At 63.0% G+C, this 56,145-nt stretch carries 55 protein-coding genes (2 of these 55 cut by a window edge); 26 read left to right on the top strand and 29 right to left on the bottom strand.

All coding sequences use genetic code 11. The annotated features are described in order from the left end of the window. The 9 genes from QCL51_RS22215 to QCL51_RS22175 all read right to left on the bottom strand — a co-directional run. A protein-coding gene (locus tag QCL51_RS22215; RefSeq protein ID WP_014592545.1) for a MarC family protein crosses the window boundary here: on the bottom strand, positions 1-420 show its 5' portion. It extends 177 nt beyond the left edge of the window; the window shows 420 of its 597 coding nt (coding positions 1-420); the start codon lies at positions 418-420; the stop codon falls past the left edge of the window. Positions 421-496: 76 nt separating this feature from the next. After that, positions 497-3,268: a hybrid sensor histidine kinase/response regulator gene (locus QCL51_RS22210; RefSeq protein WP_021784410.1), complete on the bottom strand. Its 2,772-nt coding sequence runs from the start codon at positions 3,266-3,268 to the stop codon at positions 497-499. Between the two features lie 135 nt (positions 3,269-3,403). Beyond that, positions 3,404-4,699, bottom strand: a complete 1,296-nt coding sequence (gene purD, locus QCL51_RS22205) for a phosphoribosylamine--glycine ligase (protein ID WP_021784409.1) — start codon at positions 4,697-4,699, stop codon at positions 3,404-3,406. Between the two features lie 146 nt (positions 4,700-4,845). Further along, on the bottom strand, positions 4,846-6,453 hold the full coding sequence (gene purH / locus QCL51_RS22200) for a bifunctional phosphoribosylaminoimidazolecarboxamide formyltransferase/IMP cyclohydrolase (RefSeq protein WP_003249687.1): 1,608 nt from the start codon (positions 6,451-6,453) through the stop codon (positions 4,846-4,848). Positions 6,454-6,534: 81 nt separating this feature from the next. Continuing rightward, complete coding sequence (gene fis / locus QCL51_RS22195; RefSeq protein ID WP_003249693.1) at positions 6,535-6,855, bottom strand: DNA-binding transcriptional regulator Fis; 321 nt, start codon at positions 6,853-6,855, stop codon at positions 6,535-6,537. Then, positions 6,852-7,865, bottom strand: a complete 1,014-nt coding sequence (dusB, locus tag QCL51_RS22190; protein WP_274102080.1) for a tRNA dihydrouridine synthase DusB — start codon at positions 7,863-7,865, stop codon at positions 6,852-6,854. The genes fis and dusB overlap by 4 nt, the downstream gene beginning before the upstream one ends. A 207-nt stretch (positions 7,866-8,072) precedes the next feature. Further along, entirely contained in the window at positions 8,073-9,416 is a 1,344-nt protein-coding gene (locus tag QCL51_RS22185) for a DUF3426 domain-containing protein (protein ID WP_103469643.1), read from the bottom strand. A 42-nt stretch (positions 9,417-9,458) separates the two neighbouring features. Then, positions 9,459-10,337 (bottom strand): 50S ribosomal protein L11 methyltransferase, encoded by an 879-nt coding sequence (gene prmA, locus QCL51_RS22180; RefSeq protein ID WP_021784406.1) that lies wholly within the window; start codon positions 10,335-10,337, stop codon positions 9,459-9,461. Between the two features lie 116 nt (positions 10,338-10,453). Then, positions 10,454-10,909 carry a MaoC family dehydratase gene (locus QCL51_RS22175; RefSeq protein ID WP_103463092.1) on the bottom strand — a complete coding sequence of 152 codons (456 nt, stop codon included), beginning with the start codon at positions 10,907-10,909 and terminating at the stop codon, positions 10,454-10,456. Between the two features lie 143 nt (positions 10,910-11,052). Here QCL51_RS22175 and QCL51_RS22170 point away from each other — a divergent pair, with 143 nt between their 5' ends. The 3 genes from QCL51_RS22170 to QCL51_RS22160 are packed head-to-tail and all read left to right on the top strand — an operon-like array spanning position 11,053 to position 12,728. Beyond that, a complete protein-coding gene (locus QCL51_RS22170; RefSeq protein WP_021784404.1) occupies positions 11,053-11,415 on the top strand; it encodes a CidA/LrgA family protein in 363 nt (120 codons plus the stop codon). Next, a complete protein-coding gene (locus QCL51_RS22165; protein WP_004576852.1) occupies positions 11,412-12,128 on the top strand; it encodes an LrgB family protein in 717 nt (238 codons plus the stop codon). Before QCL51_RS22170 ends, QCL51_RS22165 begins: the two co-directional genes overlap by 4 nt. A 9-nt stretch (positions 12,129-12,137) precedes the next feature. Then, entirely contained in the window at positions 12,138-12,728 is a 591-nt protein-coding gene (locus tag QCL51_RS22160) for an LON peptidase substrate-binding domain-containing protein (RefSeq protein WP_021784403.1), read from the top strand. Positions 12,729-12,758: 30 nt separating this feature from the next. Here QCL51_RS22160 and QCL51_RS22155 read toward each other — a convergent pair whose 3' ends face one another. Both QCL51_RS22155 and QCL51_RS22150 read right to left on the bottom strand, forming a co-directional pair. Beyond that, positions 12,759-14,075: a bifunctional DedA family/phosphatase PAP2 family protein gene (locus QCL51_RS22155; protein ID WP_053870441.1), complete on the bottom strand. Its 1,317-nt coding sequence runs from the start codon at positions 14,073-14,075 to the stop codon at positions 12,759-12,761. A 2-nt stretch (positions 14,076-14,077) separates the two neighbouring features. After that, a complete protein-coding gene (locus QCL51_RS22150; protein WP_028697856.1) occupies positions 14,078-14,746 on the bottom strand; it encodes a DNA-3-methyladenine glycosylase in 669 nt (222 codons plus the stop codon). 38 nt (positions 14,747-14,784) lie between these two features. On the opposite strand from QCL51_RS22150, the gene QCL51_RS22145 reads away from it, so the two are divergent. From QCL51_RS22145 to QCL51_RS22080, 14 genes are all read left to right on the top strand, one after another. Next, entirely contained in the window at positions 14,785-14,958 is a 174-nt protein-coding gene (locus QCL51_RS22145; protein ID WP_181005131.1) for a hypothetical protein, read from the top strand. Between the two features lie 268 nt (positions 14,959-15,226). Further along, complete coding sequence (locus QCL51_RS22140; RefSeq protein WP_021784399.1) at positions 15,227-16,498, top strand: glutamate-5-semialdehyde dehydrogenase; 1,272 nt, start codon at positions 15,227-15,229, stop codon at positions 16,496-16,498. Next, positions 16,467-17,159, top strand: a complete 693-nt coding sequence (nadD, locus tag QCL51_RS22135) for a nicotinate-nucleotide adenylyltransferase (protein ID WP_021784398.1) — start codon at positions 16,467-16,469, stop codon at positions 17,157-17,159. The genes QCL51_RS22140 and nadD overlap by 32 nt, the downstream gene beginning before the upstream one ends. Before the next feature lie 43 nt (positions 17,160-17,202). Beyond that, the gene (gene rsfS / locus QCL51_RS22130) at positions 17,203-17,622 is read left to right on the top strand and encodes a ribosome silencing factor (RefSeq protein ID WP_003249719.1); all 420 of its coding nucleotides are present in this window, start codon (positions 17,203-17,205) and stop codon (positions 17,620-17,622) included. A gap of 10 nt (positions 17,623-17,632) precedes the next feature. Further along, positions 17,633-18,100, top strand: a complete 468-nt coding sequence (gene rlmH, locus QCL51_RS22125; RefSeq protein ID WP_012274378.1) for a 23S rRNA (pseudouridine(1915)-N(3))-methyltransferase RlmH — start codon at positions 17,633-17,635, stop codon at positions 18,098-18,100. Between the two features lie 16 nt (positions 18,101-18,116). Continuing rightward, entirely contained in the window at positions 18,117-20,006 is a 1,890-nt protein-coding gene (gene mrdA / locus QCL51_RS22120; protein WP_021784397.1) for a penicillin-binding protein 2, read from the top strand. Positions 20,007-20,044: 38 nt separating this feature from the next. Beyond that, positions 20,045-21,148, top strand: coding sequence for a rod shape-determining protein RodA (gene rodA / locus QCL51_RS22115; RefSeq protein WP_003249727.1), 1,104 nt, complete (start codon positions 20,045-20,047; stop codon positions 21,146-21,148). 17 nt (positions 21,149-21,165) lie between these two features. Further along, complete coding sequence (gene mltB, locus QCL51_RS22110; protein ID WP_021784396.1) at positions 21,166-22,176, top strand: lytic murein transglycosylase B; 1,011 nt, start codon at positions 21,166-21,168, stop codon at positions 22,174-22,176. After that, a complete protein-coding gene (locus QCL51_RS22105; RefSeq protein WP_021784395.1) occupies positions 22,176-23,177 on the top strand; it encodes a septal ring lytic transglycosylase RlpA family protein in 1,002 nt (333 codons plus the stop codon). Before mltB ends, QCL51_RS22105 begins: the two co-directional genes overlap by 1 nt. Positions 23,178-23,397: 220 nt before the next feature. Beyond that, complete coding sequence (locus QCL51_RS22100; RefSeq protein ID WP_021784394.1) at positions 23,398-24,558, top strand: D-alanyl-D-alanine carboxypeptidase family protein; 1,161 nt, start codon at positions 23,398-23,400, stop codon at positions 24,556-24,558. Positions 24,559-24,631: 73 nt separating this feature from the next. Then, the gene (locus QCL51_RS22095; protein ID WP_003249736.1) at positions 24,632-24,907 is read left to right on the top strand and encodes a DUF493 domain-containing protein; all 276 of its coding nucleotides are present in this window, start codon (positions 24,632-24,634) and stop codon (positions 24,905-24,907) included. Continuing rightward, positions 24,907-25,554, top strand: a complete 648-nt coding sequence (lipB, locus tag QCL51_RS22090; RefSeq protein ID WP_028697854.1) for a lipoyl(octanoyl) transferase LipB — start codon at positions 24,907-24,909, stop codon at positions 25,552-25,554. Before QCL51_RS22095 ends, lipB begins: the two co-directional genes overlap by 1 nt. A 2-nt stretch (positions 25,555-25,556) precedes the next feature. Next, a complete protein-coding gene (lipA, locus tag QCL51_RS22085) occupies positions 25,557-26,573 on the top strand; it encodes a lipoyl synthase (RefSeq protein ID WP_003249742.1) in 1,017 nt (338 codons plus the stop codon). A gap of 96 nt (positions 26,574-26,669) precedes the next feature. Continuing rightward, a complete protein-coding gene (locus tag QCL51_RS22080) occupies positions 26,670-27,608 on the top strand; it encodes an LD-carboxypeptidase (protein ID WP_338444268.1) in 939 nt (312 codons plus the stop codon). A gap of 33 nt (positions 27,609-27,641) precedes the next feature. On the opposite strand, the gene QCL51_RS22075 is transcribed toward QCL51_RS22080, so the two are convergent. From QCL51_RS22075 to leuS, 5 genes are all read right to left on the bottom strand, one after another. Next, a complete protein-coding gene (locus QCL51_RS22075) occupies positions 27,642-28,958 on the bottom strand; it encodes a lytic murein transglycosylase (protein ID WP_021784391.1) in 1,317 nt (438 codons plus the stop codon). A gap of 60 nt (positions 28,959-29,018) precedes the next feature. Next, the gene (gene arfA, locus QCL51_RS22070; protein ID WP_003257578.1) at positions 29,019-29,183 is read right to left on the bottom strand and encodes an alternative ribosome rescue factor ArfA; all 165 of its coding nucleotides are present in this window, start codon (positions 29,181-29,183) and stop codon (positions 29,019-29,021) included. A 116-nt stretch (positions 29,184-29,299) separates the two neighbouring features. Then, entirely contained in the window at positions 29,300-30,337 is a 1,038-nt protein-coding gene (gene holA, locus QCL51_RS22065) for a DNA polymerase III subunit delta (protein ID WP_021784390.1), read from the bottom strand. A 39-nt stretch (positions 30,338-30,376) separates the two neighbouring features. After that, positions 30,377-30,982: an LPS assembly lipoprotein LptE gene (gene lptE, locus QCL51_RS22060; protein WP_028697853.1), complete on the bottom strand. Its 606-nt coding sequence runs from the start codon at positions 30,980-30,982 to the stop codon at positions 30,377-30,379. 61 nt (positions 30,983-31,043) lie between these two features. Next, positions 31,044-33,650, bottom strand: a complete 2,607-nt coding sequence (gene leuS, locus QCL51_RS22055) for a leucine--tRNA ligase (RefSeq protein ID WP_084850681.1) — start codon at positions 33,648-33,650, stop codon at positions 31,044-31,046. A gap of 226 nt (positions 33,651-33,876) precedes the next feature. Between leuS and QCL51_RS22050 the strand changes: the two genes are divergently transcribed. Continuing rightward, positions 33,877-34,191: a hypothetical protein gene (locus tag QCL51_RS22050; protein ID WP_021784387.1), complete on the top strand. Its 315-nt coding sequence runs from the start codon at positions 33,877-33,879 to the stop codon at positions 34,189-34,191. Between the two features lie 134 nt (positions 34,192-34,325). Further along, entirely contained in the window at positions 34,326-35,087 is a 762-nt protein-coding gene (locus tag QCL51_RS22045) for a YdcF family protein (protein ID WP_028697851.1), read from the top strand. 146 nt (positions 35,088-35,233) lie between these two features. On the opposite strand, the gene lnt is transcribed toward QCL51_RS22045, so the two are convergent. The 4 genes from lnt to QCL51_RS22025 are packed head-to-tail and all read right to left on the bottom strand — an operon-like array spanning position 35,234 to position 39,089. After that, positions 35,234-36,751, bottom strand: coding sequence for an apolipoprotein N-acyltransferase (gene lnt, locus QCL51_RS22040; RefSeq protein WP_021784385.1), 1,518 nt, complete (start codon positions 36,749-36,751; stop codon positions 35,234-35,236). A gap of 8 nt (positions 36,752-36,759) precedes the next feature. Next, complete coding sequence (locus QCL51_RS22035; protein ID WP_003249762.1) at positions 36,760-37,599, bottom strand: HlyC/CorC family transporter; 840 nt, start codon at positions 37,597-37,599, stop codon at positions 36,760-36,762. 25 nt (positions 37,600-37,624) lie between these two features. After that, positions 37,625-38,098 (bottom strand): rRNA maturation RNase YbeY, encoded by a 474-nt coding sequence (ybeY, locus tag QCL51_RS22030; protein WP_021784384.1) that lies wholly within the window; start codon positions 38,096-38,098, stop codon positions 37,625-37,627. Continuing rightward, entirely contained in the window at positions 38,091-39,089 is a 999-nt protein-coding gene (locus tag QCL51_RS22025; protein WP_021784383.1) for a PhoH family protein, read from the bottom strand. The genes ybeY and QCL51_RS22025 overlap by 8 nt, the downstream gene beginning before the upstream one ends. Positions 39,090-39,321: 232 nt before the next feature. On the opposite strand from QCL51_RS22025, the gene QCL51_RS22020 reads away from it, so the two are divergent. Beyond that, a complete protein-coding gene (locus QCL51_RS22020; RefSeq protein WP_003249769.1) occupies positions 39,322-39,648 on the top strand; it encodes a DUF1820 family protein in 327 nt (108 codons plus the stop codon). Between the two features lie 3 nt (positions 39,649-39,651). On the opposite strand, the gene QCL51_RS22015 is transcribed toward QCL51_RS22020, so the two are convergent. From QCL51_RS22015 to QCL51_RS22000, 4 genes are all read right to left on the bottom strand, one after another. Beyond that, positions 39,652-40,197, bottom strand: a complete 546-nt coding sequence (locus tag QCL51_RS22015) for a tetratricopeptide repeat protein (protein ID WP_028697849.1) — start codon at positions 40,195-40,197, stop codon at positions 39,652-39,654. A gap of 200 nt (positions 40,198-40,397) precedes the next feature. Beyond that, positions 40,398-41,681: a glutamate-1-semialdehyde 2,1-aminomutase gene (gene hemL / locus QCL51_RS22010; protein WP_012053798.1), complete on the bottom strand. Its 1,284-nt coding sequence runs from the start codon at positions 41,679-41,681 to the stop codon at positions 40,398-40,400. 16 nt (positions 41,682-41,697) lie between these two features. Next, complete coding sequence (thiE, locus tag QCL51_RS22005) at positions 41,698-42,321, bottom strand: thiamine phosphate synthase (protein WP_338444262.1); 624 nt, start codon at positions 42,319-42,321, stop codon at positions 41,698-41,700. A 13-nt stretch (positions 42,322-42,334) separates the two neighbouring features. Next, entirely contained in the window at positions 42,335-43,132 is a 798-nt protein-coding gene (locus tag QCL51_RS22000; protein WP_010955404.1) for a hydroxymethylpyrimidine/phosphomethylpyrimidine kinase, read from the bottom strand. Positions 43,133-43,397: 265 nt separating this feature from the next. Between QCL51_RS22000 and QCL51_RS21995 the strand changes: the two genes are divergently transcribed. From QCL51_RS21995 to QCL51_RS21980, 4 genes are all read left to right on the top strand, one after another. After that, positions 43,398-45,386, top strand: a complete 1,989-nt coding sequence (locus tag QCL51_RS21995) for a 7TM diverse intracellular signaling domain-containing protein (RefSeq protein ID WP_338444259.1) — start codon at positions 43,398-43,400, stop codon at positions 45,384-45,386. 211 nt (positions 45,387-45,597) lie between these two features. Next, the gene (locus QCL51_RS21990; protein WP_338444257.1) at positions 45,598-47,250 is read left to right on the top strand and encodes an acyl-CoA dehydrogenase family protein; all 1,653 of its coding nucleotides are present in this window, start codon (positions 45,598-45,600) and stop codon (positions 47,248-47,250) included. A 105-nt stretch (positions 47,251-47,355) separates the two neighbouring features. Beyond that, positions 47,356-48,819 (top strand): AMP nucleosidase, encoded by a 1,464-nt coding sequence (amn, locus tag QCL51_RS21985; RefSeq protein WP_084850687.1) that lies wholly within the window; start codon positions 47,356-47,358, stop codon positions 48,817-48,819. A 6-nt stretch (positions 48,820-48,825) separates the two neighbouring features. Beyond that, complete coding sequence (locus tag QCL51_RS21980) at positions 48,826-49,458, top strand: pseudouridine synthase (RefSeq protein ID WP_014592519.1); 633 nt, start codon at positions 48,826-48,828, stop codon at positions 49,456-49,458. 113 nt (positions 49,459-49,571) lie between these two features. On the opposite strand, the gene QCL51_RS21975 is transcribed toward QCL51_RS21980, so the two are convergent. Then, complete coding sequence (locus QCL51_RS21975; RefSeq protein WP_003249787.1) at positions 49,572-49,775, bottom strand: DUF2788 domain-containing protein; 204 nt, start codon at positions 49,773-49,775, stop codon at positions 49,572-49,574. Positions 49,776-49,829: 54 nt separating this feature from the next. Further along, the gene (locus tag QCL51_RS21970) at positions 49,830-50,306 is read right to left on the bottom strand and encodes an Lrp/AsnC family transcriptional regulator (RefSeq protein ID WP_003249795.1); all 477 of its coding nucleotides are present in this window, start codon (positions 50,304-50,306) and stop codon (positions 49,830-49,832) included. Positions 50,307-50,700: 394 nt separating this feature from the next. Between QCL51_RS21970 and QCL51_RS21965 the strand changes: the two genes are divergently transcribed. Next, positions 50,701-51,501: a DUF6515 family protein gene (locus QCL51_RS21965; RefSeq protein WP_028697846.1), complete on the top strand. Its 801-nt coding sequence runs from the start codon at positions 50,701-50,703 to the stop codon at positions 51,499-51,501. A gap of 146 nt (positions 51,502-51,647) precedes the next feature. On the opposite strand, the gene QCL51_RS21960 is transcribed toward QCL51_RS21965, so the two are convergent. Both QCL51_RS21960 and QCL51_RS21955 read right to left on the bottom strand, forming a co-directional pair. Further along, the gene (locus QCL51_RS21960; RefSeq protein ID WP_021784376.1) at positions 51,648-52,520 is read right to left on the bottom strand and encodes a cation diffusion facilitator family transporter; all 873 of its coding nucleotides are present in this window, start codon (positions 52,518-52,520) and stop codon (positions 51,648-51,650) included. Between the two features lie 22 nt (positions 52,521-52,542). Then, positions 52,543-52,962 carry a hypothetical protein gene (locus QCL51_RS21955; RefSeq protein ID WP_014592516.1) on the bottom strand — a complete coding sequence of 140 codons (420 nt, stop codon included), beginning with the start codon at positions 52,960-52,962 and terminating at the stop codon, positions 52,543-52,545. A gap of 115 nt (positions 52,963-53,077) precedes the next feature. Here QCL51_RS21955 and hrpB point away from each other — a divergent pair, with 115 nt between their 5' ends. Then, on the top strand, positions 53,078-55,606 hold the full coding sequence (gene hrpB / locus QCL51_RS21950; protein WP_338444254.1) for an ATP-dependent helicase HrpB: 2,529 nt from the start codon (positions 53,078-53,080) through the stop codon (positions 55,604-55,606). A gap of 69 nt (positions 55,607-55,675) precedes the next feature. Here the strand turns inward: hrpB and QCL51_RS21945 are convergent, their stop codons facing one another. After that, positions 55,676-56,145, bottom strand: partial view of a hypothetical protein gene (locus QCL51_RS21945; protein ID WP_338444252.1) — the 3' portion only. The gene runs 49 nt beyond the window's last position; only the last 470 of its 519 coding nucleotides appear in the window; its start codon lies off the right edge, out of view; the stop codon is at positions 55,676-55,678.

Genomic DNA, 56,145 nt, shown 5'->3' with positions numbered 1-56,145 from the left:
GATGGCCAGCAGTTTTTCATCCCAGTGCGGCTGGCTTACCCCCATCACCAACAGCGCACCGATGGTGCCGGGGCCAACCGTCAGCGGAATGGTCAGCGGTACGATGGTCACATCCTGCTGCACGTTGTCGGCCTGTACCGCCGGCTTGCCCTGGGCCATGCCCAGGGCTGAAATGAACAGCACGCTGCCGGCACCAATGCGGAAGGCATCGGCGGTGATGCCGAAAATACCGAAGATCGCCCGCCCGAACAGGTACAGCATCACGCTGGCGACCAAGGCTGCGAACGCGACCTTCCAGGCCAGTTGCTTGCGCTCCTTGCTGGAGTGGCCACGGGTCAGGCTGATGAAACACGACAGCACGAAAAACGGGCTGTAGAGCACGAGCATTTTCAAGTAGACGCTGAACAACTCATGGAGCATGAGCAGTGTTCCTTGGGGTTTATGCCGGCGCGGCCTTGTGTCGCGAGGCCGCTCCTGCAAGAGCATTGGATATCGGTCAGGACGTATGTGCCGGGTCCGCCTTGACTTCCCGTTGATTGGCCCAGTATTGAATCAGCTCGCGCAACTGCGACAACTCCACCGGCTTGGCCATGTGCCCGTCCATGCCCGCCAGCCGCGCGCGTTCCTTGTGTTCGGCCAGTATGTGCGCAGTCAGTGCAACCACCGGCGTGCGCTGGCGCTGGTTTTCAGCTTCCCAGGCCCGCAACTGCTGGGTGGCCGAAAAACCGTCCAGTATCGGCATCTCGCAGTCCATCAACACCAGGTCATAATGCTGCGTTTTCATTGCCTGCAAGGCCTCTTCGCCATTGCAGGCAGTATCGGGCCTGAGGTTGAGCTTGCCGAGCATGCTGCGGATCACCTTGGTCGAGATGCTGTTGTCTTCGGCGACCAGCACGCGGAAATCGCCTGGCAGGTCAAGCGCCTGAGGGATGCCCGGCAGGCTGGCAGGCATCGCCTGTTCCCGGCCGCGCTGGGCCAGCTCTTCGGCCAGGGTGGTCTTCAACGTGTAGCCGGCCACCGGCTTGGCCAGTATTCGCTTGACCCCGGCGTTGCGCGCGATGACTTTACTCGGCGCATTGCTGATGCCGGTGAGCATCACCACCAGAATGTCGTGGTTCAGGCTCGGGTCTTCCTTGATCTTGGCGGCCAGCTGCATGCCGGTCATGCCGGGCATGTTCTGGTCCAGCAGGACCGCGTCGAAGTAGTCGCGCAGGTGCGCCTTGGTGCGCAAAAGGGCCAGGGCCTCCTTGCCCGACGGCACCGCGCTGACGTTCATGCCCCAGGCGCTGCACTGCTGTACAAGCACCTTGCGGCACGTATCGTTGTCGTCGACCACCAGCACGCGGGCATCGCGCAGCGGGCTGTCGAGGTCCGCCGGTGGCTGTTCCAGGCGTGAAGGGTCCAGCGGTAAGGTCAGCCACAGAGTGTTGCCCATGCCGGTGCTGCTCTTGATGCCGAACTCACCCTGCATCAGGCCAATCAGCTGTTTGGCGATGACCAGCCCCAGGTGGCCGCCCAGCTTGTTGCTGGAAAGGAAGTGGTGGCTGTGCAGCTCGGCCTGCAACAAGGCTTCACGGTCGGCAGCGGGCAACGGTTCGCCGCTGTCCTGCACGGCGATACGCAGGCGTGGCACCTCGCCGCGTTGATCCAGCGCCACCACCAGCAGGATCTCGCCCTGATCGGTGTTTTTCAGGGCGTTTTCCAGCAGGCTCGACAAGGCCTGGCGCAGGCGCGTCGGGTCTCCGCTGATGACCCGCGGTACTTGTGGCTGGGTGAAGCTGATCAGCTCGATGTTCTGTTGCTCGGCCTTGGCGCGGAAGATGTTAAGGCAATCCTCGATGAGCGCGTTAAGGTCGAACTGCACATCATCCAGCTCGATCTGCCGGGATTCCAGCTTGGAAATGTCCAGAATTTCGTTGATCAGCGTCAGCAGCTCGTTGCCGGCGCTGTGGATGGTCTGTACATAATCACGCTGCTTCACCGACAGCGGTGTGCCCAGCAGCAGTTCAGTCATGCCTAGCACACCGTTCATTGGCGTGCGGATTTCGTGGCTGATCTTGGCCAGGAACTCGGCTTTGGCGTTGATTTCCGCATCGCTGGCGGCCAGCGCACGGCTGGCGCTGAAACGCTCCTCGCTTATACGCCGCAGCCGTTCACTGACTGCCAGATTGAGCAGCAGGCCACTGACCACGGTCAAGCCCAGCAGGATGCACAGCAGCCAGGGTGTCGAGGTACGTGTCAGGCCCAGCAGGGCTGGCAGCAGTACCAGGCCTCCGAGGTTGAACACCACCATGGCCAGGCTGAACAGGCGCCCGGGTGCATAGCCCTTGTACCAGTGGTAGCTGCTGACCAGCAGCATGCTCACGCTGCCCAGCGCCATCAGGGCGTAGGTCATCAGGTTCAGTGGCAAGGTATCGACGAACAGCAGCACCAGGCCACTGAGCCCGACAATCAACATCTCGCCCTGCAGCAAGCGATTCAGCCGTGGCGAATTGCACGGCGAAAAGAAATGTTGGGTGAAATACAGCCCTGACAGGCCGGCCAGGACCAGTGTCAGGTAGGCGGCAGGCGTTTGCGCACTGTGCCACAAATGCCACCAGGGGCCGCTGAGGTTCAGCAGGATCAGGCCGCTGAGCAGCATCAGGCCGTGGTACAGCGCCAGGATAAGGGTGGTGCTGGAGCGGGTGTAGAGGAAGCGGATCAGGTTGTGCATGATCAGCATGATCAGGCCGCCGAACAGCATACCGAACAGCAGCGGCTGGCGTTGGTCCGAGGCCGCTTTGGCCGCAGGCTCCAGGCTGATGGCCGGCCGCAGCTGGTGCTCTGAGACCAGGCGCAGGTAGATGTCCAGCGGTTGCCTGCTGTTGGGCAGGGGCAATACGTGGTCGCTGCCGCGCAGGGTCGGGCTGGCATTGCCGGCCTGGCGCCCGTGGTGCAGTTGACGCAGAAGTTGCTCGCCTTCGAGGGCGTAGAGGTCCAGGCCAGAAAGGTCCGGGGCAAATACCCGTAGCAGTTGCTCCTGGTCACCTGGAGGCAGACGATAGTGCAACCACAGGGCCTGCCCAGCCGGGGCAGCATCAATGTCGGCGAGAGGCAGTGGGCTGAACTGGTTGCGATAGCGCTCGGAGCGCACATCGCTCAGTTGCAGGTTGGCCTGTTCGTCGAGCAGAACAGTCCAGCCACCGTCATGTTCGGCCGCAGCCGGAAACATGCAGAGCAGGGTCAGCAAGCTGACGATCAGAGCTGAGGCAATCCGAAGCCGACGCACTACGAAATCCCTTCTTGGCCGATGTGCCGGGTACCCACTATGCGCGGCGCGCCAAGTCGAAGGCAAGGCCCATGCAGGGCCCTGTCGACGAGCCGGATGCCGCAAGCTGAATCAGCTACGGCAAACCGGTAGTACTTACTGCTGGTGCTCACCGCGCTCGCGGGCGATGGCCCGATAGCCAATGTCGGAACGGTAGAAGCTGCCGTTCCAGCTGACTTCCTTGGCCAGGCGATAAGCCTGCTGCTGCGCGTCGGCAACGGTGCTGCCCATGGCGGTGGCACACAGCACACGCCCGCCGTTGGTGGTTACCTTGCCATCCTTGAGCGCAGTACCGGCATGGAATACCTTGCCTTCGATCTTGGCGGCAGCGTCCAGGCCGTTGATCACGTCGCCCTTGGCGTAATCGCCCGGGTAACCGCCAGCTGCCAGGACCACGCCCAGGCTCGGGCGCGGGTCCCACTGTGCTTCGACCTTGTCCAGGGCCTTGGCGAATGCAGCTTCCACCAGCAGTACCAGGCTCGACTCCAGGCGCAGCATGACCGGCTGGGTTTCCGGGTCGCCGAAGCGGCAGTTGAACTCGATGACCTTGGGGTTGCCCGCCTTGTCGATCATCAGGCCGGCGTAGAGGAAGCCGGTGTAGACGTTACCTTCCTCGGCCATGCCGCGCACGGTTGGCCAGATCACCTGGTCCATCACGCGCTGGTGCACGTCGGCGGTAACGACCGGGGCAGGGGAGTAGGCGCCCATACCGCCCGTGTTCGGGCCGGTGTCCTGGTCGCCGACGCGCTTGTGGTCCTGGCTGGTGGCCATGGGCAGCACATTGTGGCCGTCGACCATGACGATGAAGCTGGCTTCCTCGCCGTCGAGGAACTCTTCGATCACGACGCGCGAACCGGCTTCACCGAAGGCGTTACCTGCCAGCATGTCACGCACGGCGGCTTCTGCTTCTTCCAGCGTCATGGCGACGATCACGCCCTTGCCTGCCGCCAGGCCGTCGGCCTTGATCACGATTGGCGCGCCTTTTTCCTGCAGGTAGGCCAGCGCGGGCTCGATCTCGGTGAAATTCTGGTAGTCGGCGGTCGGGATCTTGTGACGCGCGAGGAAGTCCTTGGTGAAGGCCTTGGAGCCTTCCAGCTGGGCCGCGCCCTTGGTTGGGCCGAAGCAGTCCAGGCCACGGCTGCGGAACAGGTCGACCACGCCGATAACCAGCGGTGCTTCCGGGCCGACAATGGTCAGGTCGACGTTTTTCTCGGCGAAGTCGGCCAATTGGTCCAGGGCGCACACGTCGATGGCGACGTTCTCGCACTTGGCTTCAATGGCGGTACCGGCGTTGCCGGGGGCAACGAAGACTTTCTCGACGCGTGGGTCCTGGGCGACTTTCCAGGCCAGGGCGTGCTCACGGCCGCCGCTGCCGATGATCAAAACTTTCATGTCAAAACCTCGATTCAGGTGATCCCGGGGCTTGCGCCGAACACTGTGGGAGCGGGCTTGTCCGCGAATGCGGCGGTGAACCCACCATCGTATTCGCGGGCAAGCCCGCTCCCACAGGATTTCGACTCGCCTCGGGATCCGCGTAATTAGTGGCGGAAGTGGCGCATGCCGGTGAAGACCATCGCGATGCCGGCTTCGTCGGCAGCCGCGATGACTTCAGCATCACGCATCGAACCACCCGGCTGGATCACGGCGCTGATACCCACTTTAGCTGCGTTGTCGATGCCGTCACGGAACGGGAAGAATGCATCCGACGCCATGACCGCGCCCTGCACCTGCAGGCCAGCGTGCTCGGCCTTGATTGCAGCAATGCGGGCGGAGTTGACGCGGCTCATCTGGCCGGCGCCGACGCCGATGGTCTGGCGCTGCTTGGCATAGACAATGGCGTTGGACTTGACGAACTTGGCCACTTTCCAGGCGAATACCAGGTCGTGGATCTCTTGCTCGGTTGGAGCACGCTTGGTGACGATCTTCAGGTCATCGGCGGTGATCATGCCGATATCGCGGCTTTGCACCAGCAGGCCACCGTTGACGCGCTTGAAGTCCCAACCGGCAGCGCGCTCTGCTGGCCACTCACCGCACTCCAGCAGACGTACGTTCTGCTTGGCAGCCACCACGTCGCGAGCGGCCTGGGAGATTTTCGGAGCGATGATCACTTCGACGAACTGGCGGTCGACAATGGCCTTGGCGGTTTCGCCGTCCAGTTCACGGTTGAATGCGATGATGCCGCCGAACGCCGATTCGGTGTCGGTCGCGTAGGCCAGGTCGTAGGCCTTGCGAATGCCGCCCTCGTCTTCCGGTACTACCGCCACGCCGCACGGGTTGGCGTGCTTGACGATGACGCAGGCCGGCTTGACGAAACTCTTTACGCATTCCAGCGCGGCGTCAGTGTCGGCCACGTTGTTGAATGACAGTTCCTTGCCTTGCAGCTGGACAGCGGTGGAAATGCTGGCTTCGCCTTTCTTGGCTTCGACATAGAACGCCGCGCTCTGGTGCGGGTTCTCGCCATAACGCATTTCCTGTGCCTTGACGAACTGGCTGTTGAAGGTGCGCGGGAATTCGCTGCGCGCCTCGGTGCTCAGGGTGTCCTTGGCCTGGTCGATGGTGCCCATGTAGTTGGCGATCATGCCGTCGTAGGCGGCAGTGTGCTCGAACGCCTTGAGCATCAGATCGAAGCGCTGGGCATAGGTCAGGCCACCGGCCTTGAGGCCTTCGACGATGCCGGCGTAGTCGCTGGCGTTGACCACGATGGCCACGTCCTTGTGGTTCTTGGCTGCCGAACGGACCATGGTCGGGCCGCCGATGTCGATGTTCTCGATGGCGGTCGGCAGGTCACAGCCAGGCTTGGAAATGGTGGCTTCGAACGGGTACAGGTTGACCGCAACCAGGTCGATCGGCTTGATGCCGTGCTCGTTCATGATGGCGTCGTCGGTGCCACGACGGCCGAGGATACCGCCGTGAATCTTCGGGTGCAGGGTTTTGACCCGGCCATCCATCATTTCGGCGAAGCCGGTGTAGTCGGCCACTTCCACCGCGTTTACGCCGTTGTCCTTGAGCAGCTTGTAGGTGCCGCCGGTGGACAGGATCTCGACACCGAGCTGCTGCAGCTCACGGGCGAATTCGAGGATACCGGTCTTGTCGGAGACGCTGATCAGGGCGCGGCGGACTGGCAGGCGGGTAGTCTGGTCGGTCATTTCGGGTTCCAATAACGCGGTGGAGTCAGCAAAAAAGGCGCCTCTGTTCAGGGAGTCGCCTTTTCTGGATGGGATTCTGGCTTACAACAAGTCGTACTGCTTGAGCTTCTTGCGCAGGGTGCCTCGGTTCAGCCCGAGCATCTCGCTGGCCTTGGTCTGGTTGCCCTTCACGTAGTTCATCACGCTTTCGAGCAGGGGCGCCTCGACTTCGGAGAGCACCAGGTTGTACACGTCCGTCACGGTCGCGCCTTCCAGGTGGGCGAAGTAGTTGTGCAGCGCCTTCTCGACGCTGTCGCGAAGGGTCTGGCCCTCTTCGCTCGGCGTGTTGAGGTGCTGTTTCAGGTTGGCGTTGTCGCTCACGGGCGTTGTTCCACTCACAAAATTCTCGGTCATCATCGTCATGCGGCCACCCCTTGTCCGTCCTCTGTCTCAAGGCTCTGTCGACGTTCGCTGAAAAACGCGCGAACGTTGGCGCACTGCGCTTGTGTGTCTTCCAAAGCGTTGAACCGGGAGCGAAACTCCTTGCCGCCGGGTCGTGTTGCCAGGTACCAGCCAACGTGCTTGCGGGCGATACGTACGCCCATCACATCGCCATAGAAGGCATGCAGCGCGGCCAGATGCTCCAGCAGGATGCGTTCCACTTCGTCCAGTTGCGGCGCTGGCAGATGTTCGCCAGTGCGCAGGTAATGCTCGATCTCGCGAAAGATCCATGGCCGCCCTTGGGCAGCCCGGCCAATCAACAGGCCATCGACCCCGGTGGTTTCCAGCACCGCCCGGGCCTTTTCTGGCGAGGTGATATCGCCGTTGGCAAAAACCGGGATTGACACCGCCTGCTTGATGGCCGCGATGGTGTCGTATTCGGCTTCGCCGGTGTACAGGTCGGCACGTGTGCGGCCATGCACCGCCAGCGCCTGGATGCCAGCCTGTTCAGCGATCTTCGCCACGTTCAGGCCGTTCTTGTTCGCCCGGTCCCAGCCGGTGCGGATTTTCAGGGTCACCGGTACGTCCACGGCGCTGACCACGGCGTGGAGGATCTCGCTGACCAAGGCTTCATCTCTCAATAAAGCAGAGCCTGCGGCCTTGTTGCAGACTTTTTTTGCCGGGCAGCCCATGTTGATATCGATGATCTGGGCACCTGCCTCGACGTTGGCCTTTGCCGCCGCTGCCATCATCTGCGCATCACCGCCGGCGATCTGCACCGAGCGGGGCTCGGGATCACCTTCATGGATGCGGCGCAGGCTCGACTTGCGGCTGTTCCACAGGCTCATGTCGCTGCTTACCATCTCCGACACCACCATACCGGCGCCCATGCGCTGGCAAAGAGTACGGAAAGGCTGATCCGTCACCCCGGCCATGGGCGCGAGGATCAGGTTGTTACGTAGTGTGTATTGGCCGATGCGTACCGCCGACATAGGTGATCCCTGTTGTGGGGCCGAATCTTGGAGTTCGAAAAAGGGTTGGCATGATACCCGCTCTCGATGACTGGATAAAGATGGATTTGGATAAAATCTGAACAGTTGTCGGCTTATGCCTTTGCGCTTCAAGCAGCACGCGACAAGACAAAAAACGGCCGCAATTTGGGCGTCTTGTCTTGTGGCTTGCTGCTGGCCGCTTGTCGCTTACTCCGGCGAACGAAAGCTCAGGCTGTAATTCACCGCCTTCGGCCCTGGGTCGAGGATGTCCAGGGCAATGTGGATCGGCGTCTGGCTGGGCATTTCGCCACGCCCTGCCAGTTCGCCCGACAGGTACTCGCTGGGCTTGAAGCGGCGGCTGGCGATCAGTTGGCCATTGAGGTCGGCGAAGCGCAGCTCCAGCAACGGAAACGGCTGGGCGAAAGGCGCGCGGTTGTAGATGATCGCGTCGACGATCAGGGCGCCCTTGAAGTCCGGGTGGCTACGCACCACCAGATTGCTGCTCTTGATTCGTGCAATATCGACGCGGGTGGGTACCTGGCAACCGACCATTGGGCAGATCTGCTGGAAAATCGGCCGATACTGGTCCTGGCGGGCCATTTCGTCGAAGTGGAACCACACATACTGGAACGCCAGCAGGCCGGCAGCCAGCAGGGTCAGCACGCCCCACAGCAGGCGCTTGCCCCAGTTGGGCGCGGGTTTTTCCCAGCCCAGTTGCAGCGGATCGTCGACTACGTCGACCAGCGGCTCCTTGCGCGAGGGGCGCTCGGGTTTGCCGGCAAGGCCTGGTTCCAGGCGGTCTCCGGGTAGCGGCTCGACTGGCTCGTCGTCATGCGCCGTGAGGCCCAGCGCCACTGGCTCTTCGTCGCGGGCGCTCAGGCCTTTTTCCGGGGTTTCGTCCTCGCTGACGCGCAGCGGCTCGCTGAATGCAGGCGGGTCATCGCGTTTGGCCGCTCGGTGCTCGGGCGGCTCGCCATCGATGTCCAGGTCAAGGTTGCTGCCCAGGGTCGGCTCGGTGCGCTCGCCGGGCGCAGGCTCCAGGTCCAGATCCTGGGGGGCCGGCTCCAGCAGTACTGGGCCAGGCTCTGCAGGCTCCTGCGCAGGGTAGGGCTCTTCGGTCGCCGTGCCGAAAAGGTCTTCTGCGTGCTCGTCCGGGTGAAGTTCGTCGCGCCGTGCCTGCAACTGGTCATCCTGGCTGGCCGGGCGTGTCGGGGCCGGTTGGCCGCGACGCTCCAGGCGCTCCAGTTCCTTGTCGAGGTCGAGCTCGTCCAGCGCTTGGGCGGTAAGCGCCCAATCCTGGTCAGAGGGGCTACCGCGTGGACTGATGGCAGGCTCAGGCGCAGGCTCGGCAGGCGTTGCAGGTGCCGGCGCCGTTACTGCGGGTGCGCTGCTGGGAGCGGTGCGGTTCTGCTCCAGCAACTGCTTGGCGGCGTTGAATACCTGCAGGCAGTGACCGCAGCGCACCACACCGCGGGCCACGCTCAACTGGTGGTGGGTGACGCGAAAGCTGGTCTGGCAATGCGGGCACTGGGTGACGAAACTGTCGGTCATGCGGCGATCCGGGATCTGTGCAGAAAAGTATTCAAGGCCCGCTTAGCGACGCCGACCACTGATGCGCACCCAGCCGTCGCGCACGACGATCGGGTCCAGTTCAAAGTCGGCGGCGTAAGCGGCGGCCACGTCTTCACCTTGCTCGGCGAGGATGCCCGACAGCGCCAGCAGGCCACCTGGGCGAACCAGGCCAGACAACTGTGGCGCCAGCGACACCAGCGGGCCGGCGAGGATGTTGGCAACCAGCACGTCGGCCTGCATTGCCGGCATGTGCTCGGGCAAGTGCAGCGCCAGTTTCTCATCGGCAATGCCGTTGCGCTGGGCGTTGTCGCGCGAAGCCTCGATGGCCTGCACGTCGATGTCGGTGCCTACCGCTTCGCGGGCGCCCAGCAGCAACGCCGCGATGGCCAGGATGCCCGAACCGCAGCCAAAGTCCAGCACCTGTGTGCCTTCAAGCTGCTGGCCGTCTAGCCATTCCAGGCACAGGGCCGTGGTGGGGTGGGTGCCGGTGCCAAAGGCCAGGCCCGGGTCGAGCAGCAGGTTCACGGCGTCCTTTTCCGGGGCATCGTGCCAGCTGGGCACGATCCACAGGCGGCGGCCGAAGCGCATCGGCTGGAAGTTGTCCATCCAGCTGCGTTCCCAGTCCTGGTCCTCGATCACCTCGGCCTGGTGTTCGGGCAACTCGGCGCCGGTCAACAGGCGCAGGTGGGCGAACACCTGTTCAGGGTCGGCATCGGCCTCGAACAGCGCCAGCAGGTGGGTGTGCGACCACAGCGGGGTGGTATTGAGGTCTGGTTCGAAGATCGGTTGATCTTCGGCATCCATGAACGTGACCGAGACGGCGCCTACTTCAAGCAGCGCATCTTCATAGGTTTCGGCTTGTTCCGGGCTGATGGCCAGGCGTACTTGCAGCCAGGGCATGGCGGGCACCTTTGATAAATCGACAGGGGCAGCCCTAGGCTGCGCGAAGGCTGGCAGTTTACGCGAGTGCGGTGGATTTGTGGATCGGGGGCTGCACAGCAGCCCCCGGGCAGGTATCAGACAAAACAGAGCGACAGTGATTCGGCAATATAAGCAGGCTTCTCTTCACCTTCGATCTCCAGCGTGGCAATCGCCTTGAGTAGCCACTGCCCCGGTTTTTTCTCCATCACCTCGCCCAGCTTCACCTTCAGCCGAACGCGGCTGTCGACCTTGACCGGCTGAATGAAGCGCACGCTGTCCAGGCCGTAGTTCACCACCATCTTCAACCCTTGCGGCAGGACGAGGATGTCCTCGATCAGCTTTGGGATCAGCGACAAGGTCAGGAAACCATGGGCGATCGTGCCGCCAAACGGGGTTTTTGCCGCCTTCTCAGGGTCGACATGGATGAACTGGAAGTCGCCGGTCGCCTCGGCGAACAGGTTGATGCGCTGCTGGTCGATCTTCAACCACTCAGAGTGGCCCAGCTCCTTGCCAACGTACTGCGAAAGCTCTGTAACCGGTACATAGGGCATCGCGGACTCTCCGGGTTGTCAATTGGTACGAAAGTACAAGATCAGCACGGCTAACCGTTTCAGTCAAGTTGCCCGCTTTTCGGCGAATATCGGTCTGAACCTGTGCGTGCTTATAATGACGGCCATGCCCGAGGGAGATGCTTATGCTGTTGCGTGGTTTGACCTGGCTGGTGTTGTTCCAGTTGCTGGGGACGGCGATCAATCACCTGTTTGTGCCGTTTTTGCCTGGGCCGATCATCGGCCTGTTGTTGTTGCTGTGCTTCCTCATGGCCCGCGGTGAGGTTGGCACGCCGCTGAACGAGGCCGCCAGCAGTTTGCTGCGCTATCTGCCGCTGTTGCTGGTGCCGCCGGCAGTGGGGGTGATGGTATATGCCAAGGATATTGCCGCCGACTTCTGGGCGATTGCCGGGGCCTTGCTGATTTCCTGCCTGATGACCCTGGTGTTCGTCGGTGTGCTGATGCAAAAGCTCATCCAGCGCCAGGGCAAGCGTGAGGAGCAGCCATGATGCTCGACTGGCAGGGCGCACTCGATGCGGTCATACATCACCCATTGTTCGGTATCGGCATCACGCTGGGGGCCTATCAGGTAGTGCTGGCGGCCTACGAGAAAACCCGCTGGATCTTCTTGCAGCCTGTACTGGTATCGATGCTGCTGGTGATCGGCGTGTTGCTGCTGTGCGGTATCGATTACAGCGAGTACCGCAAAAGCACTGAAATCATGAACATTCTCCTGGGGCCCGCCACCGTGGCCCTGGCTGTGCCGCTCTATCTCAACCTGCGGCGTATTCGCCAGCTGTTCTGGCCTACATTTACTACGCTGGTAGTCGGAGGCCTGTTCGCCACGCTCTGCTGCCTGGTGCTGGGCTGGTGGTTCGGTGCCGAGCACATGATCCTGATGACCATGGCGCCGAAGTCCGTCACTTCGCCGATCGCCATGCTGGTGGCCGAGCAGATTGGCGGCGTGGCGGCCCTGGCGGCAGTGTTCGTGTTGATTACCGGGGTGATCGGGGCGATCTTCGGCCCGGCGTTGCTGAGCCGCTTTGGCGTGCACAGCCCAGAGGCACGCGGCATGTCCCTGGGCGTGACCGCACATGCAGTGGGCACTTCGGTGGCCCTGCAGGAAAGTGACGAATGCGGCGCCTTTGCCGCGCTGGCGATGAGCCTGATGGGGGTGGCTACAGCGGTGTTCCTGCCGCTGGCGGTCAGCCTGGTGGCTTGAGGAGTTGTGATGACGCTACCGCTGTTTCCGCTCAATACCGTGCTGTTTCCTGGCTGCTTTCTCGATTTGCAGATTTTCGAGGCGCGCTACCTGGACATGATCGGGCGCTGCATGAAGCAGGGCGAAGGTTTTGGTGTGGTGTGCATCCTTGAGGGCGAACAAGTCGGCAAGGCGCCGCCGGTGGTCGCCTCGATCGGCTGTGAAGCGATGATCCGCGACTTCGTGCAGCAGGATAACGGCTTGCTGGGTATTCGTGTCGAGGGCGTGCGGCGCTTCAATCTGGAAAGCTCCGAGGTGCAGAAGGACCAGCTGCTGGTGGGGCAGGTGCAATGGCTGCCGGAGCAGGCAGACAGCCCGTTGCTCGAGGCCGATGACGACCTGCTGGCGCTGCTGGTGGCCCTGGGTGAGCACCCCATGGTCGAAGCGCTGGGCATGCCGCGCCCGGTGGACGGGCGTCAGGCGCTGGCCAATCAGCTGGCGTACCTGTTGCCGTTCATGGAGGAGGACAAGCTGGACCTGCTGACCCTCGATTCGCCCCAGCAGCGACTGGGGGAAATCCAGAAGCTGCTGGAACGGATTCAGGGTGAACTGTTTGCCTGATGACCCTGTGCTGCGAAGAAGCCGGCAGCATCAATACTGATATCGCAGCAAAGCCTGAGGCAGCGCATGCATGGCAAAGAACGCCAGCAACGCCATGCATGCCGGCAACACCAGCCACCATACCCGCAGTGGCAGAGCCGGCAGTGCCTGCTGGCGTTGCACCAATGTCAGGCTGAGTGCGCACACGCAGCAGGCCAGAAGAGCCCCGGCCAGGATGTCGGTTGGCCAGTGCGCCCCCAGGTACACCCGTGACAGGGCAATCGACAGCGCCGGAATGCACCCCAGCATCACCCAGGTCAGGCGCATCCGTGGTGGCTGCCCACGTCCTGCCAGCACGGCCATAACCAGAAAGAACGCGAACGATGCCGAGCTGTGCCCGCTGGGCATGCTGTAGCTGGTCAGTGGGTCGGTCAATACTTCCGGTCTGGCCCGGGCAAATAGCCATTTCAGTGTGCCGTTGGCGATCGCAGTGCCCATCAACGCGCCAGCAGCGAAAAATGCGTGCCGCCACTGGCGGGCAAGCAGCAGCAGGCCGGTCAGCAGGCCGCCGAGGAAGAACTGGGTGCGGAAATCGCCTAGTCGTGTCACCAGTACCACGGTGCTGTCGATGGCCTGGCTGCGATGCTCCTGGACCAGTGTCATCACGCCTTGGTCGAACTCATGGAAGTAGGGCCAGCCAAGGAATACACCGGCCAGGGCGATAAAGCTGAGAGCGGCAACCAGCCGCGTGCCGTGGCGCTGGTCACGCAGGCTGGTATTCAGGCTCAGGCCGATCAGCACTGCGAGGGCGCCGGCAATGATCCCGGCGTCCAGCCAGAAGCCTTCCGGCAGGGGCAGGCGCATGGCGGCGCCGGTGGCCCAGCCGGGTAGCAGGTAGGCTACCGACCAGCCGGCACCCGCCAACAGGCTGACAGCGATGAAACGCGGCAGGGGCATGTCGAACATGCCGGCGACCATTGGCAGCATCGGCCTCAGCGGGCCGATGAAGCGGCCTACCAGCAGGCTGGCGATGCCATAACGCTGGAAGTAGCTTTCGGCGCTGCCGATCCATTCTGGATGGTGGCGGAGCAGCGGCAGGCGGCGGATGTTCTGGTGAAAGTACTTGCCCACTGCGTAAGACAGGGCGTCGCCCAGCAGGCCGCCGAGAAAGCCGAGGAGCAGCGTTTCGCCCAGGCTGAACGCGCCGTTGCCGGCCAGTACCGCAACGGCGAAAAGCAGTATGGTGCCCGGCACGATAATGCCGGCGATGGCCAGGCATTCGATGCAGGCCACCAGGAAAATCGCCAGGCCAAGCCACTGCGGGTTGGCGCTGAGCCAGCCGGTCAGGCTGTCGAGCCATTGGCCCATGTTCAGCTTCCTTGTTCGAGAATGAAGAAATCACGGCCTTCGACTTGGCCGCGACGTAACGGGTTCCGTGTGCAGAAACGGGCGTACTCGGCGTCGACGAAGCGGTACGGCAGGTGCTCGTCGCGCCCGTGCGGGATGCCCAGGCGAGCGGCCTGGATCACCCGGGGCACGACATTGCCACAGTCCTCGACGTACAGACGTTCGGCGTCGAAACGCTGGGCGTCCCAATGCGGCACTTTCAGGCCCAGGGCCCGGCATAGCAGGGTCTGGCCGGCGCACAGGCGCTCTTGCGGGCGGATATTGCCGCTTGCATCGGGGTTGTTCAGTTGCATCTGCGCCAGGCTGTCGGGCCCCGAGAGGGTGTCCTGCCAAGGATAGGCAGACTTGATCAGCACCGCGTTGCCCGGCCCGTGGGCGCTGAAGTTGAGCGAATCGCCGCCGCGGGCGTAGTACATGTAGATGTGCCCGCCCTCCAGGAACAGCGCCTTGCGTTTTTCGGTGTAGCCGAGCGAAGCGTGGCTACCTTTGTCGGTGAGGTAGTAGGCCTCGGTCTCGATGATTCGCGCGGCCAGCCACAGGTCGCCGTGGCGGTGGCGAATGACCTTGCCGAGCAGGGCCTTGGCCAGGGTCTGGGCGTCGCGGTCGAAAAAACTGTCGGGCAGGGCTGGCATGCGGGCGGTTCGTGGCTGGAAGGGCTGGGATGATAGCAATGAATGACTTAATCGAGGCTGAACCTGTAGGGCGATTGATTGGTATCCATATGTTTCATTGGCAGGGGCTGCTGGGTGTTCGCCTTGAGGTGTTTGGTTTCTGTGAAATCGAGCGCCGCCCGCGCGGCGCATCGCGAGCTACGCTCGCTCCTACGTTTGTTTCTGGCCAGTAACGCCTGTGACAGGTGCGCGCGACCGCCCTGGTTTGTACGCCGTAATATTAAGTCATGCACCAGGGCGTCCGCGCGCAAGTTTCCCAGGAAAGCAGACGTAGGAGCGAGCGTAGCTCGCGATGCGCCGCGCGGGCGGCGCTCGATCTCACAGGCACCAAACACCTTCAGCGCAAACACCCATTTTCTACCATCCGCCACCCGCCGCTGGGCGTACACCTGCGCGGCAGTTATAATCAGCCGATTTCCCCTTCGCCAAGACACCGAACCCATGACTGAGTCCGTTCTTGACTATATGACCCGCTTGGGTCGCGCTGCCCGTGAGGCTTCCCGGGTCATTGGCCGTGCCAGCACCGCGCAGAAGAACCGCGCCCTGCAGGCTGCCGCCGACGCGCTGGACGCCGCCCGTGCCGAACTCACCGCTGCCAACGAGCTGGACCTGGCCGCCGGCCGCGCCAGTGGGCTGGAGCCCGCACTGCTCGACCGTCTGGCGCTGACCCCGGCGCGTATCGACGGCATGATCACCGGCTTGCGCCAGGTGGCCAGCCTGCCGGACCCGGTCGGTGCCATCCGCGACATGAGCTACCGCCCATCGGGCATTCAGGTAGGCAAGATGCGTACCCCGCTGGGGGTGATCGGGATCATCTATGAATCGCGCCCGAACGTGACCATCGATGCTGCCAGCCTGTGCCTCAAGTCGGGTAACGCAACCATCCTGCGTGGCGGTTCCGAAGCCATCCATTCCAACCGCGCCATTGCCACCTGCATTCAGCGTGGCCTGGCCGAAGCCGGCCTGCCGGCGGCGGTGGTGCAGGTGGTCGAAACCACCGACCGCGAAGCCGTGGGCGCGCTGATCAGCATGCCGGAATTCGTCGATGTCATCGTGCCGCGCGGTGGCCGTGGCCTTATCGAGCGTATCAGTCGCGATGCCCGCGTGCCGGTGATCAAGCACCTGGACGGCATCTGCCACATCTATGTCAGCCAGCATGCCGACCTGGACAAAGCCTGGAATGTGGCCTTCAACGCCAAGACCTACCGCTATGGCATCTGCGGGGCCATGGAAACGCTGCTGGTCGACCAGCAAGTGGCTGAGCGCTTCCTGCCAGAAATGGCCCGCCGCTTCGTCGAGAAGGGCGTGGAACTGCGCGGTTGTGAGCGCACCCAGGCCATCATCAGCGTCAAACCGGCTACCGAAAGCGACTGGCACACCGAATACCTCGATGCGATCCTGTCGATTCGCGTGGTCGACGGCCTGAACCAGGCCATCGAACACATCAACCACTATGGCTCGCACCACACCGACTCGATCATCACCGAACACCAGGGTGAAGCCCGCCAGTTCATGGCTGAAGTCGATTCGGCGTCGGTCATGCTCAACACCCCGACCTGCTTTGCCGACGGTTTCGAGTACGGCCTGGGTGCGGAAATCGGTATTTCCACCGACAAGCTACATGCCCGCGGCCCTGTGGGCCTGGAAGGCCTGACCTGCGAGAAGTATGTGGTGATCGGCGATGGCCAGTTGCGCGGCCAAGGGTCCTGCTGAGTTGAGCAAGGCTCACGCAGTCCGGCGCATCGGCATTCTAGGTGGTACCTTCGACCCCGTGCATATCGGCCACCTGCGCAGCGCGCTGGAAGTGGCCGAGTTCATGGGGCTGGATGAGCTACGCCTGTTGCCCAATGCCCGGCCGCCGCACCGCGACACGCCACAGGTGGCCGCGCAGGATCGCCTGGCCATGGTCCGTGAAGCGGTGCAGGGCGTCGCTTGCCTGAGCGTCGATGCCCGCGAGCTGGAGCGTGACAAGCCGTCGTACACCATTGATACGCTGGAATCGATCCGCGCCGAATTGTCCGGCGACGACCAGCTGTTCCTGGTGCTGGGTTGGGATGCCTTCTGTGGCCTGCCCGCCTGGCATCGCTGGGAAGAATTGCTGCAACACTGTCACATCCTGGTACTGCAACGTCCGGATGCTGACGTAGAACCCCCTGACGAGTTGCGCAACCTGTTGGCTGCGCGCTCGGAGAGCGATCCCACCGCCATGTCCGGCCCGGCGGGAAATATTTCGTTCGTCTGGCAGACGCCGCTTGCGGTGTCGGCTACACAGATCCGACAGCTGCTGGCCAGCGGCAGATCGGTGAGGTTCCTGGTGCCGGACGCCGTACTGGCCTATATCGAGGCGCACGAACTGTATCGTGCGCCCAACTGACGGTGCCTCTGGCGCCTCATCCAACGAGTTGAACGAGTTTTATATGACCAAGCAGAAAATTTACGGCGAAGAACTGGTCGCAGTGACCAAGGCAGCGCTGGAAGACGTCAAGGCCCAGGACATCCAGGTCATCGACGTGCGCGACAAGCACAGCCTGACCGACTACATGATCATTGCCACCGGTACCTCCAACCGCCAGATCAACGCGATGGCCGAAAAGGTCCGTGAAGCGGTCAAGGCCAAGGGCGCCCAGCCACTGGGTGAAGAAGGCAAGGGCGACAGCGACTGGGTGCTGCTGGACCTGAACGACGTCATCGTGCACATGATGACCGCCGCTGCCCGCCAGTTCTACGACCTTGAGCGTCTGTGGCAGGGTGCCGAGCAAAGCCGTGCCGCCGATGGCAAGCACCACAGCCCGGACCATGCTCACGAGTACTCCGACAAGCTCAAAGACCGCGAGTGAGGAAAGCGCTGTGCGTCTGCGCCTGATTGCGGTCGGCTCGCGCATGCCGAAGTGGGTCGAGGAAGGCTGGCATGAATATGCCAAGCGCCTGCCCACCGAGCTGTCGCTTGAGCTGGTGGAAATCCCGCTGAACACCCGTGGCAAGAATGCCGACGTCGCCCGCCTGATCCGTCAGGAGGGCGAAGCCATGCTAAGCAAGGTGCAGCCTGGGGAACGCATTGTCACCCTCGAGGTCCATGGCAAGCCCTGGAGTACCGAGCAGTTGGCCACCGAGCTGGACCGCTGGCGCCTGGATGCGCGCACGGTGAATTTGATGGTGGGCGGCCCGGAGGGCCTGGCACCTGAGGTTTGCGCGCGCGCCGAGCAACGTTGGTCGCTGTCGCCGCTGACTTTGCCGCACCCGTTGGTAAGGATACTCATCGGCGAGCAGATCTACCGCGCCTGGACCGTGTTGTCCGGGCACCCTTACCACAAATGAGCCTGTAAGCAGTCCGATGTCGCAGCCGATCCGTCTCAAGGACCACGAGAAAGACGCCCGCCTGGTGCGCAAGCGCGTCGTCGTCGGCGCAGTGGCGATCATGCTGCTTATTTGCGTGCTGATCGCGCGGCTGTACTACCTGCAGATCATCCAGTACGACTACCACTCCACGCTGTCGGAGAACAACCGGGTGCATGTGCAGCCGATCCCGCCGACTCGCGGGCTGATCTTCGACCGCAACGGCGTGATCGTTGCCGATAACCGGCCCAGCTTCAGCCTGTCGATGACCCGCGAACGTGCAGGTAACTGGCAGGAAGTGCTGGATACCATCGTCGAAGTGCTTGAGCTCGACGCTGACGATCGTGCCCTGTTCGAGAAGCGCATGCGCCAAGGCCGCCGGCCATTCGAGCCGGTGCCGATCCTGTTCGAACTCAACGAAGAGCAGATCGCCCGTGTGGCGGTAAACCAGTTCCGCCTGCCGGGTGTGGAAGTGGTGGCCCAGCTGGTGCGGCATTACCCGCAGGGTGCGCACTTCGCCCATTCGGTGGGTTATGTTGGGCGGATCAACGAGAAAGAGCTGAAAACGCTCGACCCGGTGAACTACAGCGGCACTCACCATATCGGCAAGACCGGCATCGAGCGCTTCTACGAAGACGCCCTGCACGGTCAGGTGGGTTATGAGGAAGTCGAGACCAACGCCCGTGGCCGCGTGCTTCGGGTGCTCAAGCGCACCGACCCGAAGCCGGGCAAGGACATTGTGCTGAGCCTGGACATCAAGCTGCAGGAGGCCGCCGAAGCCGCCCTGGGCGGCCGGCGTGGTGCAGTGGTTGCGCTCGACCCACGAACCGGCGAAGTGCTGGCGATGGTGAGTCAGCCGAGCTTCGACCCCAACCTGTTCGTCACTGGCATCAGCTTCAAGGCCTATGGCGAATTGCGCGACTCGATCGATCGGCCGTTATTCAACCGCGTGCTGCGTGGCCTGTACCCGCCGGGTTCGACCATCAAGCCGGCGGTGGCTATTGCCGGCCTGGACAGTGGCGTAGTCAATGCCAGCACCAGGGTGTTCGACCCGGGCTACTACCAGCTGCCCAACTACGACCACAAATACCGGAACTGGAACCGCTCCGGTGATGGCTGGGTCGATCTGGACACCGCCATCATGCGCTCGAACGACACCTACTTCTATGACCTTGCACACAAGATGGGCATCGATCGGTTGTCCAGCTACATGAACAAGTTCGGCATCGGCCAGCGGGTTTCCCTCGATATGTTCGAGGAGTCTGCGGGGTTGATGCCCTCGCGCGAATGGAAGCGTGCCACCCGTCGCCAGGCCTGGTTCCCCGGCGAAACCCTGATTCTCGGCATCGGCCAGGGTTACATGCAGGCCACGCCGCTGCAGCTGGCCCAGGCCACTGCACTGATCGCCAACAAAGGCGTGTGGAACCGCCCGCACCTGGCCAAGACCATCGAAGGCCTGCCGCCGGTAGACGACAACCCGCCGGAAGACATCGTGCTGCGTGACAAGTCTGACTGGGCCAAGGTCACCCATGGCATGGAGCAGGTGATGCACAACCCCCGCGGTACCGCGCGCAAGGCAGCTGCCGGTGCCCAGTACCGCATTGCCGGCAAGAGCGGTACCGCCCAGGTGGTGGCGATCAAGCAGGGCGAGAAATACGACCGCAACAAACTCCAGGAGCGCCACCGCGACCATGCCCTGTTCGTCGCTTTTGCCCCAGCCGAAGCCCCGAGAATCGTGGTCTCGGTGATGGTCGAGAACGGTGAGTCCGGCTCGGGTGTCGCCGCACCGGTGGTACGCCAGATCATGGACGCCTGGCTGCTCGACGAAAATGGCCGGCTCAAACCCGAGTTCGCGCCAGCCACCGTTACCCAGGAATCGGCCCTGTGATGAACAATTTCGATCGCATGCTCTCCAGCGAGGATGTGATGCGTCGGCGTGCCAGCTTTTTGCAGCGCATCCATATCGACGGCCCCTTGCTGATCATTCTGCTGACCCTTGCGGCCGGTAGCCTGTTCGTACTGTATTCGGCCAGTGGCAAGAACTGGGACCTGCTGCTCAAGCAAGCCACCTCGTTTGGCATCGGCCTGGTGTCGATGTTCGTCATTGCCCAGCTGGAGCCGCGCTTCATGGCGCGTTGGGTGCCGCTGGCCTACCTGGCCGGGGTGTTGTTGCTGGTGGTGGTGGACGTGATGGGCCACAACGCCATGGGTGCCACACGCTGGATCAACATCCCCGGCGTGATCCGCTTCCAGCCCTCGGAATTCATGAAGATCATCATGCCGGCGACCATCGCCTGGTACCTGTCCAAGCGCACCCTGCCGCCACATTTGAAGCACGTGGCGATCAGCCTGGTGCTGATCGGCGTGCCGTTCATGCTGATCGTGCGTCAGCCCGACCTGGGGACCGCGCTGCTGATCCTGGCCTCCGGTGCCTTCGTGCTGTTCATGGGCGGCTTGCGCTGGCGCTGGATCCTCAGCGTGCTGGCGGCAGCCGTACCCGTCGCGGTGGCAATGTGGTTCTTCGTCATGCACGACTACCAGAAGCAGCGGGTATTGACCTTTCTCGACCCTGAAAGCGACCCGTTGGGGACCGGTTGGAACATCATCCAGTCCAAGGCGGCGATCGGCTCGGGCGGGGTATTTGGCAAAGGCTGGTTGCTTGGCACACAGTCGCATCTGGACTTTCTGCCGGAAAGCCACACCGACTTCATCATCGCCGTGCTCGGCGAGGAGTTCGGCCTGGTTGGCATCTGTCTGCTGCTGATTGTCTACCTGCTGCTGATCGGCCGTGGCCTGGTGATCACGGCCCAGGCGCAGACCCTCTTCGGCAAGCTGCTTGCGGGCAGCCTGACCATGACCTTTTTTGTATACGTGTTCGTCAATATCGGAATGGTGAGCGGCCTTCTGCCCGTGGTGGGCGTGCCGCTGCCTTTCATCAGCTATGGCGGAACATCGTTGGTGACGCTGCTGTCAGCGTTTGGCGTTTTGATGTCGATCCATACGCACCGCAAGTGGATCGCGCAGGTTTGAATAAGGTGAACAATTTCATGCAAGCAGTGCGTAACTGGGCTGCCCGTTGTGCGCCTTGGATTGGTGCGGTGGGCCTGTTCGGCGCTGTACAGTTGGCCCATGCCGGCGAATACGAAGGCTCGCCGCAGGTAGCTGCGTTTGTTGGCGAAATGAGCCGCGACTATGGTTTTGCGCCGGAGCAACTGATGGGCGTGTTTCGTGAGGTACAGCGCAAGCAGTCGATCCTCGACGCCATCTCGCGACCGGCCGAGCGGGTCAAACCGTGGAAGGACTACCGGCCGATGTTCATCACCGATGCGCGTATCGCTCGCGGTGTGGATTTCTGGCGCCAGCACGAGGCCGTATTGACGCGGGCCGAGCAGGATTACGGCGTACCTGCGCAGTACATTGTCGCGATCATTGGCGTGGAAACCTTTTTTGGCCGCAATACCGGCAACTACCGGGTGATCGACGCCCTGTCGACGCTGGGCTTCGACTACCCGCCACGTGCCGAGTTCTTCCGCAAGGAGCTGCGTGAGTTCTTGCTGCTGGCCCGCGAGGAGCAACTCGACCCCTTGACGCTCAAGGGCTCGTACGCCGGCGCCATGGGCCTGCCGCAGTTCATGCCGAGCAGCTTCCGCAACTACGCGGTGGACTTCGACGGGGACGGCCATATCAATATCTGGAACAATCCTGACGATGCCATCGGCAGCGTGGCCAGCTACTTCAAGCGCCACGGTTGGGTGGCCGGGGAGGGAGTGGTCAGTCGCGCCAGGGTGGAAGGTGAGCGCGCCGACGAAGGCCTGACCACCGGCATCGAACCGGTGAAAACGGTCGGGGAGTTGCGTACGCTTGGCTGGTCGGTTCATGATTCCCTGCGCGATGATCTGCCGGTTACCGCCTTCCGTCTCGAGGGCGAGAGCGGCCCTGAATACTGGATGGGCCTGAAAAACTTCTACGCGATCACTCGCTACAACCGCAGCGTGATGTATGCCATGGCGGTACATCAGCTTGCGGAACAGCTGGTTCAAGTACGGGGCGTCAAGTAATGCGCGCAATCATCTCTGGCAATTCTTTCAAGCTGCTCACCTGCCTCGCCGTCGGCGTGGTGCTGGCCAGCTGCTCCTCCAATCGCCCGACCCAGCAAAGCAGCGGCAGCGTCGTACGTAGCCAGCCCGGCTTGGACATCAACCGGGCACACAAGGACGGCGCGCCGTGGTGGGACGTGGATGTGAACAAGATCCCTGATGCCACGCCGACCGTGCACACCGGTAACTACAAGGCCAACCCGTACACTGTGCTTGGCAAGACCTACTATCCGATGCAGGACTCGCGCAACTATCGCGCCGAGGGTACGGCGTCGTGGTATGGCACCAAGTTCCACGGGCAGAACACTGCCAACGGTGAGCTGTACGACCTGTATGGCATGAGCGCAGCGCACAAGACCCTGCCGCTGCCGGCCTATGTGCGGGTGACCAACCTGGCGAACGGCCGCAGCGTGATCCTTCGGGTGAACGACCGTGGCCCGTTCTATTCCGACCGTATCATTGACTTGTCCTATGCTGCGGCGAAAAAGCTCGGCTATGCCGAGATCGGCACCGCGCACGTGCGCGTCGAGGGTATCGACCCGAAGCAGTGGTGGGCTGAGCGTGGCCAAACGCCGCCGATGGTACTGAAGGAGCCGCAAGTGGCGCAGACCCAGGCAATACCGGCCAGCACCGGGCGTGTCGAGCAATGGACTCCGCCACCACAGCAGCACGCAGCGCCAGTGGTACCGGTGCAGGTGGGTGGCAATAACGTGCCTGGCGGCAACGCTGGCAGTTTCTTGCAGGTAGGCGCGTTTGCCAACCCGGACGCTGCCGAGTTGCTGCGCGCCAAGCTCAGTACCATGGTCAATGCCCCTGTGTTCATCAGCTCGATCGTGCGTAACCAGCAGACCCTGCACCGCGTGCGCCTGGGGCCTATCGGCAGCCAGGGCGAGGTCCAGCAAGCGCAAGACAGCATTCGCCTGGCGAACTTGGGGCAGGCCAAGCTGGTCACAGCAGACTGACTGTGGGAGCGGGCGCGCCCGCGAAGACGGCAACACCAAACTGTCGGTTTTGTCATGAATTGCCGGGCTCGGCCATGTACAATGACAGCTTTTGCCCGCAGCGACATAAAGCCGCACTGTCGCGGGCCAGGCCAACGGCCATAAAACTAGACTGACTGGCGCTGGGCGCATGATCTTGCCCAGGGAACATCTCAGACCATTAGCGATTTTCGAGAGACGGATGAACATCACCAACCTTGCCAAACGACTTTGCCTGCCTGTACTGCTGCTGATCACGCCTGCCGCCTTCGCGGCGGAGCAGATGACGCCGGCGCCACCACAACTGGCCGCCAAGTCCTACGTACTCATGGACGCGTCCAGCGGCAACGTGCTGGTCGAGAACAACGGTGACGAGCGTCTGCCGCCAGCCAGCCTGACCAAGCTGATGACCGCCTACATCGCGACCCTGGATATCCGCCGCGGCCAGATCGGTGAAAGTGACCCGGTTACCGTCAGCGAAAACGCATGGCGTACCGGCGGTTCGCGCATGTTCATCAAGGTTGGTAGCCAGGTATCGGTCAGCGACCTGCTGCACGGCATCATCATCCAGTCCGGTAACGACGCCTCGGTCGCCTTGGCCGAGCATATCGCCGGCAGCGAAGACGCCTTCGCCGACATGATGAACAAGACGGCTGCCGACCTGGGCATGACCAACAGCCACTTCATGAACCCGACCGGCCTGCCGAACCCCGAGCACTACTCGTCGGCGCACGACATGGCGACCCTGGCCCGTGCGATCATCAACGTCGACCCGGCTCACTACGCCATCTACTCGCAGAAAGAGTTCTTCTGGAACAACATCAAGCAGCCTAACCGCAACCTGCTGCTGTGGCGTGACAAGACCGTCGATGGCCTGAAAACCGGTCACACCGACGAAGCCGGCTACTGCATGGTGGCTTCGGCCGTTCGTGATGGCCAGCGCCTGATCGCCGTGGTCTTCGGAACCAACAGCGAACAATCGCGTGCTGCCGAAACCCAGAAGCTGCTGACCTACGGTTTCCGCTTCTTCGAAACCCAGACCTTCTACCAGAAGGGCACCGAGCTGACCCAGGCGCCGGTCTGGAAGGGCGCTACCAGCCAAGTCAAGGCTGGCCTGGCTGACGACCTGACCATGACTATGCCTAAAGGCCAATTGAAGCGCCTGCAGGCTTCGATGACCATGAACCCGCAGCTCACCGCACCGATCGCCAAAGGTGACGTGATCGGCAAAGTGGAAGTCAAACTGGACGAGAAAGTGGTTCACAGCGCCGACCTGATCGCCCTTGATGGCGTCGAGGAAGGTGGTTTCTTCCGCCGTATGTGGGATAGCATCCGTCTATTCTTCTACGGGTTGTTCAACTGATACGTGACCTGCATGCCCCCGCGCATACCGCGGGGGTGTTGTTGTTGCCACGGCTTACGAGGCCGTTTCCGCCATGAGCGAACCAGACGTCAAGTCGCACAAGATCGAATTCCCTTGCGACGATTACCCGATCAAGGTCATCGGTGACACCGTTGTCGGTTTCAAGGACACGGTCATCGAGATTCTCAGCAAGCACGCCAAAGTCGACCTTTCTACCCTGGCCGAGCGCCAGAGCAAGGAAGGCAAGTACACCACCGTGCAATTGCACATCGTTGCCGAAAGCGAGAACCAGCTGCACGATATCAACAGCGCCCTGCGCGCTACCGGCATCGTGAAAATGGTGCTCTGATGCCCGCCTGTCTCGGTTTTCGCGATCTTGGCCTGCAGCCCTACGAACCGGTGCTTGAGGCCATGCGTCGTTTTACCGAGCAGCGTAGCCCGGACAGCCAGGATGAAATCTGGCTGGTCGAGCACCCTTCGGTCTTCACCCAGGGGCAGGCCGGCAAGGCCGAGCACCTGCTGGTGCCGGGCGACATCCCGGTGGTGCAGACCGACCGCGGCGGCCAGGTCACCTACCATGGCCCCGGTCAGCTGGTGGCCTACCTGCTGCTGGATGTCCGCCGGCTGGGCTTTGGCGTGCGTGAGCTGGTCAGCCGTATCGAGCAGGCCCTCATCGACCTGCTCGCCAGCTATGCTGTTCAGGCGTCTGCCAAGCCCGATGCCCCGGGTGTCTATGTCGACGGAGCGAAAATTGCCTCCCTCGGCCTGCGAATTCGCAACGGCCGTTCGTTTCACGGCCTTGCCCTGAACGTGGACATGGACCTTGCGCCATTCCGCCGAATCAACCCCTGCGGCTATGCGGGGCTGGCGATGACCCAGCTGCGCGATCTGGCAGGCCCGATCGAACTCGACGAGGTCAGGACAAGGCTGCGCGGACAGCTGGTCAAGCACCTCGACTACGCTGAGCAGACGACCCTCACGGGCGGAATCGACTGAATATGACAACTGTGCAAGAAGCCGTGCCGAACCTGATACCTACCCAGGATGCCACCCCGCGCCCAGCGCCGAAGAAGGTGGAAGCTGGGGTCAAGCTGCGTGGCGCCGACAAGGTCGCGCGCATCCCGGTGAAGATCATCCCTACCGACGAGCTGCCAAAGAAGCCCGACTGGATCCGCGTGCGTATCCCGGTGTCGCCCGAGGTAGACCGCATCAAGCAACTGCTGCGCAAGCACAAACTGCACAGCGTGTGCGAAGAGGCCTCCTGCCCGAACCTGGGCGAATGCTTCTCGGGTGGTACCGCCACCTTCATGATCATGGGTGACATCTGCACCCGTCGTTGCCCGTTCTGCGACGTTGGCCACGGCCGACCGAAGCCGCTGGATCTGGACGAGCCGAAAAACCTGGCGGTTGCCATTGCCGACCTGCGCCTGAAGTACGTGGTGATCACCTCGGTGGACCGCGACGACCTGCGTGACGGTGGTGCCCAGCACTTTGCTGACTGCATCCGGGAAATCCGCGCGCTGTCGCCAGGCGTGCAGTTGGAGACCTTGGTGCCGGACTACCGTGGCCGTATGGACGTTGCCCTGGAAATCACCGCGCAAGAGCCGCCGGATGTGTTCAACCACAACCTCGAGACCGTACCGCGCCTGTACAAGGCCGCGCGCCCGGGTTCGGACTATGACTGGTCGCTGGACCTGCTGCAGAAGTTCAAGCAGTTGGTGCCGCACGTACCGACCAAGTCGGGCCTGATGCTCGGCTTGGGTGAAACCGACGAGGAAGTGATCGAAGTGATGCACCGCATGCGCGAGCATGACATCGACATGCTTACCCTCGGCCAGTACCTGCAGCCGTCGCGCAGCCATTTGCCGGTGCAGCGTTTCGTTCACCCGGACACCTTTGCCTGGTTTGCCGAGGAAGGTTACAAGATGGGCTTCAAGAACGTTGCTTCTGGCCCGCTGGTGCGTTCTTCGTACCACGCCGACCAGCAGGCTCACGAAGCCAAAATCAAGCTCTGAGCTATGCTCTAGCCAAGAGCAGAGCCACATATGCCGATGCACGCCCAAGGGCGGCATCGGCATTTTTGTTTGTGTCCCATGCTGCAAGGAGCCGCGATGTATTGCGCCAAAACCTTCCAACCCACCCTGCCAGCCGCGCTGCCGGCCAACGCATGCTTTGCCATTGTCGCCCCGGCGGGCGCGGCGCGGCTTGATGCGCACAAGATCAGCCAGTGGTTCGTTGACCGCGGCTACCGTTGCTGTATTTACCCGGGTGCCCTGCAGGCACAGGGCTACCTGGCGGGGCCGGACCAGCAGCGCCTGCAGGACCTGCACGCAGCCTTTGCCGATCCGGCCATTGACGCCATTCTGTGCATGCGTGGGGGCTATGGCAGCATGCGCCTGCTTGACCAGCTCGACTTCGAACTGATCCGGCGCAACCCCAAGCCGCTGATCGGCTACAGCGACATCACTGCACTGCATACGGCGATCTACCGGCATGCCGGACTGGTGACCTTCCATGGGGGGATGCTCAATGCCGACCTGCTGGGGGCCAAGTTGCCACCGACCGAGTCGTCGTTGCTGGCGCAGCTGGGTGGGCTTGTGAAGGCAGGCGAGCAGGTCGTGCACCCGCAGGGTTTCGCATTGGACAGCGTGTTACCGGGGGTAGCCTGCGGGCCGCTGCTGGGTGGCAACCTGTCGATGCTGGGTGCGACCATCGGAACGCTTGCCGAGCTGGATACCCAGGGCTGCATCCTGTTCATCGAGGACGTCAACGAGCCGCTGTACAGGGTGGATCGGCTGCTGACCCAGTTACGCCTGGCAGGCAAGCTGGAGGGGATCAAAGGCGTGCTGGTGGGCGACTTTGCCGGGATTACCACGGCGGCGCTGACGCCGTTGCTGGAGGATATGTTTGCACCGCTTGGGGTGCCGGTGCTGGCGGGCTGGCGCAGCGGGCATTGTGACCCAAATGTATGCTTGCCCCTGGGGGCTCGGGTGAGGCTCGACAGTGGTCAGCAAACACTGGTGCTGGAGCAGGATCTGTTCAGGGCATGAAATTGCCGGGGCCGCGCAGCGGCCCCGAAATGCTTACTGCTGGCGCAGGTTCTCAAGCAGCTTATGGGTCGGGTACCCATCCGCCGGCCATCCAAGCCCTTGCTGGGCATTGCGGATCGCCTTGCGGGTATTGGCCCCGATAATGCCATCGGCATTACCTGCATCATGCCCGCGGCTGTTCAACAAGTGCTGCAGCTCCATGCGCTCGCTGCGACTGAGCGGCATATCGTCTTTCGGCCAGCTGCCGGCAATGAAGCCCCAGCCGCTGAAGCGATCCCCGAGCAGGCTCACCGCCAAGGCATAGGACGACGAGTTGTTGTACTTGAGGATGGCGCGGAAGTTGTCCAGCACCAGGAACGCCGGGCCGCGTGCACCGGCCGGCAGCAGCAGGGCGGCAGACAGCTGGTTGCTACCTGCCGGCAGGCGAGTGCCTGCTGGCAGTTTCACGCCCATCGCCAGCCATTCACTCACCGGTTTGCGCTGTGCACCATCGGCCTGCCAGAAGTCGAAACCAGCTGGCACCTGTACCTCGAAGCCCCACGGTTGGCCGCGTTTCCAGCCCGAACTCTGCAGGTAGTGCGCTGTTGAGGCCAGGGCGTCTGGTGTGCTGTTCCAGATGTCGCGTCGGCCATCGCCGTCGAAGTCCACGGCATGGGTGTTGTAGGTGGTCGGGATGAACTGGGTCTGGCCCATGGCGCCGGCCCACGAGCCCCGCATGGCTTCAGGCTGGATGTCACCATGCTGGATGATCTGCAGCGCGGCAATCAGCTGGTCCTGGGCAAACTGTGGGCGGCGGCCCTCATAGGCCAAAGTGGCTAGCGAGCGGATCACCGACTTGCTGCCCTGGAACTGGCCGAAGTTGCTTTCCATGCCCCACACCGCGACCAGCACCTGGCGGTCCACGCCATATTGTTGCTCGAGGCGAGTCAGCAACTCAGCGTTCTGCACCAGCAGCTTCTTGCCGTTGCGCACGCGCAGGGGCGACAGGGCGCCTTCGAGGTACTCCCACACCGGGCGGGTGAACTCCGGCTGGCTGCGATCTGCCTTGATCACGTCCAGGTCAGGGGTGACACCGAGGAAGGCGCGGTCGAAGGTGCTCGGCGAAATGCCGGCTTGCAGGGCCTGCTCGCGGAAGCCCGCTTGCCATTGGGCGAAGGTTTGCAGAGGCTGGATTTCAGTGCTGACGTCGGGCATTGCGCCGGGCACGGTCACCACTGGATTGGGTTGGGCAGGGGCCAGCGGCAGCGCGTCGGCGGCGGTGGGCTTTTCCGCACAGGCCACGAGCAGGATGAAGCTGGAGGCCGCGATCAGCTGGCGGGTTTCCCAGCGGGGGATAATACGGAAGAGCATGCACAGATCCAGAGTTGCAGGTCAGGTGACGACCATATCATGCCTGCGCTTGCGATGCTTTCATGCAGCCAAAAAGTAGGAAGCCTCCCAATCTCTCGATTGGAAGGCTTCGCGGCGGTAGCTGCCTTTGCCCTTGTTCGGTTGTTCCTGGCGGCAGCGGAACAGTGGCTGGGCGATGATGGACTTGGCCTTGTTGGGGCCGTGCTTTTTCGGCTTTTTGCTCATGGCGGTATCCCGGGTTGGGTGGGGTTCGGGGCGCACTGTAGGGCTTGGGCTGCCGGGGAGCCAATTGATTGTGTTTATGGTCGAGAACCTGGGCCTTGCAGCCCTGTGGTGGGGGGTTACTCGGGAGGAAGAGTCAGGCGCTGGCCGGCCATCAGCAGCGACAGCCGCGCCAGGCCAATCCAGGGCGAACCTTCTGCCTGCCCTTTGATCTGCGCATCGATACGCTGGGCATCCTGCAGCAATTGCGCCCAGCGCTGCGCCGAGAGGCGCTGCAGGGCCTTGCTGACCAGCGGTCGGCGTTTGTCCCAGATGGGCGGGCGGGCCTGGCTGAACGCTTTGTCCAATGGCACGCCTTGGCTGAACTGCTGGGCCAGCCCCGCCAGTTGGCGCAGCTCACGGGCCAAGGCCCAGAGGATGACGGGCGGCTCCACACCTTCACCGCGCAAGCCTTCGAGCATGCGCAGGGCATGCGCAGCCTCGCCGTTGAGAATGGCGTCGACCAGGCCGAAGACATCGAAGCGGGCGCTGTCGGCGACGGCAGCCTGCACGGTTTCCACGGTGATCTGGCTGCCTTCGGCCAGCAACTTGAGCTTTTCGATTTCCTGCGCAGCTGCCAGCAGGTTGCCTTCAACGCGCGCGGCAATCAGGTCGATGGCATCACGCTGGGCTGACAGGCCGGCCTGTTGCAGGCGCTGGTTGATCCACTGAGGAAGCTGATGCACATCCACCGGCCAGATCTGGATGAACTGGCAATGGGCGCCTTCGATCAATGCCTTGCCCCACTTGGTCTTCTGCGCACTGCTGTCGAGCTTGGGCAGGCTGATCAGCAACAGCGTGTCTTCGGCGGGGTTGGCACAGTATTCCATCAGTGCAGCGGCACCCTTGTCACCGGGCTTGCCCGAGGGCAGGCGCAGTTCCAGCAGGCGGCGCTGGGCGAACAGCGACAGGCTTGCGCCGGCCTGGAGCAGGGTGCCCCAGTCGAAGTTGGCGTCGGCACTGAATACCTGGCGTTCATCGAAGCCTTGCTGACGCGCGGTATTGCGGATGGCGTCGGCGGCTTCCTGGCACAGCAGCGGGTCGTCGCCGCTGACCACGTAGACCGGTGCCAGGGCGCCTTGCAGGTGCTTGTTGAGTTGGGCGGGGGCGAGCTTCATGGGGAGCAGGCGGGGCGCCCGAGGGCGCCCCTCACGGGCTTAGTTGCCCGGCACTTCCAATGGCGATTGCTGAGGCGTCTCGGCCTGCTGGCGGCGTGCAGCCTCCAGCGCGTCAGCTTCGGCTTTGGCGCGCTCGTCGGCTTTACGCTGCAGCTCGTCCAGCTGGGCTGGGGACAGCATTTGCAGGCGTACGACCATGGCGTTGACCAGGTCGCGGCGCATTTCTTCGCGTGCGCGGTCGGCTTCCTGCTCGGAGCCGGTGATGTTCGAGCCGTCACGCAGGTAGATCTTGCGCACCTCCAGCTTGTCGCTCATCAGCTCCAGGTTGTTCAGGCCCAGGATGCTGTAGTCCAGCTTGGTAGTCAGCTCGTACTCGGCGGTACGGTTGCCACCGCTGTAGGTAGCCGAGCGCTCGCGCTCCTGTTCGTTGGTCAGCACCAGGCGATACGGTGCGCCGGCATGCACGTTGACGCCGCTACGTTCCAGTACTTCACGCAGCTGGACCACGGTCGGGCCATAGGCATTGCGCGCGCTGACGTCCATTTCCTTCACGCTCAGCTCGGTGGAGCCGGTGCCGCGCAGCTGGAAACCGCAGGCGCTGAGCATGACCGCCAGGCCGATTACCAGCAAATTGCGTTTAATCATGTTGTTGCTCCCTTTGGGGCCTGTTCCGCCCACCCGCAGCCAATGCGGGTGGGCGTTTTCATCAGTTGGCGACGATGTTGACCAGCTTGCCCGGTACCACGATGACCTTGCGGATGGTCAGGCCATCGATGAAGCGCAGGACATTCTCGTTGCTGCGGGCAGCGGCTTCGACTTCTTCGCGGCTGGCAGCGGCAGGCATCTCGACCTGGCCGCGCAGTTTGCCGTTGACCTGAACCACCAAAGTAATGGTGTCCTGGACCAGCGCCTGTTCGTCGACGCTTGGCCAGGCGGCATCGATCACCGAGCCTGCATGGCCCAGTTGCTGCCACAGCTCATGAGAGATGTGCGGAGTGATCGGTGCCAGCAGCAGGGTAACGGCTTCCAGGCCTTCCTGAAGCAGGGCGCGGTCCTGTTCGGTGGCTTGCGGGGCCTTTTCCAGCACGTTCATCACGGTCATCACCTGGGCGATGGCGGTATTGAACTTGTGGAACTGGCCCACGTCGATGCTGGCCTGTTTGATGGCAGCGTGAATGGCGCGGCGGATGACTTTTTGTGCGTCGTCCAGGGCGGCAACATCCAGCTTGCCTGGCAGGCCTTGGCTGACGTGAGCCTGAGCCAGGCGCCAGACACGACGCAGGAAGCGGCTGGCACCTTCGACGCCGGAGTCGGACCATTCCAGGCTCATGTCGGGCGGCGAGGCGAACATCATGAACAGGCGGCAGGTGTCGGCGCCGTAGGCTTCGATCATGGACTGCGGGTCGACGCCGTTGTTCTTCGATTTCGACATTTTCTCGGTGCCGCCGATTTCCACCGGCAGGCCGTCGGTCTTCAGGCGAGCGCCAATGATCTTGGCTTTGGCATCACGCTCGATCTCGACATCGGCCGGGTTGAACCAGTCCTTGCCGCCGTTGCTGGCAACGCGGTAGTAGGTCTCTGCGACCACCATGCCCTGGGTCAGCAGGTTCTTGAATGGCTCGTTCGAGGTGACCAGGCCTTCGTCACGCATCAGCTTGTGGAAGAAACGCGCGTACAGCAGGTGCAGGATCGCGTGTTCGATACCACCGATGTACTGATCTACCGGCAGCCAGTGGTTGGCGGCTTTGGGGTCGACCAGGCCTTTGTCGTAGTTTGGCGAGGCATAGCGGGCGAAGTACCAGGACGACTCGACGAAGGTGTCCATGGTGTCGGTTTCGCGCTTGGCCGCAGCACCGCATTTCGGGCAGCTGCATTCGTAGAATTCAGGCATGCGCGCCAGTGGCGAACCGGCGCCGTCCGGCACCACGTTCTCCGGCAGGGTGACCGGCAGCTGGTCTTCCGGCACCGGTACGTCGCCGCAGGACGGGCAGTGGATGATCGGGATCGGGCAGCCCCAGTAGCGCTGGCGGCTGATACCCCAGTCGCGCAGGCGGAACTGGGTACGCGATTTGCCCAGTTCCTTGCGGATCAGGGCCGCTTCGATGGCATCGAAGGCGCCAGCAAAGTCCAGGCCGTCGAACTCTGCGGAGTTGATCAGCTGGCCGTGCTCGCCATAGGCGGCCTGCCACTCGCTGCCGACTTCGTCGCCAGCGCTGGTGCGCACCACGGCTTTGACCGGCAGGTTGTACTTGTGGGCGAATTCGAAGTCGCGCTCGTCGTGGGCCGGCACGGCCATTACCGCGCCATCACCGTAGTGCATCAGCACATAGTTGGCGACCCATACTGGCAGCTTCTCGCCAGTGAGCGGGTGCTCGACCAGCAGGGAAGTGGCCATGCCCTTCTTCTCCTGGGTGGCCATGTCGGCTTCGGCAACGCTGCCGCTCTTGCACTCATCGATGAACGCCTGCAGCGCCGGGTTGCCCTGCGCGGCCTGGGTGGCCAGCGGGTGCTCGGCGGCGACGGCGACGTAGGTGGCGCCCATCAGCGTGTCCGGACGGGTGGTGAAGACCTTGAGGGTGCCTTCGTGGCCGATGCTGGCCTGGTCGTACGGGAACTGTACTTCCATGCCGCGCGATTTGCCGATCCAGTTGCGCTGCATGGTCTTGACCTGCTCAGGCCAGCCCGGCAGCTCGTCGAGGCTCTCCAGCAGCTCGTCGGCGTAATCGGTGATGCGGAAGTAGTACATCGGGATTTCGCGCTTCTCGATCAGCGCGCCCGAACGCCAGCCACGGCCGTCGATGACTTGTTCGTTGGCCAGAACGGTCTGGTCCGCCGGGTCCCAGTTCACGGTACCGTTCTTGCGGTAGATGATGCCTTTCTCGAACAGGCGGGTGAACAGCCACTGCTCCCAACGGTAGTAGTCGGGTTTGCAGGTGGTGACTTCACGTGCCCAGTCGATGGCCAGGCCCAGGCTCTTGAGCTGGGTCTTCATGTAGTCGATGTTTTCGTACGTCCACTTGGCCGGGGCGACGTTGTTTTTCATCGCCGCGTTTTCCGCGGGCATGCCGAAAGCGTCCCAGCCCATCGGTTGCAGGACGTTCTTGCCCAGCATGCGCTGGTAACGGGCAATCACGTCACCGATGGTGTAGTTGCGCACGTGGCCCATGTGTAGCTTGCCGCTCGGGTACGGGAACATCGATAGGCAATAGTAGGTGTCTTTGCCTGGCTGTTCGGTCACAGCGAACGATTGTTGCTCGTCCCAGAACTTCTGGGCGGCGGCTTCGATATCACGGGGCGTGTATTGTTCGTGCATGGCTACTTTTGGCTGAGAGAGAAGAGACCTTGTTCCAGGCAGCGGAACCTCGCTGCGTCCGGCACTCCGGTGTCGTTTAGAGTGAACGCCGTAGCATACAGCAGCGCCGAGCATCGTGGGAAACCTTCGTTGCGAATGCCCGCTGGTCGCGGCACACGGCTGCTTTTTGCAGCGACGCTAAGCTCAGGTGTGGGGGGGATATTCTTACCTTCAATGAGGTGAACGGATGGGAGAGACGCAGCTACCCGCAATCAGACCGGAGCTTTACGAGCGCCTTATCGACCGGCTTGGCCTGGCACTGGAAACGGCCAGGACCTCGGTTCGATTGCGCGACGAGATGCCAGCTGAGCTTGAGTTGCGTGGCCTGAGCCACGCGGAGTTTGAAGTGATCAAGGCGTACCTGGACTCCCTCCCGGAACGCCACAATGCCGCTGTCGGCAGTTACCCACAAGCGGAGCCGACGTCGGCCAAGATCATCTGGCTCAAGGACAAGAAACGCCCCGCCAGCAAGGCGAGACCCAGGACGCTGCCGCATCGCTAGCCGTTCAGGACGCCAGGTGCAGGCCATCGCGCGCCGGTTCTTCACTATCACACAACTCACGATCGACGCCGGTACGCACTTGTTGCCCGGCGTCGATCCTTCTAGGCTGCACACCTGCCAAGGAGGTGTGGCCGATGCCGATCCGATTCTTCATCAAACAATGGCTGATGCCGCCGGGCCTGCTGTTCTTGCTGCTGCTTGCGGCCTGGTGGCTGCGCACGCGGCGGCCACGGTTGGCGGCGCTTTGCTTTGCCGTAGGATTGGGTGGCCTGTGGCTGATGAGCCTGCCGCTGGTGGTGCAGGAAACCGCCCGTGTACTGGAAAGTGAGCCGCCGCTGGCCGTGAGCGACTGGGCCCGCCTGGCGAGCCAGGCGGATGCCATTGTGGTGCTGGGCGCCGGGCGCGAGCGCGGGGATCCGGCCTGGGGCGGCGCAGACCAGCCCACGGCCACGGCGCTGGAGCGTATGCGCTTTGCGGCGCGTCTGGCCAAGGCCTCGGGCCTGCCAGTGCTGACCAGTGGCGGGTTGCATTTCGGGACGCCGCCCAGCGAGGCGAGGCTAATGGCTGATCGCCTGCGTGAGGATTTCGCTGTCGAGGTGAAATGGCGCGAAGAGGCCAGCCGCACGACCTGGGAAAATGCCCAGCTGACGGCCAAGGTGCTGCAGCCTTTGGGAATTCGTCGGGTGGTGCTGGTGACCCAGGCCTGGCACATGCAGCGTTCACGCTGGAGTTTTGAAAAGGCGGGGTTCGAGGTGGTGCCGGCGCCGGTGGGGTTCCTGGGGCGCGATCATGCGCGGCCGTTTGGCGGGCTGCTGCCAGAGAGCCGGGCGATGTGGCAGAGCGGGCAACTGCTTAATGAAGTGGTGGGGTTGGTGGGGTACCGGGTGTTTTACTGATTCACCGGCTTACATAATCCCCTGTAGGAGCGGGCTTGCCCGCGAAAGGGCCTGCCCTGCCGGCCAATCTCCACCCGCCGTTCACCGTTGCCGCCACTACCGTATTCGCGGGTAAACCCGCTCCTACAGTGGCCGCGTATCGCCAATCAGACGGTTTTTGCAATACGCCCTGCCAGCAACGCCCAGCCCAGCAACAGCGTGCAGACAATCGCCAATGGCCATGAGCGCCATTGCAGGTAAGGTGTCAGCTGCTGCATCGGCACCACTTCGCCATACAGCACCGCCTGCTGGAACTGTGGAACCTGCGTGGTAATGCGGCCAAAGGGGTCGATCAGCGCGGTCACGCCGTTGTTGGTGGCGCGGATCATCCAGCGGCCGGCTTCCAGCGCGCGCATCTGCGCCATCTGCAGGTGCTGCAAGGGGCCGATGGATTTGCCGAACCAGGTGTCGTTGCTGATGGTCAGCAGCAGGTCGCTACGCGCAGCCAGGCCGGCGGCGAACTCGGGGTAGACCACCTCGTAGCAGATGTAAGGTGCAATCTGATAGCCCTTGGCCTGCAGCAGCGGCTGGTCTTCCGGGCCGCGGGCGAAGTCCGACATGGGCAGGTTGAAGAACTCGATGGCCCCACGCAGCACGTCTTGCAGCGGTACATACTCGCCAAACGGCACCAGCTTCTGCTTGAGGTAAGTACCATCGCCTTCGCCCGTGACGGTGATGCCGTTGTAGTAGCGGCGCTGGTGGTGCACTTCTTCACGCACCGGCACCCCCGTGATCAGCGCCGAATGCCGCTCGGCGGCGAAGCGGCCCATCACGTCGATGTAGCCCTGGGCCTGGTCCTTGAGCACCGGAACAGCAGTTTCCGGCCACACCAGCAGGTCCACCGGCCTGGAGCTGAAGCTCAGGTCGCGGTATAGCGCCAGTTGCGCATCGATGTGCGCGGGGTCCCATTTAAGGTCCTGCTCGACGTTGCCCTGGATCGCCGCCACTTTCAGCGGCTCGCCTGCCGGAATGGTCCAGGCATGGCCCTTGAGCGCCAGGCCCAGCACCCAGGGGGCCAGCAACAGCACACTGGCCACGGCCAGGAACGAGGGGCGGGTGCGCAGGCGGTGCAGGTTGCACAGCAGGGCGGCGGTGAGGGCGAGAGTGAAGGAAATCAGCCATACGCCGCCCAGCGGTGCAAGGCCGGCCAATGGGCCATCCAGTTGGCTATAACCAGCGTAGAGCCAGGGGAAACCGGTCAGGAACCAGCCGCGGAAGGCCTCTTGCAGGAGCCAGAGGGCGGCGAAACACAGGGCGTCGGCCAGTGGTGCTTCGTTGCGTCGTAGCCAGCGCGCCCACAGCCAGGTGGGCAGGGCGAAGAACCAGGCCAGTGCGGCGAAGAACACCAACAACAACACGATTGCCAGCAGCGGCGAGGCGCCGCCGTAGGTGTTCATGCTGACGTAGATCCACCAGGTGCCGGCGCCATACAGGCCAAACCCGAACCACCAGCCACGCCACATGGCCTGGCGCGGGCTGAGCTCGCGCAGGCCAAGGTAGAGCACCGCGATGGACAACACCGCCAACGGCCAGAAGTCGAACGGCGCCAGGGCCAGGAGGGTGGAAGCACCGGCCGACAGGGCCAGCAGGTTACCGGGCCAGCCGGGGCGGGTGAACCAACGCATGTTTGTCCTTAACGGGTGATCGGAGTCAGGCGCAGCAAGTGTATCCGCCGGCTGTCGGCATTGAGAATACGGAACTTGTAAGACCCGATCTCGGTGGTTTCGTTGCGCTTGGGCAGGTGGCCAAAGGCGCTCATCACCAGGCCGCCGACCGTGTCGAACTCGTCATCGGAGAACTCGCTGTCGAAGAACTCGTTGAAGTTCTCGATCGGAGTAAGCGCTTTGACCAGAAAATCACCGCTGGGCAGTGGCTTGATGTAGCTGTCTTCCTCGACGTCGTGCTCGTCTTCGATATCGCCGACGATTTGCTCCAGCACGTCCTCAATGGTGACCAGGCCCGCCACGCCGCCATATTCGTCGATGACGATGGCCATGTGGTTGTGGTTGGCGCGGAACTCGCGCAGCAACACGTTCAGGCGCTTGGACTCGGGTACGAAGGTGGCCGGGCGCAGCAAGTCCTTGATGTTGAAGCTGTCACCGTTCTCCTTGAGGATCAACGGCAGCAAGTCTTTGGCGAGCAGGATCCCGAGCACATCGTCGTGGCTTTCGCCGATTACCGGGTAACGCGAGTGCGCGGCGTCGATCACCGCCGGCAGGAACTCGCGGGGCGATTGGCCGGCCTTGATGCTGTTCATCTGCGAGCGCGGCACCATGATGTCGCGAACCTGCAGGTCGGCGACCTGAATGGCGCCTTCGACGATGGTCAGCGCTTCGCTGTCCAGCAGTTTGTTCTGATGGGCTTCGCGCAGCAGCTCAAGCAGCTCCTGGCGGTTTTTCGGCTCATGGGCAAAAGCCTGGGTCAGTTTACCCAGCCAGGACTTCTGCCCGTTGCTCGATCGATCTTCGCTCATGGCGGTTCTCGTGATCCTTCGTGTATCAGTGTGTGATTGGGTCGGTTTCATCATCGGCATAAGGGTCGGGGTGACCCAGTTCTGCCAGCAATTCTCGTTCCAGGCTTTCCATTTCCTCGGCCTCCTCATCCTCGATGTGGTCATAGCCGAGCAAGTGCAGGCAACCGTGGATGACCAGGTGCGCCCAGTGAGCTTCCAGCGATTTGCCTTGTTCGGCCGCTTCGCGCTCGACCACCGCTACACAGATCACCAGGTCGCCCAGCAGCGGGATATCGAGCAGGTCATCGGGCACATCGGCCGGGAACGACAACACATTGGTTGCGTAGTCCTTGTGCCGGTAGGTGTGGTTCAGCTCTCGGCCTTCGGTTTCGTCGACCAGGCGAATGGTCATTTCCGAGTCGGCGCTGCGCTGGCGCAGCGCCAATTCGCACCAGCGGCGAAAGGCGGCGTCATCTGGAGTGGCAGCATCCGTGGCCCGTTGGATATCAAGTTCAAGCATCTTTGCCAGGCGCCTCGGACTTGGGCTGGCGGGCTTCGAAGCGGTCGTAGGCTTCGACAATACGCTGTACCAGTGGGTGACGAACCACATCCTTGGGTTGGAAATGGGTAAAGCTGATCCCGGGAACGTCCTTCAGCACCTCGATGACGTGCGCCAGGCCCGACTTGGTGCCACGGGGCAGGTCGACCTGGGTGATGTCACCGGTAATCACCGCGGTAGAGCCGAAACCGATGCGGGTCAGGAACATCTTCATCTGCTCAAGCGTGGTGTTCTGGCTTTCGTCGAGGATGATGAAGCTGTTGTTCAGGGTGCGGCCACGCATGTAGGCCAGAGGGGCGATTTCGATCACCTGGCGTTCGATCAGCTTGGCCACGTGTTCGAAGCCGAGCATTTCGTACAGGGCGTCGTACAGCGGGCGCAGGTACGGGTCGATTTTCTGTGCCAGGTCGCCGGGCAGGAAGCCGAGTTTTTCACCCGCCTCGACCGCGGGGCGCACCAGCAGGATGCGGCGCACCTGTTCGCGTTCCAGCGCGTCCACAGCGCAGGCTACGGCCAGGTAGGTCTTGCCGGTACCGGCCGGGCCGATGCCGAAATTGATGTCGTTGGCCAGGATTTCCTTGACGTAGCGCTGCTGGTTGAGCCCGCGCGGGCGGATGTTGCCCTTGCGCGTGCGCAGCGACACGCTGACCTCGTTGACGGCCGGGTTGTCGATGTTTTCGACAGCCGACTCCTGCAGGTACAGGTGCACGGTTTCCGGTGACAGGTCGGTGGCCTTGGTCTCGCGATAGAGACGGCGCAGCAGCTGTTCGGCAGCAGAGGTGGTCCTGGGTTCGCCGATCAGTTCGAACTGATTGCCGCGGTTGCGGATCTCGATGGCCAGGCGTTGTTCGATCAGGCGCAGGTGCTCGTCGAACTGGCCGCACAAGTTGGCGAAACGGTGGGCCTCGAAGGGTTCGAGGATGAAACGATGGGGTTCTATGGGTGCGTTCAAGGTCGTTTTTAGCCGCTCGACGGCGATGGAGTTGAACTCAAGAATAACCCTTGAATGGCAGTGGCGAAAGCACTGAAACGTTCAACGGTATGTACGGGCTGTTCTGGCCACTTCGCGGGTGAGCCCGCTCCTGCAAGGCCGGTGGAGATCCTTTGGGTGCGGGCTCACCCGCGAAGACGGCAGAACAGGTATCATGCCCACCTTTTCTTACGCATGTGTTATCTGGCCGAACATGAGCAAACGCGAACCCGCCATCTATAAAGTGATCTTCCTGAACCAGGGCCAGGTCTTCGAGATGTACGCCAAGCAGATCTACCAGAGTGACCTTTGGGGTTTTCTGGAGATCGAGGAGTTCGTGTTCGGAGAGCGCTCGCAACTGGTAGTGGACCCGAGTGAAGAGAAGCTCAAGAGCCAGTTCGACGGAGTGGTCCGCAGTTTCGTGCCAATGCACTCGATTGTGCGTATCGATGAGGTGGAGCGCCTGGGCACGGCGAAGATCAGCGAGGCCAAGGGTGGCGGCAATGTGATGCCGTTCCCGATGCCAATGCCGGAAAAGTGACCTTCAGGGAAGTGGCGAGAACGGCGTGCGCCCTTCGGCGTTCTGCAGTTCCAGCAGGTACTTGCGGAAAATCTGGCCGAGCACCTGGGTGGCATGCTCCAGTTCGTCACGGGGCATTTGCTCGGTCACTTCGTCGGCCATGTCCAGCGCATCTTCGGCGCCATTGACCGCAGCCATCTTCAGCAGGATGTAGGCCTGCACGTTGTTGGCCTTGACCCCTTCGCCATGGAAGAACATGGCACCCAGGCGGTATTGGGCGTCGGCATGGCCTTGCAGCGAGGCCTTCTGGAACCAGTCCAGGGCTTTGTCCAGGTTTTTTGGCGTTTGCGTGTAGTAATACTCGCCCAGTTCGAATTGCGCCTGGGCATCCCCCGCAGTCGCCGTCTGCTCGCAGGCCTTGAGGGCGTTTGCCAGGTCTTCAGGCTGAACATTCAAGGTGCAGCGGCCCGCCGCCGGAATCAGCAACGAGTTACCGCCCTCCGCCAGGGCCAGCAGGGGCTGAAGAAGCAACAGGCAGCCCAGGGTCAGGGCGCGGCCGGTGCGGTTCATGGGGATCGACTTACCTCTGCAAAGCTGCGGCCAATGTCTCTGGTGGCACATTATGGGATAAGCAGCGCCAACCTTACAAAGTTTTACTCGAATTTCTGCTTGGTTGGGGAAGTCAGCTGATTGTGCGTGCGTAATTATTGCCTGTACCGGCCTCTTCGCGGGGCAAGCCCGCTCCCACAGAGGCCGGCGCAGGCTGGCAATTACTTCAATGCAGCAAAGGCTTTTTCAGCAGCATCCAGGGTGATCTGCAGCTCCTTGTCGCCATGGGCGATGGAGGTGAAGCCCGCTTCGAACGCGCTCGGTGCCAGGTACACGCCACCGTCGAGCATCAGGTGGAAGAAGCGCTTGAAGCGCTCGGCATCGCTGGCCATCACGTCTTCGAAGGTGACGATGTCGTCGGCGCCGCTGAAGTAAAGGCCGAACATGGCACCGGCCTGGGTGGTGACGAATGGCACACCAGCGGCATCGGCGCGCTGCTGCAGGCCGTCGAGCATGCGGCTGGTGTAGTCGGTCAGCTCGGCGTGGAAGCCTGGGCGGCTGATCAGCTTGAGGGTAGTCAGGCCGGCGGCCATGGCCAGCGGATTGCCCGACAGGGTGCCGGCCTGGTAGACCGGGCCGAGCGGGGCGATGCAGCCCATGATTTCACGCTTGCCGCCGAAGCAGCCGACCGGCATGCCGCCACCGACGATCTTGCCGAAGGTCGACAGGTCCGGTGTGATGCCGTAATGGCCCTGGGCGCCGCCGAGCGAGACGCGGAAACCGGTCATCACTTCGTCGAAAATCAGCACCACGCCATGCTTGTCGCATTGCTCACGCAGGCCCTCGAGGAAGCCCGGTGCCGGTGGTACGCAGTTCATGTTGCCGGCCACGGGCTCCACGATGATGCAGGCCACGGTCTGGCCAACTTCGGCCAGGGTCTTCTCGACGGCGGCGATGTCGTTGAACGGCAGGGTCAGGGTGTGCTTGGCGAAGTCCGCTGGCACGCCTGCCGAACTTGGCACGCCTTGGGTCAGCAAGCCGGAGCCGGCTTTTACCAGCAGGCTGTCGGAGTGGCCGTGGTAGCAGCCTTCGAACTTGATGATGGCGTCGCGGCCAGTGTAGCCACGGGCCAGGCGGATGGCGCTCATGGTGGCTTCAGTGCCCGAGCTGACCATGCGCACCATTTCCATCGACGGTACGATCGAGCAGACCAGGTCGGCCATCTCGGTTTCCATGGCGGTCGGCGCGCCGTAGGACAGGCCGTGCTCCAGCTGCTTGCGTACCGAATCCAGCACGTCCGGGTGGCCGTGGCCGAGGATCATCGGGCCCCACGAGCCGACGTAGTCGACGTAGCGTTTGTCGTCCTCGTCAACGACATAGGCGCCTTCGGCATGCTTGAAGAACAGCGGCGTGCCGCCAACGCTCTTGAAAGCGCGGACTGGCGAGTTGACGCCGCCGGGGATGTGCTTCTGGGCTTGGGCGAACAGGGCTTCGGAACGGGACATGGGAGTATCTCTCGAATCAGGATGCGAACAAGGCGTTGAAGGCGCGGGCGCGGCGGGTGACTTCCTGCGCGCTGTCGGCACCGAACAAACCGTGGATCACCGCCACCAGGTCGGCGCCGTGGGCGACCAGCGGGGCGGCGTTGTCGAGGGTGATGCCGCCGATTACCGCGATCGGCAGTTTCACCTGGGCGCGGGCCTGCTGCAGCAGGTCGACGTTGGCAGCGGGCGCGCCCGGCTTGGTGACAGAATTGAAGAAGCGGCCAAAGGCCACGTAGCTGGCGCCTTCGCTGGCAGCCTGGGTGGCCAGTTCGAGGCTGGCGTGACAGGTGGAGCCGATGATTGCCTGACGGCCGAGCAGTGCGCGGGCCGGGGTCAGTGGGCCGTCGGTCTGGCCCAGGTGCACGCCGACACCCAGGCGTGCGGCCAGCTCGGCATCGTCGTTGATCAGCAACTGGGTGCCGTAACGCTCGCAGAGCTTCATCAGCCCTTCCGCTTCACGCAGGCGGCGCGCTGCATCGTCGCTCTTGTCGCGGTACTGCAGCAGACACACGCCGCCTTCCAGGGCCGCCTCGACATGGGACAGGAAACGGCCGGCGAGCAGCTGGCTGTCGGTGATGGCATACAGACCGCGTAGCTTCATTGAAGGCCTCGTATCAGGAGCAGAAGTCCAGGGGCAGGCGGCGCGGCACGTACTGGCCTTTGCCCAGTTGCTCGGCGTCACGCAGGGTGCGCCAGGTGTAGTCCAGGGCGGTGCGCACGGCGCTTTCCAGCTGCTCGCCGAGTGCCAGGCGGCCGGCCAGGGCGCTGGCCAGGGTGCAGCCCGAGCCGTGGTAGCTGCCTGGCAGGCGCTGGCAAGTCCAGGTGAAGTGCTGGCCGTCCTGGGTGTACAGGCGGTTATGGATTTCGTCTTCGTCGCCGTGACCGCCGGTAATCAGCAGGTGTCTACAGAACGGCAACAGTTTCTCGGCACATTCGTCAGCGGTGCCTTCGGGCAGTTCGGCGAGGATGCGTGCTTCCGGCAGGTTCGGCGTGGCGATGGTTGCCAGCGGCAGCAGGCGTTCGCGCAGGGCGTAGCCCACTTCGTCCTTGCCCAGGCGGCCACCGCCACCGGCACGCAGCACCGGGTCGCAGACCAGCGGCAGGTGGGGGTGGGCGGCCAGCAGTTCGGCGACGGTGTCGACCATCTCGATCGAGCCGAGCATGCCCAACTTGACGGCGGCCACCGTGGAGTCGGCCAGCACGGCGTTGGCCTGGGCCAGCACCCACTCGCGGTCGAGCACGCGGAAGTCGGAAACGTTGACGGTATCCTGCACGGTCAGGGCGGTCACTGCAGGTGCAGCGTGGCAGCCTTGGGCGATCAGGGCTTCGATATCTGCCTGCAAGCCGGCGCCGCCACTGGGGTCGTGGCCGGAGAGACAGAGGACAACGGGGCGGGAGCTGTAGGTATTCATGGTCGGCGAGCTTACCACCAAACCTGTTTGGGCGGATCGTCCGACAAACGAGTTTTACTGATCGATCGGTCAGGTTGTCGTTTGTTTTTCTATTGAAAGCATTGATTTAGAGCCTTTTCTTTGTGTTTTTGTATGGCCCATTGCCAGGTTGTGACGCTATGCTAGAGTGCTCGGATAACTCTACAAACGGGTTCTGCAGGATCACGTCGTCTCAAACGGATGGGAGGCTACCGCGACGCGACCGGACAGGCCATGCTGGGGCTGTATGCGCTATTTGCTGATTGTGCTTCTGGGCTTGCTGCCCGTGCTGGCCGGAGCGGTCGATTTCGACGACGCTACCCGGCATCTTCCACTGGGCAAGGCCATGCAGGTTTATGAAGACCCCGATGGCAATGCCAGCATCGCTCAGGTCAGTGCCCCCGGGTTTGCCAAACACTTTCAGCCCCATCATGAAGATGTGCTGAACGCCGGTTACTCCACCTCGGTGTTCTGGCTCAAGGTCGATCTGCGCCCCGTTGCCGCGCCCAGTGCAGCCCCGCGGCAATGGCTGCTGGAGCTGGCCTACCCGCCGCTGGACCACCTCGAACTGTATCTGCCTGACAGCAGCGGCATGTACCGACTGGCACAGCGCACCGGCGATGCCTTGCCCTACGACAGCCGGCAGATCCGGCAGAACAACTACTTGTTCGAACTGCAATTACCCCCTGGCAAGGTGACTACCGCGTACCTGCGGCTGCACAGCCAAGGGTCGGTGCAAGCGCCGCTGGCGCTATGGTCCCCTGAAGCCTACCTGGAAGAGCAGCCCACGCGCCTGTATGTGCTGGGGATGATCTACGGCGTGTTGCTGGTGATGCTGGCATACAACCTGTTCATCTACCTGAGCGTGCGCGACGTCAGCTACCTCTACTACATCCTTTACATCGCTTCGTTCGGCCTTTACCAGGTCTCGGTGAACGGCGCCGGTGTAGCCTATTTCTGGCCGGACAGCCCTTGGTGGGCGAATGCCTCCACGCCATTGTTCATTGGTGCAGCCGGCCTGTTCGGTTGCCAGTTCGCCCGGCACTTCCTGCAATTGGGCGGCATCAGCCGTGGTTTCGACCGCCTGTTGCAACTGCTGATGCTGGGTGGTGCGCTGGTCATGGTGCTGGCGGTGAGCATGCCCTACGGCATTGCTCTGCGCATGGCCACGCTGCTGGCACTGCTGTTCACCGTAAGCATCTTCAGCGCCGGCTTGTACGCCTGGTGGCGCGGCTTTCGAGTGGCGCGCTGGTTCATCATCGCCTGGACGGCGTTCCTGCTTGGCGGCCTGGTCAACACCTTGATGGTGTTGGGTTACCTGCCGAACGTGTTCATCACCATGTATGCCAGCCAGTTGGGTTCGGCGCTGGAGGTGGCCTTGCTGTCGCTGGCCCTGGCCGACCGCATCAACAGCCTGCGCGAGCAGCAGGCGCAGACCTTGCGCGACACTGGGCGTACGCTGGAGCAACTGAACCTGCAACTGGCCAGGAGCAATCGCCTGAAGGACGAGTTCCTGGCCAGCGTGACCCATGAGCTGCGTACCCCGATGAACGGGGTGATTGGCTCGCTCGAGCTGATGCACACCCTGCCGATGGATGTTGAAATGGCTCAGTACCATCACACGGCAGTGGGGTCTGCCCAAGGCATGATGGATATGGTCGACGCCATTCTTACCCTGTCCGAATTGCAGGCCGGCCGCCTGCGGGTGCAGCCGGCACCGTTCAGCCTGCGCACCCTGTTGCAGGGCTTGCGCGCCGGTTATGCCGGGCAGGCTCTGGGCAAAGGCTTGTACCTGAGCCTGGATATTCCGGCCGACCTGCCGGACGAATTGCTCGGTGACGGGCAGAAACTGGCGCGCTGCCTGGGCTGCCTGGTGGACAACGGTTTGAAGTTCACCCATCAGGGCGGGGTGATGATCCAGGTGCGTGGTCGCCGGGTGGGGCCGGGTGATCTGGCCTTGACCTTTACCGTCAGCGACAGCGGTATCGGTTTCGATGATCTGGAGCAGTCGATCCTGTACCAGCGGTTCTTCCAGGTCGATGGTTCGATGACCCGACGGTATGGCGGTTTGGGGATTGGCTTGTCGATTTGCCGGCAGATGGGGGAGTTGTTGGGGGCCAGATTGGCACATGAATCGACGCGCGGGTTGGGTAGCCGCTTCGAGTTGAGTTTGGACATGGCGATTTCGCAGGCGCAGATGAGCCCGACCATGCTGCAGGCGCGGCGCTCGCTGTAGGAGCGGGTTCACCCGCGAAAGGGCCGGGTCTGCTGGCCAATATCTACCCACCGTTCACCGTTGCCGCCACCACCGTATTCGCGGGTAAACCCGCTCCTACACGCGCGCGCACGCCAGCAACCACACGTTTAGTCATTAATGCCACTTTGACTACCCTGCAAGCAGTGCTTCACTGGGGCTCTCAAGCTTACCCGGATCCAGGAGCCCTCCAATGAACCTGCACCAGTACGCTGAAACCCACGAAGTCACCAACCAGCCGCCATCCCTCGACGGTGCCAACCTGTACCGCCTCGACATTCCATTGCAGGAATGGTCACGGCGTTTTGGTGCAGGTTGGGCCGAGTCGCGGATCGATGCCTATGGTGCCCTGGCCGGTGGCCCGCTGATGCAGGCAGGCTTCCTGGCCAACGCACACAAACCTGAATTCAGCAGCCACGACCGTTACGGCCATCGCATCGACCTGGTCGAGTTCCACCCGGCCTACCATGAGCTGATGCGTACCGCCGTCGAACATGGCCTGCCTTCCTTGCCGTGGGCCGAACCCCGCGCTGGTGCCCATGTTGCTCGGGCGTCGATGACCTACCTGCACAGCCAGGCCGAGGCCGGCACCGGATGCCCGCTGACAATGACGTTTGCCGCCGTGCCGGCATTGCGCCTGCAGCCGGAGCTGGCTGAGTACTGGCTGCCTAAGGTCCTTGCCTGCGAATATGACCCGCGCAACATTGGCGACCGCCACAAGGCCGGGGTCACCCTGGGCATGGCCATGACTGAAAAGCAGGGCGGCACCGATGTGCGCGCCAACACTACCCGGGCCTATCCGGTCGGTGCACCGGGCCCGGGGCAGGCCTATGAGCTGGTTGGCCACAAGTGGTTCTGCTCGGCGCCGATGTGCGACGCTTTCCTGACCTTGGCGCAAACCGAAAAAGGCCTGAGCTGCTTCCTGCTGCCGCGCCACCGCCCGGATGACAACCGCAATCAGTTCTATATCCAGCGCCTGAAGAACAAGCTGGGCAACAGCTCCAACGCCTCCAGCGAGGTGGAGTTCCGCGGTGCGCTGGCGTGGATGATTGGCGAAGAGGGGCGCGGTGTGCCGACCATCATCGAGATGGTCGCCATGACCCGGTTCGACTGCATGGTCGGCTCCAGCGCACTGATGCGCCAGGCGTTGACGCAGGCAGCCCACCATTGTGCACATCGCAAGGTCGGCGGGCGGGTGCTCAATGAGCAACCCCTGATGCAGAACGTGTTGGCCGACCTGGCCCTGGAAAGCGAGGCTGCGCTTGCCCTGAGCTTGCGCATGGGCCAGGCGCTGGAGCAACTGGACGACCCGCAGCAGGCGCATTTCGCCCGGTTGGTCACGGCGGTGGGCAAATACTGGATCTGCAAACGTGCGCCGGCCATGATCAACGAGGCCGCCGAATGCCTGGGTGGCGCGGGTTATGTGGAAGACAGCATTCTGCCACGGCTGTACCGCGAGGCACCGGTCAACTCGACCTGGGAGGGCTCGGGCAACGTGCAGTGCCTGGATGTGCTGCGGGCCTTGTCCAAGGAGCCGGGAGTGCTCGATGCACTGTTTGCCGAGCTGGGTGACGGGCATGGCGACCCGCGCCTGGCGGCGCATATCGGCAACCTCAAGGGGGCGTTTGCCGACACCGGTGACATGCAGTACCGCGCGCGCCAACTGACCGAGGATATTGCCCTGGCGTTGCAGGCCAAGCTGCTGCTGGAGGCGGGGAATACAGAGGTCAGTGATGCGTTTATCGGCAGCCGCTTGGCCGGTGGTGGCCGGGTGTATGGGGCGCTGCCGCGAGGTGTGGATGTGATGGCATTGGTAACAAGGGCTACGCCTGCCTGGCCGCTGTAGCAGCGGGCTCGCCCGCGAATCAACCCAACAGCGATCAATGGGGGTGTATTTAACCAAGAAGGCAGGCAAGATGGATCACATGCATGTCCAGACAGGAAGCACAGTGTGAGCCACGCTTTTGTAGTCGTTGATACCCCCGAACAGGCCGTCGACCGTCTGGCGGCCTTGCATGAACAGGCCACAGGGGCCCTTAGTAAGGCCTTGAAGCGTTACCTGAAGGACCGTACCGAGCCCGATGCCGATGAGCGCGACCTGTTCCGCTACCCGGCACTGCGTCTGACCTACTACAGCCATGGCGAAGTCGCCGCCACCACCCGCGCCTACGCCAAGGTCCAGGTTGCCGGCACCTACAGCGTCACCGTCACCCAGCCCGCTGCGTTCCGTGGCTACCTGCTGGAACAACTGCGCCCGCTGATGCATGACTACACCGTCACGGTAGAAGTCGGCGTCAGCGAGCAGAACATCCCTTACCCCTATGTGGTCGACCAGGGCGACGAGCTGGCCGGCAGCGGCATTACCGCTGCGCAGCTGGCGCGGGTGTTCCCCAGCACCGACCTGTCGGCGGCCACCGACAACATCGCTGATGGCCTGTGCGACTGGGACCGTGCCGAAATCATGCCACTGGCGTTGTTCGATGCCGCGCGGGTCGACTTCTCGCTGCGCCGCCTGGTGCACTACACCGGCAGCGACTGGCGCCATGTACAGCCGTGGATCCTGCTGACCAACTACCACCGCTATGTCGACCAGTTCATCAGCCATGGCCTGGAACAGCTGCGTGACGACTCGCGCTTCGTGCGTATGGTGCTGCCGGGCAACGTCGTGATCGAAAAGGGCATGGACCATGGCGAAACCCAGGCTCTGGTGGCCAGCGTGGTCTGGCACCGCTTCCAGATGCCGGCCTACCACCTGATCGCCGCCGACGGCAATGGCGTTACCTTGGTCAACATTGGTGTCGGCCCGTCCAACGCCAAGAACATCACCGATCACCTGGCCGTGCTGCGACCGCATTGCTGGCTGATGATCGGCCACTGCGGCGGCCTGCGGCAGTCGCAGACCATCGGCGACTACGTGCTGGCACACGCCTATATGCGCCGTGACGGCATTCTCGACCGGGTCGTGCCGCCGAATATCCCGATCCCGGCCCTGGCCGAAGTGCAGATGGCCTTGCAGGAGGCTGCCGCACAGGTCACTGGCGAGCGTGGCGAGCAGTTGAAAAAGCGCCTGCGCACCGGCACCGTGCTGACCTACGACGACCGCAACTGGGAGCTGCGCTGGGCCCAGGAACGCCCGCTGATCAACCTGTCGCGTGCCGTGGCGGTGGACATGGAAAGCGGCACCATTGCTGCCCAGGGCTACCGTTTGCGCGTGCCTTACGGCACCTTGCTGTGTGTGTCCGACAAGCCGCTGCACAGCGAGATCAAACTGCCAGGTTCGGCCAACGCCTTCTACAACCGGGCGGTCAGCCAGCACCTGAAGATCGGCATTGCCGCCCTCGACCTGCTGCGCACCGAGCTCAACTCGCTGCACTCGCGTAAACTGCGCAGCTTCGATGAGCCGCCGTTCCGCTGAGGATCCATGTCACTGCCACCCCGTAACAAGCCGCGCCGCCCCCAGGCGCGGCCTGCCGCCGGCCCGCGTCGCCAGGCCAAGGCGCCCCCCGCCGAGCCGCGCCTGATCCTGTTCAACAAACCGTTCGATGTGCTGACCCAGTTCAGCGACGGTGAAGGGCGCGCGACGCTCAAGGACTTCATCGACATCCCGGGCGTATACCCGGCCGGGCGTTTGGACCGCGACAGCGAAGGCTTGCTGTTGCTGACCAACGATGGTGGGCTACAGGCGCGGATTGCCGACCCGAAGCACAAGCTGGCCAAGACCTACTGGGTCCAGGTGGAAGGCGAACCGAGTGACGAGCAGTTGCAGCGTTTGCGCGATGGTGTGGAGCTGAACGATGGGCCGACCTTGCCGGCCGAGGCGCGGCGCCTGGAAGAACCCGAGCTGTGGCCGCGCAACCCGCCGGTACGGTTTCGCAAAAGTGTGCCGACCAGCTGGCTGGAGCTGGTGATTCGCGAAGGGCGTAACCGCCAGGTGCGGCGGATGACGGCGGCTGTGGGCTTGCCGACCTTGCGCCTGGTGCGCGTGCGGATTGGTGACTGGGCGCTGGATGGGCTGGAGCAGGGTTGCTGGCGGGAGGTCCCTGCCAAGCTCTAGTTCAGGTCAGGGCCTGTTCGCGGGCACGCCCGCTCCCACAGGGACGGTGCAGTACTTGAAAGCAGCGCCCAACCTGTGGGAGCGGGCGTGCCCGCGAATGGCCCTGAAATGTTTTATACGCCTTCCAGAAACCCCACCACCACGCTTTTGATGATGAAGGCCAGCACCCCCAGGCCCAGCACGAAGAACAGGATCAGCGTGCCGAACTTGCCTGCCTTGGACTTTTTCGCCAGGTCCCAGACGATGAAGCCCATGAAACCGATCAATACGGTGACCAGGATAATCATCATCCATTCTTCGAATACGGCGGGATCCATCGGTGTTCTCCAGGCGGGTTGAGCGTCCGATTATACGCCGGCTGGCGTGAGCATTTAACGCAGGTGGGTCAATGGCAGCTCGGTGCTGGCCAGTACCTGGTTGAGCACGAAGCTCGAACGCACGCTGGTGACGCCTTCGATACGCGTCAGGCTGCCTAGAAGCAGTTTCTGGTAGTGGTCCATGTCCGGCACCACCACTTTCAGCTGATAGTCCGCATCCATGCCGGTGACCAGGCTGCACTCGAGCACCTGCGGCAGGTTACGGATGGCGGCCTCGAATGTTTCAAAGCGCTCAGGGGTGTGGCGGTCCATGCCTATCAACACATAGGCGGTCAGGCTCAAGCCCAGCTTCTTGCGGTCGAGCAGGGCCACCTGGCGCGAGATGTAGCCGTCGTCTTCCAATTGCTTGACCCGACGCGAGCATGGCGATGGCGACAGGCCGATGCGTTCGGCCAGTTCCTGGTTGGAAATGCGCGCATCGCGCTGCAATTCGGCGAGGATGCTCAGGTCGTAGCGGTCAAGTTTGCTCATGGCATTTGCCTTTTCTGTTCGGATTGCTGCGAATTATCAATCCAGGGTGAAAAATTGCGCAAGTGCTATTTATCTGAGCAATCTTCGCAATCCTCTGTCGCAACCCCTCCGGTATCTTTATCACCAGAATCACTGCCCGGACATCAGTCCACGGCGACGCGCCCTAGGCGGGCGGTCGCGGCCAGCCATCCAACAGGATCTGCAGGCCCCCGGGCTACACACCCTCCAGAAGACGGTGTGAGGTGAGCCGGCGCCACAAGTGCCGAGCACGGACGACAATTCCTGAAGGGAGGCCCTGTGGCCTCCCTTTTTTCATGCCGGAAATTTAATTGGCCTGTGTCATGGGCGCGGTAGACTGGCGGTGGTTGCAGTTTTTTCTACCGAGAGGAACACCATGACGTCGCGCATCTGGCAGTTGGCAGGTGTTGGTTTGCTAGGTTTGAGCATCAGCCTTGGGGCCCTGGCTGAAGGGCCTGGCGAGGGGCCGTCGGGGCGCTCGCTCAACTCGCGCGACGAAGTGCGCCAGACCCAGCCGCCGCGCCAGGGGTATTACCAGGACATTCCCCGCCGCCACGGTGATGATCACCACTGGCAAGCCGGTGGCCCGGGGCAACGGCCCGGTGGCGACTGGCAGGGGCGTCCGGATGGCCACGGCAATGGCTGGGGGCCTGGGCCGCAGTATCGCCCAGGGCACAGGGTGGACCATTTTTCTGACCGCTACTGGAAAGTACCCTACCGGGGCGCTGACTATTTCTACTCCGGGGGTTACTGGTACCGCCCGCACGGGGGCAATTACATCGTGGTGACCCCGCCGTACGGCGTGCGGGTCAATTACCTGCCGCCTTATGCGCGGGAAGTGTGGTTGGGTGACGCGCTGTTCTTTCTGGTGGCCGATACCTATTACCAGTACCTGGCAGACAGCCAGGAATATGTGGTGGTCAACCCGCCGGTCGGCGTGCCTTCGCCCGTGCCGGTGGCCCCGGCAAATGGCGGGTATGACGTGGTGGCCTATCCGATGTATGGCCAGGGGCAGGAACAGCAGGAGCAGGACCGCTACCAGTGTCATCGCTGGGCTGTGAGCCAGTCTGGCTTCGACCCGGCGACGGCGACTTACGCACCGGCGGCCAATGTGCTCGACAACTATCGGCGGGCGCTGGGTGCCTGTTTCAGTGGCCGGGGTTACAGCATCAACTGAACCCTGCACGGAACCCCTGTAGGAGCGGGTTTACCCGCGAATACGGTAGCGGCGGCAACGGCAAACGGCGGGTGGAAATTGGCCAGCAGCCCCGGCCCTTTCGCGATGAACCCGCGCCTACAAGGGGTGGGGCATGGGTGGTTACCTCATACCGGGTCGGCGTGCACCATCACGTCTGCCTGTGGATAACGCTGGCGGATCACCCGCGAGGCCTCCACGCACAAGCCATGCGCCTCATGCAGCGGCAGGTGCCCCGGCAGTTCCAGGTGCAGTTGCACAAACCACTGGTTGCCCGAGACGCGCGTGCGCAGGTCATGCACGCCTTTCACGCCTGCAACGGCCAGCACCAGCGCGGCCATGTCCTCGCCGACATCGCCGGGTAAGGCCTTGTCCATCAGGATCGCCGTACTTTCGCGGGCAATTTGCAGCGCGCTCCAGAGGATGTAAAAGGCGATGCCCAGGCCGAACAGCGCATCCAGCTGCGGCCAGCCAAAGCGCGCCAGCAACAGGGCCAGCAGAATGCTGCCGTTGAGCAGCAAGTCCGAGCGGTAGTGCAGGGAATCTGCCCGTACTGCAGTAGAGCCGGTGAGCCGGACCACTTTGTGCTGCAGTGCCAGCAGGGCGACGGTCAGCACCAGCGACAGCAGCATCACCGCGATGCCGATGGAGGTATCACCTAGCGGTTGTGGAGTGTAAAGGCGCTCGACCGCCTGCACCCCGATCAGCACCGCACTGCCGCCGATGAACAGCGCCTGAGCCATACCGGCCAAGGCCTCGGCCTTGCCATGACCGAACCGGTGATCGTCGTCGGCCGGACGCAGGGCGTAGTGTACCGCCAGCAGGTTGAGGAACGAGGCCACTGCGTCCAGTGCCGAGTCGGTCAACCCTGCCAGCAGGCTCACGGACCCGCTCAGCCACCAGGCCAGCGCCTTGCTCAGCACCAGGATGCTGGCGACCGTCAGTGACGCGCGAGTGGCCAGGCGCAGCAGGCGCTGGTGTTCGGCTGGGGTAGTGATCATCCGTGGACAGTGTCCTTGTGGATCAGGCTGCCGGGACCAGGCCCAGGCTGGCCAGTTGTTCGATGCTGCCGCGGTGCTGGATCAGCCTTGGGTCGTTCAGCGGCAGGCGCTGGCCCAGTTCGCTTTCCAGAATGGCCTGCAACTTCAGGTTGTCGACCTTGCCATCGGGGCTGACGGCTTCTTGCAGTTTGGCCGGGTCAACCTGAGCAGTACGGCCACCCGGGTAATAGATGGCGCCGGTGGCAAAGTCGATACCGAAGGCAATCAGCCCCGGGATCACATAGAACAGGATGCCGATCGCATCCATGGCGGCAACCACAGGGTCAATCTTGCCGCCGATCTGGCCGCGCCGGTCCGGGTAGAAAATGGTGCCGCAGGCCGTCAATTGGGTCAGCAGGGTGGCGATGAGGGCGCCACCGATGACGCGGGTCGAGATACGCATGTAAATCTCCGAAAAGTAATCAGCAGGGCAAGCGAAGCGCCTGCGCCTGATGCTAAGACCATGATAGAGCAGGCTGGGTTCGCCGTTATACTCGCGACACTGTTCGAGGACCACCATGATTTCATTACCCATTGATGCTGCCTTGCCCGCCCTGCGCCAGGCTCTGGAAAACCGTGACGAAGTGGTGCTTGAAGCCCCGCCCGGTGCTGGCAAGACCACCCGCGTGCCGCTGGCGCTGCTGCACGAACCGTGGCTGGCCGGGCAGACCATCCTCATGCTCGAGCCAAGGCGCCTGGCAGCGCGGGCAGCAGCCGAACGGCTGGCCAGTGAGCTGGGCGAGCAGGTTGGGGAAACGGTGGGTTACCGCATCCGCCTGGACAGCAAGGTCGGGCCGAAAACCCGTATCGAAGTGGTGACCGAAGGCATCCTCACACGCCGCCTGCAAGCGGACCCGGCGCTGGAAGGTGTGGGCCTGCTGATCTTCGACGAATTTCACGAGCGCAGCCTGGATGCCGACCTGGCGCTGGCGCTGAGCCTTAACGGCCGCGAGCTGCTACGTGACGACCCGCCCCTGAAGATTCTGCTGATGTCGGCGACGCTGGAAGGTGAGCGCCTGTCGCGGCTGTTGGACGACGCCCCGGTGGTCAGCAGTGAAGGGCGCATGCATCCGGTGGATATCCGCTGGGGGCGGCCGTTCCAGCCAGGCGAGTTCATCGAGCCACGGGTGGTGGACAGCGTGCTGCATGCGCTGGCCGACCAGGCCGGCAGCGTGCTGGTGTTCCTGCCTGGGCAAGCCGAGATCCGCCGGGTTCACCAAAGCCTTCAGGACGCCCTGGGGGCACGCCCCGAGATTCTGCTGTGCCCGTTGCATGGCGAGCTCGACCTCAATGCCCAGCGCGCCGCTATCGACCCGCCGGCCAAGGGCCTGCGCAAGGTGGTGCTGGCCACCAACATCGCCGAGACCAGCCTGACCATCGATGGCGTACGCGTGGTGATCGATGCCGGCCTGGCCCGGGTGCCGCGCTTCGACCCCGGCAGCGGCATGACCCGTCTGGATACTCAGCGCATTTCCCGCGCCAGTGCCACCCAGCGCGCCGGGCGTGCCGGCCGTCTGGAGCCTGGCGTGTGCTACCGCCTTTGGTCCGAGGCCCAGCATGATCAACTGGCCGCCCATGGCAGTGCCGAGATCCTGCAGGCCGATCTGGCCGGGCTGGCCCTGCAACTGGCGCGCTGGGGTGTAACCCCCGAGCAGTTGCGCTGGCTGGACCAGCCGCCTGCTGCAGCGTTCGCCCAGGCACAGGACCTGTTGGCGCGGCTCAGCGCCTTCAAGCCGGGCAGCCGCGACAACCTCAGCGAACATGGCCAGGCCATGGCCGAACTGCCGGCTCACCCACGCATCGCGCATTTGTTGCTGCGTGGCCAGGACCTGGGCCTGGCACAGATGGCATGCGATGTGGCTGCGCTGCTGGGGGAGCGGGACATTCAACGTGGCGGTGGTGCCGACTTGCACAGCCGGCTTGCGCTGGTCAGCGGTGAGAGCAAGGCTGTGCGTGGTGGCCAGGGTGGGGTGCAGCGTGCTCGCCAGCTGGCCCGCCAATACCGTGGCCTGTTGCGTGGCAAGGTCGGTGCGCCGGTCGCCGACCCGGACCACCCTCGTTGGCTGGGCGCCCTGCTGGCGCTGGCCTACCCTGACCGGGTCGCCCAGCAGCGCCGGGCGGGCGGGGCTGAGTATCGACTCGCCAACGGCCGTGCGGCCCTGTTTGGTGAAGTCGATGCCTTGATGAAGTGCCCATGGCTGGTGATCGCTGACCTGGGTAGCCGCCAGGGGCAGCGTGAGGAGCGGATCTATCTGGCAGCCGAATTCGATCCCGCGTTGCTCGAGGGCGTGCTGGCCGAGCCGGTTGAGCGAGTCGATATCCTGGATTGGGACGAGCGTGAGCAGGTGCTGCGCGCCGAACGTCAGGTCAAGGTGGGCGAACTGGTCCTCAGCCGCGAACCGCTGCCCAGGCTGGATGACGAAGCCAGGGCCCGAGCGCTGCTTGGCCTGGTCCGGCGCAAAGGTTTGAACCTGCTGACCTGGACGCCAGAGCTGCGGCAGTGGCAGGCACGTGTGGCGCTGCTGCGGCAGCTCGACCTGGAGAAGGATGGCCACACTGAATGGCCTGACCTTAGGGACGAGGCCCTGCTGGCCAGCCTGGAAGACTGGTTACAGCCTTACCTGAGCAAAGTGTCGCGCCTCAGCCACTTTGCTGCGCTGGACTTGCCGTCGATGCTGCGCAACCTGTTGCCCTGGCCGCTGCCGCAACGCCTGGAAGAACAGGCTCCGGCGCATCTGGCCGTGCCATCCGGCTCGAACATCCGCCTGGATTACAGCGAAACCCCGCCGATTCTCGCCGTGCGTCTGCAAGAACTGTTCGGCCTTGCCGACACCCCGCGCATCGCCAATGGCCGGCAGCAGGTCAAGCTTCACCTGCTGTCACCGGCACGTCGGCCGGTGCAGGTGACCCAGGACCTGGCCAACTTCTGGCGCACGACCTATGCCGAGGTGAAGAAAGACCTGAAAGGGCGTTATCCGAAGCATTATTGGCCGGACGACCCTCTGGTGGCCGAGGCTACGGCGCGGGCCAAGCCGAGAGGGAGCTGATGCACAACACCGAGTGCGGCAGGCCGAAAAAATCATGTGCTGGGCACGACGTGTTAGTGGTCGTGCCATTCATCGTATTGCACCCGCCAGTGAAGCTTGATCTGCTTGTCTCAATAGGAAAGTGATCACTTCGCCTTCCTCGACGTTGAGCAAGGCTACCCACTCCCCACTCCTGTGCGGCGTATCCGTGAGGACGCCGACCCTGTAGCCCCGCTGGTCGCGCAGATGGCAGACAAGGCCTTCATCTGTCAGCGCCAGCGGCTCGATTTTCCAGTATTCGCTAACGTTTGCATGCCAGTAAAAGCCCAGATAGCCATTACGGCTGACTCCTAGCTTCTTGGTTTCCGGGCGCCCAGGCATGCTGATGCGGTAGTGCAGGCGATCGTTGGTCCGCGAGTGGTAATGAAAGTCCATCACCGGCGAGTCCTGCCTTCCCCCCGCCTGTAACCAGTCATCCTCGGGGGTAATGCCCCAGTCGAACTTGTCTGTACTGCGGCTGAGTCGCAGCGGGATGTCCCGGTGGCGGGCGCGCATGTACA

It is taken from the genome of Pseudomonas sp. LTR0 (genome assembly GCF_036630035.1).
Classification (GTDB): Bacteria; Pseudomonadota; Gammaproteobacteria; order Pseudomonadales; family Pseudomonadaceae; genus Aquipseudomonas; species Aquipseudomonas putida_Y.
This window is presented reverse-complemented; position numbering and strand designations above follow the sequence as displayed.

Coding starts and splice junctions, on each gene's coding strand:
- QCL51_RS22095 (WP_003249736.1), top strand. CDS start 24,632: ATGAGCGAACCAGACGTCAAGTCGCACAAGATCGAATTCCCTTGCGAC.
- purH (WP_003249687.1), bottom strand. CDS start 6,453: ATGACCGACCAGACTACCCGCCTGCCAGTCCGCCGCGCCCTGATCAGC.
- QCL51_RS22170 (WP_021784404.1), top strand. CDS start 11,053: ATGCTGTTGCGTGGTTTGACCTGGCTGGTGTTGTTCCAGTTGCTGGGG.
- QCL51_RS22155 (WP_053870441.1), bottom strand. CDS start 14,075: ATGGGCCAATGGCTCGACAGCCTGACCGGCTGGCTCAGCGCCAACCCG.
- QCL51_RS21975 (WP_003249787.1), bottom strand. CDS start 49,775: ATGGATCCCGCCGTATTCGAAGAATGGATGATGATTATCCTGGTCACC.
- nadD (WP_021784398.1), top strand. CDS start 16,467: ATGGCCAGTTGCGCGGCCAAGGGTCCTGCTGAGTTGAGCAAGGCTCAC.
- leuS (WP_084850681.1), bottom strand. CDS start 33,650: ATGCACGAACAATACACGCCCCGTGATATCGAAGCCGCCGCCCAGAAG.
- QCL51_RS21960 (WP_021784376.1), bottom strand. CDS start 52,520: ATGATCACTACCCCAGCCGAACACCAGCGCCTGCTGCGCCTGGCCACT.
- QCL51_RS22015 (WP_028697849.1), bottom strand. CDS start 40,197: ATGAACCGCACCGGCCGCGCCCTGACCCTGGGCTGCCTGTTGCTTCTT.
- rodA (WP_003249727.1), top strand. CDS start 20,045: ATGCGTCGGCGTGCCAGCTTTTTGCAGCGCATCCATATCGACGGCCCC.
- ybeY (WP_021784384.1), bottom strand. CDS start 38,098: ATGCTTGAACTTGATATCCAACGGGCCACGGATGCTGCCACTCCAGAT.
- QCL51_RS22140 (WP_021784399.1), top strand. CDS start 15,227: ATGACTGAGTCCGTTCTTGACTATATGACCCGCTTGGGTCGCGCTGCC.
- QCL51_RS22050 (WP_021784387.1), top strand. CDS start 33,877: ATGGGAGAGACGCAGCTACCCGCAATCAGACCGGAGCTTTACGAGCGC.
- QCL51_RS21965 (WP_028697846.1), top strand. CDS start 50,701: ATGACGTCGCGCATCTGGCAGTTGGCAGGTGTTGGTTTGCTAGGTTTG.
- lipB (WP_028697854.1), top strand. CDS start 24,907: ATGCCCGCCTGTCTCGGTTTTCGCGATCTTGGCCTGCAGCCCTACGAA.
- QCL51_RS22020 (WP_003249769.1), top strand. CDS start 39,322: ATGAGCAAACGCGAACCCGCCATCTATAAAGTGATCTTCCTGAACCAG.
- QCL51_RS22165 (WP_004576852.1), top strand. CDS start 11,412: ATGATGCTCGACTGGCAGGGCGCACTCGATGCGGTCATACATCACCCA.
- QCL51_RS21955 (WP_014592516.1), bottom strand. CDS start 52,962: ATGCGTATCTCGACCCGCGTCATCGGTGGCGCCCTCATCGCCACCCTG.
- lptE (WP_028697853.1), bottom strand. CDS start 30,982: ATGATTAAACGCAATTTGCTGGTAATCGGCCTGGCGGTCATGCTCAGC.
- QCL51_RS22175 (WP_103463092.1), bottom strand. CDS start 10,909: ATGCCCTATGTACCGGTTACAGAGCTTTCGCAGTACGTTGGCAAGGAG.
- fis (WP_003249693.1), bottom strand. CDS start 6,855: ATGACGATGATGACCGAGAATTTTGTGAGTGGAACAACGCCCGTGAGC.
- mltB (WP_021784396.1), top strand. CDS start 21,166: ATGCAAGCAGTGCGTAACTGGGCTGCCCGTTGTGCGCCTTGGATTGGT.
- lnt (WP_021784385.1), bottom strand. CDS start 36,751: ATGCGTTGGTTCACCCGCCCCGGCTGGCCCGGTAACCTGCTGGCCCTG.
- QCL51_RS22105 (WP_021784395.1), top strand. CDS start 22,176: ATGCGCGCAATCATCTCTGGCAATTCTTTCAAGCTGCTCACCTGCCTC.
- dusB (WP_274102080.1), bottom strand. CDS start 7,865: ATGTCGGCGGTACGCATCGGCCAATACACACTACGTAACAACCTGATC.
- purD (WP_021784409.1), bottom strand. CDS start 4,699: ATGAAAGTTTTGATCATCGGCAGCGGCGGCCGTGAGCACGCCCTGGCC.
- QCL51_RS21980 (WP_014592519.1), top strand. CDS start 48,826: ATGTCACTGCCACCCCGTAACAAGCCGCGCCGCCCCCAGGCGCGGCCT.
- QCL51_RS22045 (WP_028697851.1), top strand. CDS start 34,326: ATGCCGATCCGATTCTTCATCAAACAATGGCTGATGCCGCCGGGCCTG.
- QCL51_RS22150 (WP_028697856.1), bottom strand. CDS start 14,746: ATGCCAGCCCTGCCCGACAGTTTTTTCGACCGCGACGCCCAGACCCTG.
- hrpB (WP_338444254.1), top strand. CDS start 53,078: ATGATTTCATTACCCATTGATGCTGCCTTGCCCGCCCTGCGCCAGGCT.
- QCL51_RS22080 (WP_338444268.1), top strand. CDS start 26,670: ATGTATTGCGCCAAAACCTTCCAACCCACCCTGCCAGCCGCGCTGCCG.
- QCL51_RS22185 (WP_103469643.1), bottom strand. CDS start 9,416: ATGACCGACAGTTTCGTCACCCAGTGCCCGCATTGCCAGACCAGCTTT.
- QCL51_RS22100 (WP_021784394.1), top strand. CDS start 23,398: ATGAACATCACCAACCTTGCCAAACGACTTTGCCTGCCTGTACTGCTG.
- thiE (WP_338444262.1), bottom strand. CDS start 42,321: ATGAAGCTACGCGGTCTGTATGCCATCACCGACAGCCAGCTGCTCGCC.
- hemL (WP_012053798.1), bottom strand. CDS start 41,681: ATGTCCCGTTCCGAAGCCCTGTTCGCCCAAGCCCAGAAGCACATCCCC.
- QCL51_RS22145 (WP_181005131.1), top strand. CDS start 14,785: ATGAATGACTTAATCGAGGCTGAACCTGTAGGGCGATTGATTGGTATC.
- QCL51_RS21970 (WP_003249795.1), bottom strand. CDS start 50,306: ATGAGCAAACTTGACCGCTACGACCTGAGCATCCTCGCCGAATTGCAG.
- QCL51_RS22160 (WP_021784403.1), top strand. CDS start 12,138: ATGACGCTACCGCTGTTTCCGCTCAATACCGTGCTGTTTCCTGGCTGC.
- arfA (WP_003257578.1), bottom strand. CDS start 29,183: ATGAGCAAAAAGCCGAAAAAGCACGGCCCCAACAAGGCCAAGTCCATC.
- rsfS (WP_003249719.1), top strand. CDS start 17,203: ATGACCAAGCAGAAAATTTACGGCGAAGAACTGGTCGCAGTGACCAAG.
- QCL51_RS22075 (WP_021784391.1), bottom strand. CDS start 28,958: ATGCTCTTCCGTATTATCCCCCGCTGGGAAACCCGCCAGCTGATCGCG.
- QCL51_RS22000 (WP_010955404.1), bottom strand. CDS start 43,132: ATGAATACCTACAGCTCCCGCCCCGTTGTCCTCTGTCTCTCCGGCCAC.
- QCL51_RS21995 (WP_338444259.1), top strand. CDS start 43,398: ATGCGCTATTTGCTGATTGTGCTTCTGGGCTTGCTGCCCGTGCTGGCC.
- lipA (WP_003249742.1), top strand. CDS start 25,557: ATGACAACTGTGCAAGAAGCCGTGCCGAACCTGATACCTACCCAGGAT.
- prmA (WP_021784406.1), bottom strand. CDS start 10,337: ATGCCCTGGCTGCAAGTACGCCTGGCCATCAGCCCGGAACAAGCCGAA.
- QCL51_RS21990 (WP_338444257.1), top strand. CDS start 45,598: ATGAACCTGCACCAGTACGCTGAAACCCACGAAGTCACCAACCAGCCG.
- QCL51_RS22035 (WP_003249762.1), bottom strand. CDS start 37,599: ATGAGCGAAGATCGATCGAGCAACGGGCAGAAGTCCTGGCTGGGTAAA.
- mrdA (WP_021784397.1), top strand. CDS start 18,117: ATGTCGCAGCCGATCCGTCTCAAGGACCACGAGAAAGACGCCCGCCTG.
- holA (WP_021784390.1), bottom strand. CDS start 30,337: ATGAAGCTCGCCCCCGCCCAACTCAACAAGCACCTGCAAGGCGCCCTG.